The sequence below is a fragment of the Cellulomonas sp. Root485 genome (assembly GCF_001426705.1).
Taxonomy (GTDB): Bacteria; Actinomycetota; Actinomycetes; order Actinomycetales; family Cellulomonadaceae; genus Cellulomonas.
Genome location: NZ_LMFC01000001.1, coordinates 560,914 through 618,584, shown reverse-complemented (window position 1 = coordinate 618,584; position 57,671 = coordinate 560,914). Strand labels below are relative to the sequence as shown.

The window sequence follows — 57,671 nt, the reverse complement described above, 5'->3', positions numbered from 1 at the left end:
CGTCGTCGCCTTGCAGACCGCGTCCACGGGCGTCGCCGGGGTCGACGAGGCCGCCGTCCGCGCGCTCGCGACGCTCCGCCAGGTCATGCCCGCCCGCCTGCGCGCCGCCGCCGACGCGCTCCAGGTGACCGCCGTCTCGCGCGGCGACAACCGCCCGCAGGTCGACCAGCAGGTCCTGCTCGCCGCCGGCGCGGCGGTCCGCGCGCACGAGGTGCTCCGGTTCGACTACCAGGGCGGCAGCGACACCCGGCTCCCCCGCCGCGCCGAGGCCCACCACCTGGTCACCTGGGGCGGGCGCTGGTACCTGGTCGGCTACGACCTCGACCGCGCCGACTGGCGCACGTACCGCGTCGACCGGATGACCCCGAAGTCCGGCTCGGGTCCGCGCTTCGCGCCCCGCCCGCTGCCCGCCACCGACGTCGCGGCCTTCGTCGCCGCGCAGTTCAGCAGCGTCAACCCGTGGCCGTGCCGCGGCGAGGCCGAGGTGGGCATGGCCGCCTCGGAGGTCGCGCAGTGGGCCGGCCGGGACGCCCTCGTCGAGCCGCTCGGCGACGACCGCTGCCGCGCCGTGCTGAGCGCGTGGTCCTGGGACGGCGTCGCCGCGCGGTTCGCGATGTTCGGCGTGCCCCTGCGCGTGGTCGGCCCGCCGGAGCTGTCCGACGCGATGCACCGCCTGGCGGCCCGCGTGACGGCGGCCGTCCCCGCGTGACCCGCCGTCGAACCCGACATGGGTGCCGTCACCGGCGCCATCACGGCACCCATGTCGGGTTCACCGACCGCCGGACTCCAGGGCGGGGCGGCGGGGGTCGTCGACGTGGACGACGACGTCCGCCAGCTGCGTCGGGAGCGTCTCGTCGTCGTAGCGGGCGAAGGCCGGGAGCGTCCAGCGGTCCTCCGCCGGGGTCCGGCGCGCGAGGGTCGACGGCCGCACGGTCAGGTGCACGGTGAGCTCGGCATCGAGCCACCGACCGAGCAGCAGGTGACCGTCGAGCACCAGGACGGCTCGCTCGGGTGCGTCCACGAACCCCGCGCGGGTCGACCGGTCGGCGACGACATCCCACAAGGTCGGCAGGAAGCGGCCACGGGCGGCGAACGGGTCGAGGACCTCGCGCGCCAGCGCCCCCGCGTCGAGCCGGTCCTCGAGGTAGGCGTCCGGGTCCTGCCGGCCGTGCTCGAACCGCACGGACGCGGGCCGCAGGAAGTCGTCGGCGTGCACCCGGAACACCGGCCGGCCGAGCGCCCGCAGCGGGTCGACGAGCGCGTCGGCGAGGGCGTCGGCTCGGGTCGGTGGAGCACCGTCGACGATCACGCGCACGCGTCCCTCGCGCGCGGCCGCGCGCTGCACCAGCCGGTCGACGAGCAGCTCCGGCGTGACGGGCTCGATCAGGGCTGCCGCCCCTCCCCGTGCTCGTCGGCGGACTGCTCACGCTCGTCGATGACGTCCTGCCCGGGCCCGGAGAAGTGCCGCGACCGCTCCAGCGCCTCGATGCTGCCGGTGAACAGCCGGGCGTCCTGGCCGCCGGTGGTGATGGTCTGCGTGTCGTCCGGGGACCACGCGCCCGGGACGGGGAGCACGGGCGTGGGGGCGGAGTCAGGGCGGGCGGCGGCGCGGCGCCCCGTCGGCGGCGCGGGTGGCGTGCCCTCCCACCGGGTCTTCGGCAGGCTCTGCGGCGCCTCGCGCTGCAGCCAGCCGACCAGCCCCTCGCGGACGTAGCACCGCAGGTCGAACAGCGTCGGGGCGTCCACGGCGCTGGCCAGCGCGCGGACGCGGACCATGCCGCCGACGGCGTCCGTGACCTGCAGGATGCCGACGCGCCGGTCCCACAGGTCGGTGTCCTGGAGCAGCCGTGTCAGCTCGGTGCGCATCGCCTCGACCGGGACCTCCCAGTCGACGTCGAGCTCGACGGTGCCCAGCAGGTCGGCCGCGCGGCGGGTCCAGTTCTCGAACGGCGTGGTCGTGAAGTACGTCGAGGGCAGGATCAGGCGGCGGTCGTCCCAGACGTGCACGACCACGTAGGTGAGCGTGATCTCCTCGATCCGCCCCCACTCGTCGGCGACGACGACCACGTCGTCCACCCGGATCGCGTCGGTGAACGCCAGCTGCAGCCCTGCGAACACGTTGGCCAGGGAGCTCTGCGCCGCCAGACCGGCGACGATGGAGATGAGCCCGGCGGACGCCAGGAGGCTCGCGCCCAGCGCCCGGGCCGACGGGAACGTCAGCAGGATCGCCGCGATCGCGCACAGCACCAGGATCGCGACGGTGATGCGGCGCAGCACCTGGACCTGGGTGCGGACGCGGCGGGCGTGCCGGTTGTCGGCGACGTCGATCCGGTACCGCTGGAGCGCGGCGTCCTCGAGCACGAACGCGAGGCTGCCGACGAGCCACGCCACGGTGATGATCAGGGCGATCAGCAGGACGTGCTCGGCGGTCCGGGTCCAGTCGGCCGGGTCGGTGCTCAGGCGCAGCGCGATCCAGACGGCGACCACGAGCAGGACCGCGCGCATGGGCTTGCGCGAGCGGCGGGTGAGGTCCGCGGCGACGGCCGAGCGGCGCGCGAGGCGTCGCACCAGCACGGCGAGGAGGGTTGCGGTGAGGAAGGCGACGATGACGGCGGCGAGGACCGACAGCGTCGGGACGAGGAAGCCCTCGACACCGTCGGCCACGGACTCGTCGGCAGCGCCGAGCAGGAGGTGGGGGCGCACGTCCCTCAGCGTAGGCAGTGCCGGACGTAGGTGCGCCCCGTCCCCTGTTCTCGGGGACGGGGCGCCACGGAGAGGCGTCTCGCCGGCACGAGGCTTGGCGCACTCCCTGAACCCTCACGGGCGGTCCGGCTCTCGCCGTGACCCTCGGCAACATGGCCCGACTTGCGACCGGCTGGTCGCCCCGGGCTCCCGGTGCGATCAGCTAGAACAGTTCTAGCACTGCCACGCGTGGGGCGCATCCTTTCCATGTGAAGACATTGTCTTGGTAAAGCGTCCAGCAGGTTACCGTCGACCCGTGAGCGCCTCTCTCGTCCTGCAGCGGCCGTTCGACCCGGCACCGGCGCTCGCCTCGCTGGTCGCCCATGCGGTCCCCGGCGTGGAGACGGTCGACGCCGGGATCGTGCGACGGGTCGTCCGGCTGGACGACGGACCGGCGCTCGTCGAGGCCACCCTGGACGCCGACCGCATCGCGCTGCGCTCCACCGCCGGCTCGGAGGCCGCCCTCGCGGCGCTGGCCGCGTCCTGGTTCGGGCTCGCCGACGACCTCGACGCCGTGCTCGACGCGTTCGGGGACGACGACGTCCTCGGGCCGCTCGTCCGGGCCCGGCCCCGGCTGCGGGTCCTGGGCCATCCGGACGGTTTCGAGGCCGCCGTGACGACCGTGCTCGGCCAGCAGGTGTCGCTCGCCGCGGCCCGCACGTTCGGCGGTCGGCTGGCGGCCGCCTACGGCGCCCCTGGCCCCGGTGGCCTGACCCTGTACCCGACAGCGGGACGGCTCGCGGCGGTCGACCCTGTCGAGCTGCAGGCGGTCGTACGGATCACCCACTCGCGCGCCCGCACGCTGCACGCGCTCGCGCGGGCGTGCGCCGACGGGCTCACGCTCGTGCCGGGAACGCCGGACGCCCGGGACCGGCTCCTCGCCCTTCCCGGGATCGGCCCGTGGACCGCGGACTACCTCGCCCTGCGCGTGCTCGGCGACCGCGACGCGATGCCCGTCGGCGACCTCGTGCTGCGGCGGGCGCTCGGCGTCGGGTCCGCGACGGACGTCACCCACCTGGCGGAACGGTGGCGCCCCCTGCGCGCCTTCGCGGCCGTGCACCTGTGGACCTCGACCGCGTACCTGCTCTGAGCAGCGCGAACGCGGTCCGGTGTCGGCGCGGTCACGATTCGGTCCCGCCCACGCCGATGCCGTCACAGTTGAGTCACAGCCCACCCGCAGCCTCACCCCCGGCCCTACGTTCACGGCCATGAAGCCGACGACGAGCCGCCCCGCAGCCACAGTCCGCGCCCGGACCACCCGCCTGGTGGTCGCCGGCGTCATCGCCCTCGCCGCCACCCTGAGCGCCTGCAGCGGCGGCGACAGCGGTGACAGCACGTCCGAGGCCCAGTACGACGGCGGCAACGACCAGGGGGCGGTCGGTGCGGACGAGGGGGGCACGGACCCCGGCACCGTCGTCGAGCAGGACACGGCCGACGGTTCCGTCGCCCCGGCGGCCAGCACGGTCGACGCGAACCGTCAGGTCATCCAGACCGGGGACGTCGCGATGGCCGTGAAGGACCCGCGGGTCGCCGCCGACGCGATCGTGCGGCTCACCGAGGAGGCCGACGGCCGGGTCGACGACCGCGCCGAGAAGGCCCAGACCGACACGGAGGTCGGCACCGCCACGCTGACCATCCGGCTCCCCGCGGCCGCGGTGAGCCCCACGCTGGTCGCCCTGCGCGAGCTCGGCGACGTGGAGTCGGTGAACCTGACCAAGAAGGACGTGACCGGGGCCGCGCAGGACCTGGACGCCCGCATCCACGCGATGGAGCTCTCCGTCGACCGCATGACCACCCTCCTGGCCACGGCGACGACGCACGACGACATCATCACCGCGGAGAACGCCCTCACCGACCGCGAGGCTGCCCTGGAGCAGCTGCGGTCGCAGCGCGCCGCGATCGCCGAGCAGGTGTCGCTGTCGACGATCCACGTCGCGATCGTCGGCCCGGACCTGCCGCCGTACGTCGCACCGCCCGCCCCCGTCGAGCCGCCCACCGGTCCGCAGTCGTTCGTCGAGGGTCTCGTGGCCGGCTGGGACTCCCTCGTGGTCGTCGTCTCGGGGATCGCCATCGTCCTCGGGGTGCTCCTGCCCTGGATCGCCTTCGGCGGCGCGATCGCGGCTCTGGTCGTGGCGGCGGTGCGCTGGACCCGGCGCTGGCGCGGCCCGGCGACGGCTCAGCAGCCGGTGGCGGCGGGCGTCGGCACCGTGTTCGACCCGCCGTCCGCACCACCCGTGGACCCTGACCAGCACCAGCCGCGCTGACCTCAGCCGGCCGACGCCGCCCGCCGCACGGCGTCGACCGACCGGGCGACGTCGTCGGCGTCCGTCGACCAGTTGCTCACCGACACCCGCAGCACGTCCCGACCCTGCCACCGGGACCCGGACATCCACGTCACGCCGTCGGCAAGCACGCGTGCGGTGACCGCCCGGGTGCGCTCGTCGGAGCCGAACGCCACGCAGACCTGGGTGAACACGACGTCGTTGAGGATCGTGGCGCCGTCGACGGTGGCGATCCCGTCGGCGATCGCCCGGGCGTTCGCCACCAGGCCGTCCACCAGGTCCTCGACGCCGCTGCGCCCCAGCGACCGCAGCACCGCCCAGACGGGAACGCCACGGGCGCGGCGGGAGAGCTCGGGCACCTTCTCCAACGGGTCGCCCGACCCGCTGAACGTCGCGAAGTAGTCGGCCTGCATCCCGACGGCGCGACGCAGCGGCTCGGGGTGCGCGACGATCGCCAGGCCGCAGTCGTACGGCACGTTGAGGGTCTTGTGCGCGTCGGTGGCCCACGAGTCGGCGAGCTCGTAGCCGGCCACGAGCCCGCGCAGTCGCGGTGACGCGGCCGCCCAGAGCCCGAAGGCACCGTCGACGTGGACCCACGCGCCGTGCCGGTGCGCGACGTCGATCGCCGCGGCCATCGGGTCGAACGCGCCGGAGTGCAGGTTGCCCGCCTGCAGGCAGACGACCGTCGGCCCGCTCCCCTGCGCCAGGGCGCGCTCGAGGTCATCGACGACGAGCCGGCCCTGGTCGTCGGCGGCCACGACCGTCGGCGTCCCGAGCCCGAGGTACCGCAGCGCGAGGTCGAGGGTCTCGTGCCGTTCCGCACCGACGAGCACCCGGACCCGCGGGCCACCCGCGAGGCCGTCGCGACCGACGTCCCACCCTGCGTCGGCGAGCACCTGCTGGCGGGCCGCGGCGAGGCCGGTGAAGTTGGCCATGGTGGCGCCCGTGACGAACCCGACGTCGGCACCGGCGGGCAGACCGAGCAGGTCGAGCGCCCACGCGGCCGCCGCGTCCTCCACCGCCACGACGCCGGGCGTCGAGTGGCGCATCGCGGTGTTCTGGTCCCAGGCGCTCGTGAGCCAGTCCGCCGCGAGCGCTGCCGGGTGCGTGCCTCCGATCACCCAGCCGAAGAACCGGCCGGAGGGCATCCCCATGAGTCCCGGCTCGATGCCGGTGGCCAGCTCGTCGACGACCGACTCGGGTGCGGTCGGCCCGTCGGGCAGCGGTCCGCCGAAGGCCTCGGCGAGCGCGTCGGGGTGGGCCCGCGGGTGCACCGGTCGCTCGGTGAGGGACATCAGCCACTCACGCGCGTGGTGCGCTGCGCGGTCGAGCGCCGGCGCGAACGCGGGCCACCGTGCCGTCATGGCGTCCAGCCTGCCACCGCCGGGTCGCTCGAGGGCCCGGCCTGCGGTTTCACCCGGTCGATTCGTCCGGCGTGTCGTGCCGACCGGCGGTTTGCGTCGGGTGGGTCACCCGGACGGTCGACTCCGGGGACCCGGGCGGTGCCTACCGTCGAAGGGTGTCTGACCGGCCGGACGTCGGTGGAGGAGGTGGCCGTGAGCACGACGGGCAAGGACCCGCAGTGGCGCGACGCCGAGCGCTTCGCTGAGCGGCACGCCCGCACGGTCCTGGCCCGCACCGACGTCCGCGTCACCGGCCCGGGGTCCGCCACCGAGCTGGACCTCGTCGGCATCGACTTCGCGGGACGCGTCGAGCACCGCCGCAGCCCCGTCGGGCGCAGCGACCTCGAGGACCTCCGCGCCGCGGCCGGCTCGTTCGTCGCTGTCTTCTACTCCCGCTCCGGGTTCACCAAGACCGCCCTCCTGTGGGCGGAGGAGCACCACATCGCCCTGTTCGGCTACACCGACACCGGGTACGCCAGTCCGGCCAACCCGTGCGCGGCCGAGCTCGTGCACCGCGCCCAGACCGAGTCCGAGCACCACGTGCGGACGGCCACGGAGCTGGTCTCGCGACGCGCGAACGCGGCCCGGCAGGAGGCCGAGCGCCGGGAGCGCGAGGCGCTCGCGCTCGAGCTGCGCGCGGAGGACGAGGCCCGCCGGGCGGCCGAGCGGCGCCGGGTCCGTCGGGACCGCTCGGAGCGGGTCCTGGGCCGGACCGTCGCACTGCTCCTGCAGATCCAGATCGAGCCCGGCGCCCTCGCCGCGACCGTCGACCGGCTCGAGCACTCCACGATCGTCGCCGCCGTGACGGACTCCGCGGACCGCCTCTCGATGGGCGACCGCCCGCATGCGGTGGCGCTCCTGCGCTCGATGTTCGACGACGCCGCCGCGGTGCTCGAGGTCCTGACCCCGCCGACCGCACGCGACACCGCGAACTACCGGACCTCACGCGCCGCGGTCGAACGCGGCCTCGACGCGCTCGACGCGGCGGACGGCGCCGGCAGCGTGGGTCACGTCGCGCCCGAGCACGTGGCGACGCAGCTCAAGGCGGCCGAGCTGTCCTGGCGGTCCCTCGTCAGCGAGCTGGGCAAGGCCCTGCCGGCGCCGCTGCTCGGCGACGTCCCGGTGCCTCGCCGCGCCCGCCACCTGACCTGGTCGGGCGGGATCTGACCAGGTCAGGTCGCTAGAACCGCCCGGGGGCAGCGTCCACCGGCGTCGAGGCCCGGTGCTCGCTCGGCATGAGGATCCACAGCAGCGGGTAGACCAGCAGCTGGCTGCCCGGCAGCACGAACAGGATCAGGACGAACAGCAGTCGCGCATGGAACGGCGCGATGCCGAACCGCTGACCCAGCCCGGCGCACACACCGCCCAGCACACGGCCGTCGACCGGCCGGACCAGGCCCTGTCGAGCCATGCCGTCGTGGATGGTGCCCATGGTGCTGCTCCTCTCGTGCCGGTCAGGGGCGACCGGACGTCCCCAGCATGCCGCGCCGGTGCACGCCTCTGCATCGGTGATCGCCCGGAAACCGACCCTGAGTGCGCCTACTTGTCCCCCTTGCCCGGACCCTTGCCCTTCGGGGGTTCCTTGGCGGGCGCGGGCGCCGTCTTCTGCTCCGCCGCAGCCTGCTCGGCCGCAGCCTGCTCCGCGGCCGCCTGCTCGGCGGCTGCCTGCTCTGCGGCTGCCTGTGCTGCCGCCGCCTGGTCCGCTGCGGCCTTCGCTGCCGCGAGCTCCGCAGCGACGCGGTCGAGAGCGGCGTCGATCTCCCGGTAGCGCGTCGTGGACACCTCCCCCGCGTCGGCCCCTGCGTCGAGGGACGCCTGCGTGTCGACGAGCAGGACCTGGGCGTCGGCCCACCGCGCCTCGCTCGCCGCCTGCGTCACGTCGAGCACCGACTGCTGGAGCGACGACGCGCGGTCGGCAGCGAGCTCCGGCGCGCTGCCGCAGCCCGCGCACACCAGCACGGCGCCGAGCACAAGGGCCGGGATCCGCACGTGACTCATGGCTCGACGCTCTCTTGCAGCTGCGTCAGGGACTCGCCCACGGGACCTTCGACCGCGGGGTAGGACGGCGGGACGACCGGGGTCCCGGCGCCGTCGGCGAGCCGGCCGACCAGCAGCGTGCCGCCGGCGAGGAGGACCACCGCACCTCCGACGAGCGCGGTCCGGACCCACCGGCGCGGGGGCGGCACGGCGATGCTCGGCGGGGCCGGGCTCCCGTCGGCCGTGCTCTCTGCGGAGTCACTCTCCGCGGTGGGGCTCACGGCGGTGGGGCTCGCGGCGGTGGGGCTCACGGCGGTGGGGCTCGCTGCAGTGGGGCCCTCGTCGGGGGGGCTCCCGGCGGTCGGGCTCTCGGCGGCAGGCAGCACGAGGGTCTCCCCCGACGCACCCGCCAGGATCGCCGCCAGGTCCTGCGCCACCTCCCACGCGTCGGGCCGGTCCTGCGGCGCCAGCCGGGTCATGCGCGCCAGGAGGTCACCGAGCCGGGGATCGAGGTCCTCCGGCACGTCGGGCGGTGCGATCAGCCGAGCGGTCGTGACCTCGGCCATCGTGCCGGTGAAGGCCGGGCGACCGGTCGCGCACTCGAGCAGGACCAGGCCGAGCCCGTACACGTCGCTCGCCGGTCCCAGCTCGCTCCCGGTGGCCTGCTCGGGGCTCAGGTAGCTCATCGTGCCCAGCGTCATGCCCGTCATCGTCAGCCGGGTCGCGTCCGCCAGCCGTGCGATGCCGAAGTCGGCGAGCTTGACCGCGGGCTCACCCCGACGCCGACCGGTGTCGAGCGCGTCGGCGCTGGTCAGCAGGATGTTCGCGGGCTTGAGGTCGCGGTGCACGATCTCCCGCTCGTGCACGGTCGCGAGCGCCGCGGCGACGTCCCGGCCGACCCGCGCGGTCTGGTCGACGTCCAGGGCCCCGTCCCGGAGACGCTCGGCGAGCGTGGGACCCTCGACGAGCTCCATCACGAGGTACACCTGCTCGGAGCCGTCGTCGCCGTGCACGGTCCCGGCGTCGTGCAGGGTGACCAGGCCCGGGTGGCTCAGCGTGGCGAGCACGCGGATCTCGGCGCGGTTGCGCAGGAGGTCGTCCGTCCCGTGCAGGACCGCGGGGAAGAGCTTGACGGCCACGTCCCGCTCGAGGAGCACGTCGTGCGCCCGGTGCACGGTGGCCATGCCGCCGCGGCCGATGACCCCGTCGAGCCGGTAGCGGTCGCCCAGGAGCGGGCGCTCGTCCGGAACGGACGAGTCCGGGGGCGACTCACTGACATGGTCGAGCATGGGAACCGACGCTAGGCGCACCACCCGGCGGTCGCATCCGGGGACCGGGCGAATCCCGGTGGCACACTGCGGCGATGAGCATCCCCGAACCTCGCGCGTTCAGCGCCGACTGGGTCGCGGCGTGGAACGCCCACGACATCGAGGCCGTCCTGGCGCACTTCCACGACGACGTGGTCTTCACGTCCCCCACGGCTGCCCGGGTGGTGCCGGCCAGCGGCGGGGTGGTGCGCGGCAAGGCCGCGTTGCGCTCGTACTGGACCGAGGCGCTCGCACTGGTCCCGGACCTGCACTTCACCGTGGAGCGCCTGTACGCCGGCGTGAACGTGCTCGTGCTCGGCTACCGCAACCAGGCCGGTGGCCTGGTGGACGAGGTGCTGGTGTTCGCCGACGGGCTGGTGGTGGAGGGGCACGGGACCTATCACCTGCCCGATGGCGGGTAGGAGAACGTTATCGACGGTAAGCGTGTTCCGATGAAAGGTTTCACTCCGTAGTTGCTCACCTGCGTCCGTACCTACGTTCCCCTGAGGGCTGAGCCGCGCCCCCGACGAAGGCGTCGGCCGTGAACGCAGGAGGAAGCACCATGTCGCACCCTCGCAGAACCATCCCGTGGCTGATGGTGGCCACGATGGCCACCGGTGTCGGGATCGCCGTCGCACCACCCGCGACCGCGGCAGCAGGTTGCCGCGTCGACTACACGGTGACCAACCAGTGGTCCAACGGCTTCGGAGCCGACGTCAAGATCACGAACCTCGGGGACGCGGTCAACGGCTGGACCCTGACGTGGTCGTTCGGCGCCGGGCAGACGGTGATCCAGGCGTGGAACGCGGCGACGACGCAGAGCGGCGCCCAGGTGACCGCCAGGAACGTCTCCTACAACGGCGGGATCGCGTCCGGCGCGAGCACCTCGTTCGGGTTCAACGGCACGTGGTCGGGCAGCAACCCGATCCCGACGTCCTTCGCGCTCAACGGCACCACCTGCACGGGCGGCACGTCGACGCCGACCACCAGCCCGACGACCACGCCGACCACCACGCCCACGGCGACTCCCACCGCCACGCCGGAGCCGACGCCTACCGCCACCACGCCGCCCGCGGGCGCCTGGCAGGCGGAGAAGCTGGACCGCGGGCTCATCAGCGTGCGCTCCGGGAACAACAACCTGGTCCAGTGGCGGTTGCTCGGCACCGAGCCGGCGAGCACCGGGTTCAACGTCTACCGCGGCGGCACCAAGATCGCCGGCCCGATCACCGACTCGACCAACTACCTCGACGCCGGGGCGTCCGCAGGCGCCACCTACACCGTCCGCGCGGTGGTCAACGGCACCGAGCAGGCGGCGTCGGCGACGTCGCTGACGTTCGGCAACGGCTACCTCGACGTCCCGATCCAGAAGCCCAGCGGCGACTACGTGGCGAACGACGGCAGCGTCGGCGACCTGGACGGTGACGGCCAGCTCGAGATCGTCCTGAAGTGGGACCCGACCAACGCCAAGGACAACTCCCAGGCCGGCGTCACCGGCAACGTGTACGTCGACGCGTACAGGCTGAACGGCACCCGCCTGTGGCGGATCGACCTGGGCCGCAACATCCGGGCCGGCGCGCACTACACGCAGTTCCAGGTCTACGACTACGACGGCGACGGCAAGGCCGAGGTCGCGATGAAGACCGCCGACGGCACCCGCTCGGGCACCGGGCAGGTCATCGGCGACGCCAACGCGGACCACCGGAACTCGTCCGGCTACGTGCTGTCGGGCCCGGAGTACTTCACGGTGTTCACCGGTCAGACCGGCGCGATCGGCGCGACGACGAGCTACGTGCCGGCCCGCGGCACGGTGTCCAGCTGGGGCGACAGCTACGGCAACCGGGTCGACCGGTTCCTGGCCGGGACCGCCTACCTCGACGGTCAGCGGCCGTCGATCATCATGGCCCGCGGCTACTACACGCGGGCGGTCGTCGTGGCGTGGGACTACCGCAACGGCCAGCTGACCCGGCGGTGGACGTTCGACTCGAGCTCGAGCACCTCCGGCAACAGCACCTACGCCGGGCAGGGCAACCACTCGCTGTCGGTCGCCGACGTCGACGGGGACGGCAAGCAGGAGATCCTGTACGGCGCCTCGGCGATCGACGACAACGGGGCAGGTCTGTGGAACAACCGCACAGGCCACGGGGACGCCGGGCACGTCGGCGACCTGATCCCGAGCCGCCCGGGCCTCGAGTACTACAAGGTCACGGAGAGCACGACCCAGCCGGACTCCTGGATGGCCGACGCCCGCACGGGCCAGATCCTGTGGAGCACCCCGGCCACCACCGACAACGGTCGCGGCGTCTCCGACGACATCTGGTCGGGCAGCGCCGGCGCCGAGTCGTGGTCGTCGTCGGACTCGCAGCTGCGCAACACGTCCGGCCAGACCATCGGCCGCAAGCCCGGGTCGGCCAACTTCCTGTCGTACTGGGACGGGGACACGACCCGTGAGCTGCTCGACGGCACGCACATCGACAAGTACGGCACGGGCGGCGACACCCGCCTGCTGACCGGCGCCGACGTGCGGTCGAACAACGGCACGAAGTCCACCCCGACGCTGTCGGGAGACATCCTGGGCGACTGGCGCGAGGAGGTCATCTGGGCGCGGTCCGACGAGTCGGCGCTGCGCATCTACGCGACGCCGACGCCGACGAGCACCCGCGTGTGGACCCTGCTGCACGACCAGACCTACCGGGTCGCGATCGCGTCGCAGAACACGGCGTACAACCAGCCGCCGCACACCGGGTTCTTCCTGGGCACGCCGTTCACGCTGCCCGCCCAGCCGAGGATCAGCACCCCCTGATCTACGCTGCCGGTCGGACCGTCGCCCCCTCCTGGCGGTCCGACCGGCGGCCTTCTGGAGACGCGTGACCACCGAGACGACCCTGCGGTACGACTCCCCCGCGGACCTCTGGACGGACGCCCTCCCGCTCGGCAACGGCCGTCTCGGCGCGATGGTCTTCGGCGGCGTGGCGGTCGAGCGGCTCCAGCTCAACGACGACACGTGCTGGTCGGGAGCACCGCGCTCCGGCTCGGCCCCAGACGGCCCGGCCGCCCTGGCCGCCGCCCGGGAGGCGCTCGAGCGGGGCGACGTCCGTGCGGCCGAGCGGCAGGTCCAGCGCCTGCAGGGCGGGTTCGTGCAGGCGTACCAGCCGCTCGTCGACCTCTGGCTGGAGCAGTCCGAGGCGCCGGACGGGTACGAGCGCTGGCTCCGGCTCGACGAGGGCGTCGCGGGCCAGTCGTGGGCGTCGGGTACCCAGGAGGCGTTCGTCAGCCACCCGGCGTCCGTCGTCGTCGTGCACCGCACGTGGTCCGGCGGACCGCTGCGCGTCCGGGTCACGTCGGAGCACCCGCTCGATGCGCCGACCGGCGGCGGCTCCGGCTGGTCGGCCACGCTGCGCATGCCGTCGGACGCACCGCCCGACTACGTGCCGGGGACGCACGTGACCCGCGACCTCAGCCCCGGGACCAGCATCACCGCCGCCGTCGCGCTCGAGGTGGTCACCGACGGCGTCGTCGTCGCCGGTCCGGACGGGCTGCTGCTCCACGACGCGACGTGGGCGACCGTCGTGGTCGCCACGTCGACCGACTACGCGGGGCCGACCACCCCGCTGCACGGGGACGCCGACGCGCTGCGGGCGCGAGCGGTGACCACCGCGGCGACCGCGGCAGCACGGGGTGCGGCAGCCCTGCGCGACGAGCACGTCACCGACCACTCCCGACTCTTCGACCGGGTGACGCTCGAGCTCCCGAGCGCGGCGAGCGACCTGCCCACCGACGAACGCGTCCGTCGGCACGCGGCGGGCGAGGCGGACCCCGGGCTCGCCGCTCTCGCGTTCCACCTCGGCCGCTACCTGCTGATCGCCGGATCGCGTCCGGGCACCCTCCCCCTGACCCTGCAGGGGATCTGGAACGACGCCGTGCGACCGCCGTGGTCGAGCAACTACACGATCAACATCAACACGGAGATGAACTACTGGCCCGCGCTGAGCACCGACCTCGCGGAGTGTCACGAGCCGCTGCTGCGCTGGGTGGGCGACCTGGCCGCGTCGGGCACCCGCACGGCGGCCGAGCTGTACGGGCTGCGCGGCTGGGTGGCCCACCACAACTCCGACGCCTGGGCGTTCACCGAGCCCGTGGGCGACGGCACGAGCGACCCGACCTGGTCGTTCTGGCCGTTCGGGGGCGTCTGGCTCGCCCGGCACCTGGTCGACCACGACGAGTTCACGGGCGCGGAGGTCGGCCGCTCCGTCGTGCTCGGTGCCGCACGCTTCCTGCTCGACTGGCTGGTCGACCTCCCCGACGGCACGCTCGGCACCCGACCGTCGACGTCCCCCGAGAACTCGTTCCTCGCCCCGGACGGCCGGCCCGCCGCGGTGACGACGTCGACCACCGCGGACCTCGCGATGGCCCGGGACCTCCTCGAGAGCGTCGTGCGCCTCGGCGGACCGGCGGACCTGGTCGCGGAGGCGGCCGCCGCGCTGGAGCGGCTGCCGGCCGAACGCGTGGCGCTCGACGGACGTCTGGCCGAGTGGTACGACGACGTGGCGGACGCCGAGCCGGAGCACCGCCACCAGAGCCACCTGTTCCGCGTCCACCCGGGCACCTCGATCGACCCCGACCAGGCACCCGACCTCGCGCGCGCCGCCGGTGCCAGCCTCGACGCGCGCGGCCCCGACACGACCGGCTGGTCGCTGGCGTGGCGCCTCAACCTGCGCGCCCGGCTGCGCGACCCTGCGGGAGCCGAGGCGATGGTGGACGCGTTCCTGCGACCCGCGGGGACGGGGCCGGGCGTCTACCGCAACCTCTTCTGCGCGCACCCACCCTTCCAGATCGACGGGAACCTCGGCTTCACCGCGGGCGTCGCCGAGCTGCTGCTCCAGTCGCACCGCACGGTCGGGGCGCTGCGGGAGCTCGACCTGCTGCCGACGCTCCCGGCGTCCTGGCCGTCGGGGTCCGTGCGCGGGCTGCGTGCGCGCGGCGGGGTGTCGGTCGACCTCGCGTGGGACCGGCACACCCTCACCCGCGCGCGCCTCGTGGCGGACCGGGACACGACGGTCCTGCTCCGTCACGCCGGCACGACCCGGCGGCTGGACCTGCGCGCGGGCGAGGCGTGGTCGCTCACGCCGTGACCGGGACCGCCGCACCGGCCGACACCGAGACCGTCCGCCCGGTCAGCGTGGCGTCCTCGACCGCCTCCGCGAGGAACCACCCGACCTGCGCGCGCGAGACCTTCGTGCCCTCGATGGACCCGTCGGTCGACGTCGTCGGCGGACCGGCCCACGGCTCGTCGGTGAGGGTGACCGGCTGGACCTCGACCCAGTCGAGCCCGCTCGCGCGCAGCTCGGCGCCCTGGCGCTCGGTGTCCGCGATCTGCGGCCGCAGCAGCACCGCGAAGATCAGCCGGTTGACCAGCGGGAGGCCGACGCTCGTCGGCCCGGTGCCGTAGGACGTCTGCACGACCACGCGGCGGACCCCGTGGCGACGCATCGCGGCCAGCACGGTGTGCGTGCCGCGCGAGCGGATGTCGAGCGGGGTGCCCGACGGTCCGCGCAGGCGCACCCGCACGGCGTTCTCGGTGATGCCGAGCGTCACGACGACGGCGTCCTGACCTTCGACCAGCCGCCCGACCAGTGCGGCGTCGGTGGCGTCCCCGTCGATCCCGCGGACCCCCGGCAGCGTCGAGGCGTGGCGCGAGAGCGCGGTGACGTCGTGACCTCGGCTGACCAGCTCGGTCACGGCGGCACGGCCGGAGCCGCCCGTCGCTCCGACGACGAGAACCTTCATGATCTGTCTCCTTCGATGCGGTGGGGAGTGCTGTGGTTCCCACCTCACCAGCGACAGCCTGGACGGTCTATGATGAACCGTCGCACATTCATGGCAGATCATCCAGGAGGATTCGTGACGGTCGTCGACCTTCCCTGGACGCCCGTCGACCCCGTCGGCGAGGCCCTGCGCCATCTGCGCGTCACGGGCGTGTTCTACAGCCGCACCGAGGCGGACGGCCCGTGGGCGGTCGACATGCCCGCGTTCGGCGACTGCGTCAGCTTCCACGTGGTGACGGTCGGCGAGGCGTGGGTCGAGGTCGAGGGCGCCCCGCCCGTCCGGCTCGTCCCGGGCGACCTCGCGCTCGTCCCGCACGGCCGGGGCCACCTGCTGCGCAGCGCCCCGGGGGTGCCGTCGCTGGGCCGGGTCGACGAGCTGCCGCAGGAGTTCCTCAGCCCGAACTACTCCGTCCTGCGCCACACAGGAACCGGGAGCCACGTGGAGCTGATCTGCGGCGTGCTCTCGGTGGACGGGGCCGCCTCCCGGCTCCTGCTGGACCTGCTGCCCTCGGTCGTGCACGTCGACGGCCGGCAGGGCGGAGCGTGGATGGCGGCCACGCTCGCGCTCACCACCGAGGAGCTGACCCACACCCGGCCGGGCGGCGAGGCCGTCACCACCCGCTTGGCAGACATCCTCGTGATCCAGTCGATCCGCGCCTGGCTGGACGCGCAGCACGTCACCACCGGCTGGCTCGGCGCCCTGCGCGACCCGCAGCTCGGCGCGGCGATCACCGCGGTGCACCGCGAGCCGGGCCGGCCGTGGACCGTCGCGACGATGGCGCACGAGGCCGCGATGTCCCGGTCCGCGTTCTCCGCGCGCTTCACGGAGGTCGTCGGAGAGCCGGCGATGCAGTACGTCACCCGCGTCCGCATGCACGTCGCGGCCGACCGGCTCGGGTACGGGCGCGCCACGGTGCGCGAGGTGGCCGGGGACCTGGGCTACGACTCGGAGGCATCCTTCAGCCGCGCCTATAAACGGGAGGTCGGTGTGTCCCCCGGCAGCACCCGCCGGTCCTCGTCGGTGCACGCCGGCTGATCCGGACGCGGACCGCCCGGGATCCACCGAGCGGGGTGCCCGGCTCGCCGGTGCGGCGGCCCGGGCACCCCGGATCAGCTCATCGGTCGGTGCTCAGGCCCCGACCCTGGTCCACTGCTGGTTGGTGGCGCCCAGGCAGTCCCAGATCTGGACCTTGGTGCCGTTGGCGGTGCCGAAGGCGCTGACATCGAGGCACTTGTTCGCGCCGACGGCGGTGATGCTGCCGTTGCTGTTGAGGCGGAACTGCTGGTTGGTCCCCCCGTTGCAGTCCCAGATCTCCACCCCGGTGCCGTTGGCGGTGCCGCGGCCGACGACGTCGAGACACTTCGTGCCGTTGTACAGGCGCAGCTCACCGGCTGCGGTCAGGGTGAGCTGCTGGTTCGCACCGCCGTGGCAGTCCCAGATGGCGGCCAGCGCCCCGTTCGTCTGGGACGCCCCCGCGATGTCGAGGCACCGGTTGGACGCCACGCCGCGCAGCGCGAACGTGGTGGTCGGCTGCTGGGTGCCCTGCACACCGGCCGCGGCCATGACGGCGCGTGCGCCGCTCGGCCAGTTGCCGCCCGTGACGACGACCGTCCCGGTGTTGGTGTTGCCGCGGGTACCGGTCCTGACGTTGCTGCCGTTGTTCACCGTCCAGTTGTTGGTCAGCGTCAGGTTGCCGGTGTTGTTGTTCGCCCACTCCTGCGTGTAGGCCCAGGTGCCGGTGCTCTCGAACACGTTGTTCGCGGCCGACACGTAGCGGGAGCCCTCGTCGAAGTACAGCCCGAGCCAGCCGTTGGTGTTGCGGAAGTAGTTCTGGTTGACGGTCGTGCCGGGGCTCGCCGAGAGGTGGTAGAAGGCACCGGCGTCGGTCATCTGCTGCACCACGTCGTGGACGTAGTTCGCCGTGACGCGGTTGTTCGCCGCGACCGTGGCCGTGGTGTACCTCGGCTGGTAGTTGTACAGGCCGCGGTCGATGTAGTCCTGGCTGCCGCCCGGGTCGTTCGCGCCCCAGCCGTAGCCCAGGGCGATGCCGGAGTACGGCAGGTTGTACAGCTCGTTGTTCGCCATCGCCGAGCTCGCCGTGTACGTCATGAGCAGACCGACGTGGCTGCGGTACTCGGTCGCGACGTCGTGGACGACGTTGTTGCTCAGGGTGATGTTGCGGTTCGTCATCCGGCTGTCGCTGGGGTGGTGCGCGTCGGCCTGGACACCGCCGACGATCACCGCTCCGGCGGAGAGGTACTCGAACACGTTGCCGTTCGCGGTGACGCCGCTGGCACCGAGCCCGACGCCGGTGCCGTGCGCGTTGGCGTCGTTGCCGATGCCGAGCCCCACCTGGCCGAGGTTGGTGAACCGGTTGTTGGTGAAGGCGACGGTGTTGGCCGCCGACACCTGGACGGCCGCCGGCATCTGGCGCCAGGCGGGCCGGGTCGCCTCGAAGAGCTGGCAGCCGGACTGGCACGACGTGAGAGCGTCGCCCGGCCGGTTCCAGGCGCCGTACATGTACGCGCCCGTCTGCTGGTCGGCGTAGCCCTGGTTGCTGCTGGGCTGCAGCCAGCTCGTGCCCGAGAACTGCAGACCCACGAAGGACAGGTGGTGCGCCGGCGCGGCATAGGTGCCACCGACCCGCAGCAGGGACTCGAGCCGCGGCAGCTGCACGTCGGCGGTGGCCATGTTCTGCCCGGAGAGCGGCTTGTAGAACAGCGTCCCGGCGGCCGTGTCGAGGTACCACTCCCCTGCCTCGTTCAGGAACTCCCGCGCGTTCAGCAGGTACATCGGCCCGGCGCGGAACGGCTTGGTGAGCGTGTCGTAGCCCCACGCGTTGTTGTTCCAGGCGGGCTGCTGCATGGTGAGCGTGTTGTTGGCGATGGTCTGCACCGGCACGTAGCGGTCGGTGAACGAGTTGACCGTCTCGAGCTCGACCCGGCTCTTGTTGGCCAGGTTGTTGAGGTACGACAGCGCGCCGTTGGTGAACGTCAGGCCGGTGTTCGTGAAGGTGAAGTCGCCCCGGTTGACCTGGGTCCGGGCACGGGTGGCGATCCGGCCGTCGACGAACAGCTGCCGCGCGTCGAAGCCGGTGCCGACGGAGGCCCGCCAGATGTTCTGCGCGGAGTCCGCGACGGACCACCCGGTGACGCGCTGCGCGCCGGAGATGATCGGCCGTGCGCCGGCCGCCGCCTGCCAGATGACCGTGTACCCGTTGGCACCGGAGTCGGCCGCCGTGAACGTGAGCGGCGCGCTCAGGGTGTACGTGCCGGCGGCGAGCTGCACGACGATGTCACCCGTCATGCTCGGAGCGATCGTCCGGACGGTGGCCTGCGCCTGGGACAAGGAGCACGGCGCCGCGGAGGTACAGGCGGTGCCGGAGCCGGACGGCGACACGTACACGGTCTGCATCACGGCGGCGCTCGCCGGCGGCGCCAGGGCCGTGACGCCACCGACGGCGAGGACCGCGGCGACGGCGAGCCGCAGGACGGACCGGCCGGGTGGCGACGGTCGGGGGGTGACGGAACGCAGTGCCACGAGAATCTCCTCGGTTGTCAGCTCAGGCAGGTCAGGTCGGGCCTGGTCAGGGCAGGATCCACTTCTGGTTGGCGGCGTTCGCGATGCACGTCCACAGGTGCACGACGGTGCCGTCGGCGGGGTTGTTGCCCGAGACGTCCAAGCACTTGCCCGACTGCGGGTTGCGCAGCGTGGAGTCGGACTGCGCCGTCCAGGTCTGGTTCGCGCCGCCGTTGCACGTCCACAGCTGCACCTTGGCGCCGTTCGCCGTGCTGTTGCCGCTGATGTCGAGGCACTTGCCGAGCGCCTGCAGCGTCGAGGCGCTGCGCGTCCAGGTCTGCCCCGCACCACCCGAGCACGAGGACAGCTGGATCTGCGTGCCGTTCGCCGAGCTCCCGCCCCGCACGTCCAGGCACTTGCTCGCGAGCCCCTTCACCGGACCCACCCCGGTCTGCGGGGACCCGGACTCCTTGATCCGGAGGTTGCGGTAGGAGACCGCGTCCGTGCCGCCGTGGTTCTGGATGCCGACGTAGCCGTCGAGGTTGCGGTTCGGGTCCGTGTTGGTGAAGTCGTTGATCAGGGTCGCGTTGAGGTACACCCGCAGCCGCTGGCCCTCCACGAGCAGCTCGAAGGTGTTCCACTCCCCCGGCGGGTTCAGCGCCGCGTCGCGCGCGGCGATGTCGGCGGACCTGACGCCGTAGATCGCGCCGGTGGTGCGGTCGGCGGCGTCCGTCGCGTCGATCTGGACCTCGTACCCCTGGTTCTGCGCGATGTTCGGGTCGTTGCCGGGGTTGGGGAACCCGACGAAGACGCCGGAGTTGCTGTCCCCGGTCACCCGGAAGTCCGCCTTGAGCGAGTACGAGCCGAACTGCTTGGCGTTGTACCAGAGCAGGCCCATCCCACCGAACGTGGTCAGGGTGGCGTCGGTGTTCGTGAAACCTCCGGGGCCGGCCTGCGACCAGCCGGTGGTGGAGCCGTTGTACAGCGTCGTGTACCCGGTCTCCGGGCGGCAGTCGGCGTCGGCGCGCTTGGCGGTGTAGCGGATCCCACCGAGGATCTCGGTGCGGAGCGCCGCCTCCGAGAACGACGACTGGCTGTGCCCGAGGCCGGTGTAGAACGACCGTCCGCCGTCGAGCGTCTTGCACCAGGTGATCGGGTGGTCGGCGCCCATCGTCCCGCCGGAGTAGGTCGACTCGTCGAGCGTCGACAGGACACGCGCGGTGGACCGCGGGTTGGTGCGGTAGTTGTACAGCTCGTCGGTGCGGGTCCAGACCTGCGCCAGGTGCGACGTCGCCGGGTGCGCCCGGTTCTCGGTCCTGACGCCGACCTGCTGGATCGCCGGGTGCGAGGAGAAGTAGGCGCCGACGAGCTGCCCGTAGAAGGACCAGTCGTACTCGGTGTCCGCCGCGGAGTGGATGCCGACATAGCCGCCGCCGCCGCGGACGTACGACTCGAAAGCGGTCTGCTGGGTGGCGTTGAGCACGTCGCCGGTGGTGCTGAGGAACACGACCGTCTCGTACTGGGCGAGGTTGGCCGTCGTGAAGGCGGCGGCGTCCTCGGTCGCGGTGACCGTGAAGGAGTTCGCCGCGCCCAGGTCACGGATCGCCTGGATGCCGGCCGGGATGGAGTCGTGCCGGAAGCCGGCGGTCTTCGAGAACACGAGGACGTCGTACGGCGGGTCCGCGGCCGAGGCCGGCATCGCTGTGGCGAGGGTGCCGGCGGCGAGCGCGAGAACGGCGCCCGCACCGACGAGTTGGCTGCGCATCAGATTTCCTCCGTCTACGAGGGCGGGTCGGGCGCCGGCGCGGTGCGCGGGCGCGCGACCCGTCAGGTCAGGGCAAGATCCACTTCTGGTTGGCCGCGTTGGCGATGCACGACCACTGGTGCACGACGGTGCCGTCCGCGGAGTTGTTGCCGTACACGTCCAGGCACTTGCCGGAGAGCGCGTTGCGCAACGTGCCGTCGGACTGCGCGGTCCAGCTCTGGTTCGCGCCCCCGTTGCACGTCCAGATGTGCACCTTGGCGCCGTCTGCGGTGCTTCCGCCGCTGACGTCCAGGCACTTGCCGTACGCCCGCAGCGTCTGACCGGTGCGCGTCCAGGTCTGGGGCGCACCACCCGAGCAGGAGTACAGCTGGACCTGCGTGCCGTCCGTCGAGACCCCGCCCCGCACGTCCAGGCACTTGCCTGCCAGACCCTTCACCGGACCCACCCCGGACGGCGGGGTGCCGGTGCTGAAGGTGAAGCTGTCCACGTCGAACAGCAGGCCCGTGCCGCCGCTGAAGGAGAGGTACAGCGACGTGGTGCCCGCGGGGGCACCGCTGATCGGGGCGGTGACGGTGGTGAAGGTCTCCCACGAGCCGGTCACCGGGATCTGCGCCGAGCCGATGACCGTGCCGGTCGGTGAGCCGGTGCGGAGCTGCACCGTCCCCCCGGCGCCGGCCGACGACACCCGCAGCAGCACCGAGGTGGCGTTGTTGAGCGTGTACGGGTCGAACTGGATCCAGTCGCCGTTGTGGATGTCGCCGACCGTCATGCCCCCCTCGGCCGTCGTCTTGGAGTACGTGAGGATGCCGGAGGAGGTCCTGAAGTGCTCCGCCTGACGGTGCCGCGGCTGCAGGAGGCTCTGGCCGTGCGTGGTCAGCCCGCCGTTGTCGGTGTACGACGCGTCGAAGACCGGGAAGATGTTCGCCGCGTCGTCGTGCTCACCGTCCACCGGGATGACGATCGTGCCGGAGCACCCGGTCTGCTCGGTGATCTTGTGCGCGTGCTGGTCGTGACCGAGCTGATAGGCCATGGTGACCTTCGAGCAGTCGATCGTGCCGTCCTCGGGGTCGGTGACCGTGACGCTCCACGGGACGCTGTCGCCGAACGACACCAGCTGCCCGGCGGAGGGCAGGTTGACGACCACCTTCGGCGCGGTGTTGCCGACACTGACCTGCACGCTGGACGTGCCGGTGGCACCCTGCGGGTCCCGCACCGTCAAGGTGGCGGTGTAGGAGCCGTTGGCGGAGTACGTCTTGGTGGGGTTGGCCGCGGTCGAGGTGGTGCCGTCGCCGAACGCCCAGGAGTAGGACAGCGTGCCGCCGTCCGGGTCGTTGCTGCCGGCCGACGAGAAGCTCACCGTCAACGGTGCCGTCCCTGAGGTGGGGGTGGCGCTGGCGGCGGCCGTCGGGGCACGGTTGTTGCCGCTGCCGACGTAGTCGAACCGGTACAGCGCGGAGTTCGCGTCGCCGTTGCCGAAGCCGGCGCCGTAGTCCAGCACGTACAGCGAGCCGTCCGGGCCGAACTGCAGGTCGATGACCTGCTTGCCGCTCCACGGGAACGAGTCGATCAGGCCACGGGAGCCGTCGGCATTGACCGTGATCGGCTTGATCCAGCCGCGGCCGAACTCGGCGGCGAAGAACTTGCCGTCCAGCGACTGCGGGAACTTCGTCGTCAACGGGTTCGCCGCGTCGTAGCGGTACACGGGGCCGGCCATCGGCGACTCGGAGCCGCTGCCGAACTCGGCCGGGGAGCCGGCGTCACCGGCGTAGCGGATCCAGGCCGGCTGCGCGGGTGGCAGCGTCTGCCGGCCGGTGTTGCGGAACGAGTTGTTGGTCGGACCGCCGGCACAGCTGAACTTCGCACCGGTGCTGTTCGTCGCGAAGTTCCACTCGTTGTAGGTCTCGGCGGTGCTGTTGCTGCCGGTGCAGTACGGCCAGCCGTAGTTACCCGGCGCGGCGACCCGGTCGAACTCGACCTGGCCGGAGGGGCCGCGGGCGGAGCTCGTGGTGCCGGCGTCCGGGCCGTAGTCGCCGACGTAGACCACGCCGGTCCCCTTGTCGACGGTCATCCGGAAGGGGTTGCGGAACCCCATCGCGTAGATCTCCGGCCGGGTCTGCGCCGTACCGGGCGCGAACTGGTTGCCCGCCGGGATCGAGTACGTGCCGTTGGCGTTGACCTTGATCCGCAGGATCTTGCCCCGCAGGTCGTTGGTGTTGCCCGCGGAACGCTGCGCGTCGTAGGCCGGGTTGCGGTTGGTCCGCTCGTCGAGGGGCGAGTACCCCGCCGAGTCGAACGGGTTGGAGTCGTCACCCGTCGACAGGTACAGGTTGCCGGCCGCGTCGAAGTCGAGGTCGCCGCCGACGTGGCAGCAGATGCCCCGGTTCGCGGGCACGTCCAGGATGTTCACCTGGCTGCTCATGTTGACCGTGAAGTTCGAGTTCAGCGTGAACCGCGACAGGCGGTTGACCCCCGCCCAGGTCGCCCAGGTCGAGTCGTTGCCGGTGGCCGGCGCGTCGCCGCTCGGGGTGCTCAGCGGCGGTGCGTAGTACAGGTAGACGTAGCGGTTCGTGGCGAAGTTCGGGTCCGCCGCGACGCCCTGCAGACCCTCCTCGTCGTGCGTGTAGACGGGGATGTTGCCGATCACCGAGGTCGTGCCGTTCACGTCGGTGCGGCGCAGGGTGCCGTTGCGCGCGGTGTGCAGGACCGACCGGTCCGGCAGCACCGAGATGGTCAACGGCTCACCGACCTCGCCGAGGCCCTTGGCGAGGGTGACCTGCTGGAAGTCCGTGGGGTCGATGGCGGCTGCGGCCGGCGTCGCCGTGGCGACGGCGACCGCCGTGACACCTCCGACGACCAGCGCGAGCGCCATCGCTGCGGCTGATCGACGTGGTGGACGAGTGCGGAGCATCCGGGCGTGCCTCCTGACGGTGCGGGCCGGCTGAGCGCGCCTCGACGGTGAGGGCGCTCGCTGCTGGCAGCCGACGGCTCTCTCGAACGGCGTTGTTCGGGCGGTCGAACCGGTCGAAAACGTAACTCGTATGATGTATGCCGTCAATCATGTGAAGTGTTTCAGAAACGTCGGTTTCGTCGACGGTTTCGGCCCTCCCCCGGTCCGCGGTCCCGGGGTGGTGCGCGGCTCCCGAGCGCGGCGTAACGTCGCTCGGACCAGGTCCGGACGGGCAGCGACGGAGGGTGACCAGCGATGAGCATGATGGCCGACATGATGAAGTCCATGCCGATGGCGGACATGGCCGGTATGAAGATGCCGATGATGCAGGACTGCATCGAGGCGTGCTCGGCAGCCGCGATGGCCGCCACCATGTGTGCCGACGCGGACGGCGGCGAGGGCATGGGGCGATGTGCCTCGATGTGCATGAGCACCGCGGACGTCGCGACGACGATGATGCGGATGATGATGCGCCCGGCCGGCTACGACATGGGCGTCATGACCTCGATGATGACGGCGTGCATGACGATGGGTGAGGCCTGCGCGGCCGAGTGCGCGATGCACGCGGAGATGTCCGAGCACTGCCGGATCTGCGCCTCGGCGTGCACGGCGATGGTCGAGGCGTGCCGGGCGGCGATGTCCTCGATGCAGACGGCCTAGCCGGCGACCGGACGCGCCGAGTACCAGGCGCCTCCGAGAGCGACCACCTCGGCCACGAGGTGCACGGCGACGGGCTCCCCGGTCGCGGGTGCTGCCCTCGTGGCCAGCACGGTCGCGCCACCGTCCAGCAGGGCGACGGTGACGGTGTCGGGCTCGCGGGAGATGACGATCCCGTCGCGCCAGGCGCTGGGCGAGGCTGTCGCGACGGCCTCCTGGATGGGGAGAAGGTCGATACGGGTACGGTTCGGCACGGTCTGCTCCAGGTCGGGCGATGTCCACTGTCGGTCCGCACCGTCGTCGAGGACGGTGTCGGGCTGCGCCGCGGGGCGGCGGGTCAGGTCCTACCTGCGGCGTGACGCCTGCAGGGAGCTGCTCAGAGCTGCTGGGACCGGGAGGACGGAGTCCTCAGAGACACATTCGACACAGACACCGGCGCGTCGACATGACGTCGACGTGGCGCACGATGCTGGTGGTGGACATGCCACGAGTGTGAGCACGCGTCCACATGCTGTCAAGCAGTCTCGGATGCCGGACGCCTCCCGCTCACCGCCCGAGCTCCCTGGCCAGCGCGTCCGGGCTCGTCGTGGGGAGGTCACACACGAACCCTCGGCACACGTAGGCGGCCGCGACGCCGGAGACCAGCGGTCGGTCTCGGAGCAGCGGCAGCCCGTCACCCCCCGGCTCCCCCACCGCGACGACCACCCCGGGGGCCGACGAGCGCAACGCCGCGAGGTGCAGCGCCCGCCGGGCCGGGTCGCCGTCCCGCCCGACGACCGCCACCTCGCGCGGCCCGTCGAGGAGCGCCTCCACCACCGCGAGCGCGGCGCCCGCGGCCCGCGGGAAGCGGGTCGCGATCCCCAGCGGACCCCGCAGCGCGCGCTCGGCCGCCTCCCGGTGCCGCAGCGACCCCGTGAGGGCGGCGTAGGTCAGGAGGGCGCCGGCCGCCGCGGACTGACCAGCCGGGGTGGGCCCGTCGGCGGGGTCCTGGAGGGCCCGGATCCTGCCGAGGACGGCGTCGGTCTCGTCGTCGGCCGTGTCCCGCAGCCCGCCGTCCGTCGCAGCGAAGTGCACCAGCGCTGTCTCCAGCAGCTCCCCGGCGGCACCGAACCACACCTGCTCGCCCGTGATGGCGCTGAGTGTCAGCAGCCCGTCGGCCACGTGGGCGTAGTCCTCCAGCACGCCGGGCGCGGAGCCGGCCGCCCCGTCGCGCGAGGCCCGCACCAGCCGCACGGACCCGTCGGGCGCCCGGCGCGCGTGCGTCTCGAGCAGGAAGCGGGCTGCCTCCGTCGCGGCATCGAGCAGGTCGGGACGGTCGAGCAGACCACCCGCCTCCGCGAGCGCCGCGACGGCCAGCCCGTTCCACCCGGAGACGACCTTGTCGTCGCGCGCAGGCCGCGGGCGCCGTTCCCGGTCCGCGCGCAGCCGCGCCCGCACGTCGTCGAACCGCCCGCCGTCGGTCGGGTCGGCGCGCCGTTGCAGCACCGAGGTCCCGTGCTCGAACGTGCCCTCGTCGGTCACGCCCAGGACGTAGGCCGCCCAGGCGCCGTCGTCGTCCCCCAGCACCTCCCGCAGCTGCGCGGGGCTCCAGGCGTAGAACGCACCCTCGCGGCCCTCGCTGTCCGCGTCGAGCGACGACGCGAACCCACCTTCGCCCGTGCGCAGCTCGTCGAGCATCCACTGCGCGGTCTCCGTCGCGATGCGGCGCGCGAGCGCCGAGCCCGTCGCCCGCCACGCGTGCAGGTACACCCGCAGCAGGAGCGCGTTGTCGTAGAGCATCTTCTCGAAGTGCGGCACCACCCATGCGGCGTCCACCGAGTACCGGGCGAAGCCACCGGCCAGCTGGTCGTACATCCCGCCGCGGGCCATCGCGTCGAGCGTCGTCTCCGCCATCGCGAGCGCCTGCGCGTCCCCTGTGCGCGCGTGGTGGCGCAGCAGCCACTCCAGCACCATCGACGGCGGGAACTTGGGGGCGCCGCCGAACCCTCCGCGCGCGGCGTCGAACGTGGTCGTCAGTCCGGTGAGAGCGCGGTCGACGACGGACGGCTCGACCTCCTCACCCTCCGCCGGCCGCTCGGCGAGGGCCTCCGCGATGATCCCGGCGCTCTCCTCCACCTCGCCGCGGCGCGTCGTCCACGCCGCCGCGACGCTCGCCAGCACCTCCGTGAACGACGGCGTCCCCCGCACCCGCCGCGGCGGGAAGTACGTGCCGCAGAAGAACGGCTCGCCCGTCGGCGTCGTGAACACCGTCATCGGCCAGCCGCCCGACCCCGTCATCGCCTGCGTCGCCGCCATGTAGACGGCGTCGACGTCGGGCCGCTCCTCGCGGTCCACCTTGACGCACACGAAGTGCTCGTTCATGAACGCGGCCGTCGCCGGGTCCTCGAACGACTCGTGCGCCATGACGTGGCACCAGTGGCACGCCGCGTACCCGACCGAGACCAGCACGGGCACACCACGGGCGGCCGCCTCCTCGAACGCGGCGTCGCCCCACTCGACCCAGTCCACCGGGTTGCCGGCGTGCTGCTGCAGGTAGGGGCTCGTCGCGGACGCGAGGCGGTTGGTCACCGACCCAGCGTCCGCCGGAACCAGGAGCGGGGCTACCGCAGCGCCGCGACGGGGTGAACATGCCGCGCCGCACAACCGATCGGCCCTCCCGCACGTCTGGGGGCACAAGGATGTCGGGGCTGCAGGGCACGAGAGAGGTGATCCATGGGTGACGAACGGCTCGCCGGCCTGGTCCGCGAACGAGGACCGGCGCTGACGGCGTACGCCTACCTGCTCACCGGCGACGACGCGACCGCACAGGACGTCGTCCAGGAGGCTCTCATCCGGACGTTCTCCCGGCGCCGGTCCGGTGCCGACGTCGAGTGGCTCGAGGCGTACGTCCGACGCGCCATCCTGCACGTGTTCCTCGACGGCTACCGCAGACGCCGACGCTGGCTCGGGCTGGTCCCGCTGGTCGCGGACCGCGGACCGGCACCGGACGGACCCGACACCACCGCCGTCCGCCGTGCCGACATCGCCCGGGCTCTGGCGTCGCTCCCCCCGCAGCAGCGGGCAGCCGTGGTGCTCCACTACGTCGACGACCTCGCGGTCCGTGACGTGGCGGACCGCATGGGCGTGTCCCCCGGGACGGTCAAGCGGTACCTGTTCGAGGCACGGCAGAACCTGAGCCCGCTGCTCGGCGACAACGAGGGTGACCGCATCGACGTCACGACGATCCGGAGGACACGATGACCGACGACTTCCGCAGGGGACTCGAGGAGCTGAGTCTCGAGGTCACCGAGCGCCACCGCCGCCGGCCGGGTCTCTCCGTCCCGCTCATCGCCCGCGCAGCCCGCGGCCGGCGTCGCCGGCACGAGTCGCTGATCGCGGCCGGGTCCGCGGCCGCACTCGTCCTGGTCGCGCTCACGGGTTCCGCGCTCCTGGACCGAAGCGCTCCGGCACCCGCCCCGCCGGCGCACACCACGACGCCGACACCGTCCGTCGAGCCCTCGAGCACACCGACGGCGACCGCGACCGCCCGTGCTCTCGCACCGAAGGGACACACGTCGGAGCCTGACGCCTGGGTCATGACCGACGACACCTGGGACACGGTCGGTCCGGGGTGGGCCCTCACCCTCTTCTCGACAGTCACGGTCATCCCCGGCGAGGACGACGGCACCTTCGACCCGGCGGGTACGCAGGCCCTCTTCCTCGTCGCACCGGACAGCGCGACGTACCGCCTGTCCTCGCTCCCGGCCGACGGCGGCGGCGAGATCATGTGGTGGGACGCGACGCAGCGCAAGGCCTGGCTGTACTTCAAGGGCCTGGGCGAGAGCTGGTGGTACACCGAGGTCGACCTGCGCGACGGGAGCCTCAGCCCGTTCCGCCTCGGCCCGACGTCCCACGACGCGGCGCCGATCCTCCAGCAGGCGGACGGTCGCGTGCTCTGGGCCGACGCGGACCCGCACTTCCCGACGGGCGTCCACGGGCTCTACTGGCAGACCACCGACGGCACCATCACCCCGCTCGCCGGGGACGAGATCGAGGGAGACGTGTGGCTCGACCCCGTCGCCCACGACGTGGTCGAGTTCCTGGCACGTTCGGTGGACGGGTACGAGCTCACGAGCATCGACCTGACGAACGACTCGACCGCGAGCGGCCCGCTCGGTGCCGCGCCGGAGGGCAGCTCCGAGTGCGGTCTCACGCACGTCCTCGCCACCTCCGCACTCGTCTCCTGCAGCGGCGCCGAGCCGTTCGGGTGGCGGACGTATGACGTCGCGGGCCGGACCTTTGCCGAAGCGGCCGACGTGGAGCCGTCGGACGAGCTCCTCCAGGGCATGCTCATCTGCGGTGCGCTCGAGCTGCCGTGGAGCGCGGGCGGCCGAGAGCTCGACGCTTCCCTGGCCGCACAGGGCTGGAGCGATGCCTGGGTTCTCCCCGCCACCCCCGGCGCCCCGCTCACCGTGCCGAAGAAGTCCTCTGCCTCCTGCTGAGGAAGTCTCTCGGCGCGGTCGCCGGGGGTGTCGGCGTGCTCTGCAGCGGGGGCCGCCGCGTACGCGGGACGTGCGTGCTCAGCCCTCGACCGGGCGTTCCACGCCCACGCAGTACACGAGCTCCGGCGCGTCCGACGTGCCCGGGGGGTAGTGGTCGAACTGCCACCCGGTGCAGGTCGCCGTGCGGTCCGGGCGGTCGACGAAGCTGTGGTGCCGGTCCACGACGGTCGGCGCGAGCACCGCCGCAGCAGCGACCACCACCACGGCGCAGCCGATCCCGGCCACCGTGCTGCGCCGCGTGAGCGCGCTCGTCCCGGCGAAGACGGCGCAGGCCGCGAGCACCGTGGCCGCCAGCGCGGCGATCACCGCTCCGAGCCCCGCCTCGCCCATCGGGCCCTGCGTGTTCACCAGGTAGGCCCACGACACCGTCCCCGTCCACCAGGCGGCGGCCGCAGCCGCGATCACGGCGGGGAGGCGGCGAAGCGCACGCGGCGCAGGGGCGTCGTCCATGCCCGCAGTATGGCGACGGCGGCCGGTGGGGCGACGCACCACTCCGCGGGCGGCCCGACGAGCGATAGTGGGGCATGGCAAGAATCACGGCCCGTCGACGGGTGACGCGCATCGACCTGGACACCGGCGTCCACCGGGCCGAGGACGTCCTCGCTGCCGAGGAGCCCCTCGAGATCCGCGTCGGGGGACGGTCGCTCGCCGTCACCATGAGGACCCCCGGCCACGACGTCGAGCTCGCTGCCGGGTTCCTCGTGTCGGAGGGCGTCGTCACCGCCGCGGACCACGTCGTCGCGGCGCGGTACTGCGCCGGCGCGACCGACGAGGGCCTCAACACCTACAACGTCCTCGACGTGACGCTCGCGCGCGACGTCCCCGCACCGGACCCGTCCCTCGAGCGCTCCTTCTACACGACGTCGTCCTGCGGGCTGTGCGGCAAGGCCAGCATCGACGCCGTCCGCACGCACTCGCACTGGACGGTCGACGCCGACGAGCTCGTCCTGCCCGCCGACCTCCTGGCGACGTTCCCGGACCGGCTCCGCGAGCACCAGGACGTCTTCGACAGGACGGGTGGGCTGCACGCCGCGGCCCTGTTCGACGGTGCGACGGGCGAGCTTCTCGTGCTGCGGGAGGACGTCGGTCGCCACAACGCCGTCGACAAGGTGGTCGGGTGGGCGCTGACCGGGGGCCGGCTGCCGCTGCGCGGCACGGTGCTCATGGTGTCGGGCCGCGCGTCGTTCGAGCTCACCCAGAAGGCGCTCATGGCGGGTATCCCCGTCCTCGCGGCCGTGTCGGCGCCGTCGTCGCTCGCCGCCGACCTCGCGCAGGAGTCGGGGATCACGCTCGTGGGCTTCCTGCGGGGGGCGTCGATGGTCGTGTACTCCCGGCCGGAGCGCGTGCTCGTGCGGGTGCACGCCTGATGGCCCGCGAGCCCCGGTTCACCGTCCGCCCACCCGAGGCGTGGGCCGTCGGGCTCCCCTCCGTCGTCAGTGCGATGGGCTACGTGCTCGACGGGCTGGGTCCGAGCCGCGCGCTGAGGCTGCTCACCAAGGTGAACCAGAAGGACGGCTTCGACTGCATGAGCTGCGCGTGGCCGGACCCGGACCATCGCGGGAGGGTCGAGTTCTGTGAGAACGGTGCGCGCGCGGTCGCGTGGGAGGCCACCACGGCGACCGTCCCGACGTCGTTCTGGGCCGAGCACTCGCTCACCGACCTGCGGGACCGGTCGGAGTACTGGCTGGGCCAGCAAGGCCGGCTCGTCGAACCCGTCCACAAGGCCGCCGGCAGCGACCACTACGTCCCCATCAGCTGGGTCGACGCGTTCCGGCTGGTCGCCGACAAGCTGCGCGGGCTCGACTCGCCCGACCAGGCCGCGTTCTACACCAGCGGTCGCACGGCCAACGAGACGGCGTTCGTCTACCAGCTCTTCGTGCGCGCCTTCGGCACCAACAACCTGCCCGACTGCTCCAACATGTGCCACGAGTCGACGGGCACCGCGATGCTCGCCACGGTCGGCGTCGGGAAGTCGACCATCGCGTACGACGACTTCGCGCAGTCGGACCTGATCATCGTCATGGGGCAGAACCCCGGCACCAACCACCCGCGCATGCTGACCGCGCTCGAGAACGCGAAGCGGCACGGCGCGACGATCGTCTCGGTGAACCCGCTGCCGGAGGCAGCACTGCGGCGCTACAAGAACCCGCAGACCGTGCGCGGGGTCCTCGGCCACGGGACGGACCTGGCCGACCAGTTCCTGCAGATCCGCAGCGGCGGCGACATGGCGCTCCTGCAGTGGATCTCCCGCCGGGTCCTGGAGGCGGAGGACCGCGCCCCCGGCACGGTCCTCGACCACGAGTTCCTCGCGGAGCACACGCTCGGCCTCGACGAACTGCGGACCCACCTCGCAGCGCTCGACGAGCAGGAGGTGCTCACGGCCACCGGCCTGACCGTGGCTGAGATGGACCGGCTGGCCGAGCGCTACCTCGCCGCCGACCGCGTGATCATCACGTGGGCGATGGGGCTGACGCAGCACCGCAAGGGCGTCGACACGATCAAGGAGATCATCAACCTCCTGCTGCTCCGCGGGAACATCGGCAAGCCGGGCGCGGGCGCCTCCCCGATCCGCGGGCACAGCAACGTGCAGGGCGACCGCACGATGGGCATCTGGGAGCGGATGCCGGACAGCTTCCTCGACGCCCTCGGTGCCGAGTTCTCGTTCGAGCCGCCGCGCCGGCACGGGCTCGACTCCGTCCAGTCGATCGAGGCGATGCGCCGCGGCGAGATCAAGGTGTGGTTCGCGCTCGGGGGCAACCTCGTGGCGGCGATCTCCGACACCGCGGCGGCCGAGGCCGCGATGCACGGGACCGACCTCACGGTGCAGGTGTCCACCAAGCTCAACCGGTCGCACGTGGTCACCGGCGCCGAGGCGCTGATCCTGCCGACGCTCGGCCGGACCGACGTCGACCTGCAGGAGACCGGACCGCAGTTCGTGTCCGTCGAGGACTCCGTGTGCGCCGTCCACGCGACGCACGGACCCCTCCCGCCCGTCTCGGACCTGCTGCTCTCCGAGGTCTCCATCGTCACGCGCCTCGCCCGGGCGGTGCTCGGCGACGACGGCCCCATCGACTGGGCCGCCTTCGAGCGTGACTACGACACCATCCGCGACTCGATCTCCCGAGTCGTCCCCGGGTTCGGCGACTTCAACGAGAAGGTCCGTCGCTCCGGAGGCTTCGTCCTGCCCAACGGCCCCCGGGACTCCCGGACCTTCCCGACGGCGACCGGCAAGGCCATGCTCACGGTCAACGACCTGGTCCCCGTCGAGTGCCCGCCCGGCCGCCTGATCCTGCAGACCATCCGCTCCCACGACCAGTTCAACACCACGATGTACAGCCTCAACGACCGCTACCGCGGCATCCGCGGTGGCCGTGACGTCATCCTGGTGAACCCGGAGGACCTCGTCGACCTCGACCTGGCCGACGGGGACCGCGTCGACATCCACAGCGAGTGGCCCGGCGAGCCCGACCGGTCGCTGCGCAACTACCGCGTCGTCGCGTACCCGACGTCCCGCGGCTGCGCCGCCGCGTACTTCCCCGAGGCGAACGTGCTGATCCCCCTGGCCAGCACAGCGCTCGGCAGCAACACCCCCGTGTCGAAGGCGATCGTGGTCCGGCTGGAGCGGCGAACGGGCGACGATGCAGGGAAGTCGGTGCCGAGCGGCTAAGGTCGGGCTCGCCGGCAACTTTGCCGGCACTCAGTGCAGACCACTCGTTGACCGTTGGGCGCATCGCCCGGCCACGATCCCGTCGCCTCCTCTGAGCCTTCTCAGAGGGACCACATGTCTGCGCTCACCAACAGCTCCTCGCTGCCCCACGCCTTCCGGAGTCTCGACGAGACCGCCCCGGCCGAACCCTTCGCCCTCCCGGTCGGCTCGACCGCGGTCGTCTACTGCGAGGGCCAGTTCGGGGAGCAGGACGGCAAGACCGGCAACGGCCTGGTCCGGCACTCGGAGAAGTACGAGATCCTCTCCGTCATCGACAGCAGGTGCGCCGGCACCGACGCCGGGACGTTCCTCGACGGGGTCCCGAACGGCATCCCCATCGTCGCCACGCTGGGTGAGGCGATCGCCGACGCCGGGCCGGTCCCCGACTACCTGATCTGCGGTCTCGCGCCGGCCGACGGCCTGCTGTCGCAGGAGCAGCGGGTCGTGCTGCTCGACGGGATCGCCCAGGGCATGCACGTCATCAACGGTCTGCACGAGTTCCTCAACGACGACGCCGAGTTCGTCGCCGCCGCCCTTCTCGCGCGGGTGACCATCACCGACGTCCGCCGCCCGAAGGACAAGCGTGACCTGCACCTGTTCTCGGGGCGGATCTTCGACGTCACCTGCCCGCGGATCGCGGTGCTGGGTACCGACGGCGCCATCGGCAAGCGGACCACCGCGACGCTGCTGGTCCAGGCGCTGAACGCCCGAGGGATCCACGCGGTCATGGTCGGGACGGGCCAGACCACGCTGATCCAGGGCGGCAAGTACGGCGTCGCCCTGGACGCCCTGGTCCCGCAGTTCTGCTCCGGCGAGGTCGAGCACCAGGTCGTCGCCGCGTTCGAGGGCGAGAACCCCGACGTGATCGTCGTCGAGGGGCAGGGCGCGCTGAGCCACCCGGCGTACCTGACGTCCGGGCACATCCTGCGAGGCAGCCGCCCCCAGGGTGTGATCGTGCAGCACGCACCGAAGCGCGAGGTCCTCGGGGACTTCCCGATGATGCCGATGCCGACCGTGGCCAGCGAGATCGCGCTGATCGAGGCGTTCGCCGACACCCAGGTGATCGGCGTGACCATCAACCACGAGTCGATGACCGCAGCCGAGCTCGACCAGTCCATCGACGACCACCGACTCGAGCTCGGCCTCCCGGTCACCGACCCGCTGACCCGGCCGGGCCAGGACCTGGTGGACATGGTCCTGCGCGCGTTCCCCGAGCTCGCACCGAAGGCGGAATCCTCCACGTCGATCCGGTGAGCGCCCCACGGATCGAGATCGACCTCGACCTGGTCGAGCGCAACACCCGTGTCCTGGTGGACCGGTTGGCCGCGCGCGACATCCGGGTCCTCGGGGTCACCAAGGCCGTCCTCGGCTCGCCGCGGGTCGCTGCCGCGATGCTCGCCGGCGGAGCCATCGGCCTGGGTGACGCCCGGGTCGAGAACCTCGCCCGCCTGGACGGTTCGGTGCCACGGACCCTGATCCGCTCCCCCATGATCAGCCAGGTGGGGCAGGTGGTGCGCACCGCGACCGCCAGCCTCAACACCGAGCCCGCCGTCATCGCCACGCTCGACGACGCCGCGACGCACGCGGGGATCCGCCACGACGTGATCCTCATGGTCGAGCTCGGCGACCTCCGCGAAGGCATCGCCGTCGACGACGTGCCGGCAGCGGTCCGGGTCGTGCTGGCGTCGCGGTCGCTGCGGCTGCGCGGCCTCGGCACGAACCTGGCCTGCCAGAACGGGGTGGTGCCCGACGACGCGAACATGGACGTCCTGCACCGGCTCGTCGACCGGACCGAGGCGCACCACGGCATCACGCTCGACGTCGTCTCCGGCGGCAACTCCGCCGCCCTGGAGTGGGCGCTGACGACGGCCCGGCTCGGACGCACCGACGAGCTGCGCCTCGGCGAGTCGATCCTGCTCGGTACCGAGCCCCTCCGCCGTACACCGATCGCCGGCCTGAGCACGAACGCCTTCGCCCTGGTGGGGGAGATCATCGAGGTCGCCGACAAGCCCGCGCGCCCGTGGGGCACCCAGGCGCTGGCCACGTACGGCGAACCTCCGGCCCACAGCGCGCGAGGCACTCGCCGCCAAGCCATCGTGGCGCTCGGCCGCCAGGACGTCGACATCGTCGGCCTCCTCCCGCCGGACGGGATGTCCGTGCTCGGGATGAGCAGCGACCACCTGGTCCTCGACCTCGGCGACCACCCGATGACGGTCGGCGACGAGCTCCGCTTCGGGCTCGGCTACGGCGCACTCGTCAGGGCCATGACGTCACCGTTCGTCACCCGCGTCGAGCGCCAGGTCCTCGCGACACCGGACACGCTCGGACCCGTGGCGGGCTCCGCTCGTCGCTGATGCCCTCCCGCTCCTCGGTCAGGGTCGACCGCTGAGCACGATATGATGACTTCATCATGTCGCACAGTCAGCCGTACTCGCGCAGCCAACGTCCGCTCTACGAGGTGAAGGCAGGCCTGTTCAAGGGCCTGTCGCACCCGATCCGGATCCGCCTCCTCGAGCTGCTCGCCGACGGCGACGAGCACACCGTCGCGGAGCTCCAGGCACAGACCGGGCTCGAGCCGTCGCACCTGTCGCAGCACCTGGCCGTCCTGCGCCGCCACCGCCTCGTCGAGTCCGACCGGCGCGCGAGCCACGTCCACTACAGGCTCGCGCACCCGGACGTCGCCGATCTGCTCGCCGTCGCCCGCCGGCTGCTCGTCGACATCGTGACCACCGACGGCGCCCGGCTCGACGACGTCGCGGGACTGCCCGCCCTGTCCCGATGACGCGGGTGCGGGCAGCTGCGCAGCGTCTTCTCCCGGGCCGCTCCGACTACGCCGAGCTGCCGCGCTCGTGGCGCACCGACCTGCTCGCAGGGCTGACGGTCGGCATCGTCGCCCTCCCGCTGGCGCTCGGGTTCGGCATCGCGTCCGGTGCCGGCGCCGAAGCAGGGCTCATCACCGCGATCGTCGCCGGCCTGGTCGCGGCCGTGTTCGGCGGCTCGCACGTGCAGGTGTCCGGACCGACCGGCGCCATGGTCGTCGTCCTGGCACCGATCGTCGCGACCCACGGCGCGGGGGCCATCGCGCTGGTCACGCTCATGGCCGGGGTCGTGGTCGTCCTCGCCGGGGTCGCCCGGCTGGGCAGGGCCGTGTCGTTCATCCCCTGGCCCGTCATCGAGGGCTTCACGCTCGGCATCGCCGCCATCATCTTCCTGCAGCAGGTGCCCGCCGTCACCGGCGCGAGCGGGCAGGCGGGACCGCACACCAACGTCGTCGCCTCCGCGGTGAGGTCACTGACGAACGCCGATCCCGCCACCCTCGCGTGGTCGCTCGCCGCCGTGGGGATCGTCTCGGCCTGCATGCTGGGGCTCCCCCGGCTGCGTCCGGGGATCCCCGGATCGCTCGTCGGCATCGTCGTCGCAACCGTCGCGGCGCAGGCCCTGCACGCCCCGCTCGCGACCATCGGCGCCCTGCCGCACAGCCTGCCCGCCCCGTCGATCCCGCTCCTCGACCCGGCGACGATGCAGGCGCTCCTGCCGGCGGCGCTCACCATCGCGGCACTGGCCGCCATCGAGTCGCTGCTGTCCGCGCGGGTCGCCGCCTCCCTCACCGACACCGGCGCGTACGACCCCGACCGCGAGCTCGTCGGCCAGGGCCTGGCCTCGCTCGCCGCGGGTCTGTTCGGTGGCATGCCGGCCACCGGGGCGATCGCCCGCACCGCGGTCAACGTCCGCTCCGGCGCGCGAACCCGGGCCGCGGCAGCGACGCATGCCGCCGTGCTGCTCGCCGTCGTCCTCGTCGTCGCGGGCCCGGTCGCCCACATCCCGCTCGCCGCGCTGTCCGGCGTGCTGATGGTGACGGCCGTGCGCATGGTCCACGTCGCGACGGCCCGGTCGATCCTGCGCTCGACCCGCGCCGATGCCGCCGCCTTCGTCGTCACGGCCGTGGTCACGGTCTCGGTCGACCTCATCGTCGCCGTCGGCATCGGGGTCGTCGTCGCCGGCGGGTTCGCGCTGCGCGGCCTCGCGCGCTCGGCGGGTGTCGCCCGCGAGCCGGTGCCGGGCGAACCAGAGCTCGGCGACGAGCAGATCGCCGTCATCCGCATCGACGGTCCGCTCTTCTTCGCAGCCGCCGACCGGGTGCTCGACGAGGTCACGGGTCTCGACGGCGTGACCGTCGTCGTGCTGCGCATGTCGCAGCTCGAGCTCGTCGACGCCACCGGAGCGCACGTGCTCAGCGAGATCGTCCAGCAGCTCGAGGCCCGCGGCGTGACGGTGCTCATCAAGGGGGTGCGCGACGGGCACGTCGAGCTGTTCCGCACCGTCGGCGTCCTGGACGCGCTGCGCCATCACGAGCACCTGTTCGACGACCTCCCCGCCGCCGTCGCGCACGCTCGCGACCACGTCCGCCGGGCCGGCTACCCGCTCACCGACGACGCGGCGGCCGCCTGACGCACCGGTCGCGATCCGACGCCGCTACCCGAGCGTCACCGAGATCACGACGTCGTCGCCCGCCGCGATGCTCACGTCGGACACCGTGACACCGGCAGGAAGCTGCGCGGCAAGGTCGATCTTCCGGTCGGCCTCGGCCGCGACCTTCGACCGGAAGGGCCCGAGGAATCCCTCGACGATCGGGTTGCTGCTCGAGATCGTCGTGTCGCCGACCTCGAGCACCAGCGACCGGTCGATCGAGGCCGACGCGGTCACGGTCACCCCCGCACGCAGGAAGCTCCGCTGGACCTTGGCATCTGCACGGACGGCCAACGCGCGAGGTCCGCGGTTCTGCAGGTCCAGGTCGAGCGCCGTGAGCGTGAAGCCCTTCTCCTGGAGGACCCCGGTCAGCACCGTCCGCACCGCGGCGACCAGATCCCGGTGCGCGACGGAGATGCGTGCCGTGCCGACCACCGGCTCGGCGTCCGACGGCTGCCGCACCTCGACGTAGACCTGGTCGTCCGCTCCGACCACCCAGTCGAAGCGGACGTCGCTCGCCGCGATGTCCACCTGGGCGGGGACACCCCTGACCGACACCGGGTGTGCGACGACCTCCAGCCTCCGGATCGTGCCCGGGACGCGGTGCACGACGCCGACGGGCGGCGCCGCGGCGGACACGGCCTTCAGCCGTTGGTCGTCGACGGTGAGCCCCGAGGCGTCGACGCGCAGGGACGCGATGTCGGCACCATCGAGCTCAGCCGCTACCCGGACCCCGCCGAGCCCTCCCACCCCCGGCTGCGCGAGGGTCGCCAGGAGGTCGCCGATCCGACGCTCGACCTCGGCACCGCTCGACGGCACGGGGGCGGCGCCGAACGGGACGAGCAGGGTGTCGGTCATCGCAATGCTTCCTTCTGTCGGGGTCGACCCCGTCCGCGTGCCTCAGGACGGGTTGCTGTCCCGATCGAAGCACAGGCCGCCCGGCGGCGCCGAGGCGTCGGCCGCAAGGCCATCGCCCTCCGTTTGGCTATCGCGGTTTCGGGTGTCCGCGGGCACGATCGGCGGATGGAGACTCTGCGGTACCGGGCGTTCACCACCGCCGAGCCGAACCCACGATCGGGGAACCCGGCCGGCGTCGTGCTGGACGCCGAAGAGCTCGGCGACGCCGACATGCTCCGGATCGCGGCGGACCTCGGCTTCAGCGAGACAGCGTTCCTCACCGCGATCGAGGCCGACGCGGCGCGTGTGCGCTACTTCACCCCACGCGCGGAGATCGCCTTCTGCGGGCACGCGACGATCGCATCAGGGGTCGCCCTGGCACGGCGCCGGAACGCGGCTCCGGTGGTGCACCTGGCGACGAACGCCGGCCTCGTCCCCGTGGAGGTGTCCACGGAGCGGGCGACCCTGGTGGCGGTCGACACCGAGGTCGAGGAGCTCGACGGCGGGCTCCTCGACGAGCTTCTCGCCACCCTGCGGCTCGACCGGAGCGACCTCGACCCGGTGCTGCGTCCCGCCCTCGTGCACGGCGGCAACCTGCACCCCCTCGTCCCGGTCCGGGCAGGCGTCCTCGAGCGCCTCGACCACGACGCCGAGGCGGTGCTGGCCCTGCAGGACGCGCAGGGGTGGGACGGCACGGTGCCGGTCGTCCAGCGCCTCTCGGCGACCCGCTTCGCCTCGCGGAACCCGTTCCCGCGGGGCGGGATGCGCGAGGACCCCGCGACAGGGTCAGCGGCGGCCGGTCTCGGCGCGTACCTGCGGGCAGCCCGGCACCTCGACACCCCTGCCGTGCTCACGGTCGATCAAGGGGCAGAGACCGGGCGGCCGTCGCTCCTCGTCGTCGAGGTCCCGCGCCAGGGCCGCGTGCGCGTCAGGGGGACCGCGGAGGAGATGTGATGTCCGCACCGGACAGCGAACGCAAGGAAGCTGTCCGCCTGGAGAATCGGAGCGGACACACCCTGCCAGCACTCGGCGGCCTGTCTCCCGCTTCGCACGTCGTCACCTGGACGACCGATGACGCCACTCGCCGTCCTGCTTGAGCGCGGTGTCGACTGCGAGCGCGGCCCCGACCACCAGTGAACGCAACGGTTCTTCCAGCGGCCGATGTATCTCCACGACGTAGTTGTCCGCCTTCGTGAACCGCTCCTTGACCAACCCTGCCCACGTCTTGGTGATCCTGGCGATCTCGATCCCCTGCGCGTCCTGGACGCTGAAGTCCCACGCACGCCAGCTCTCTGCGTTGATCGAACCGAGCGTCTGGCCTGCGGACTCCAGGCGGAACCGGACGTTGTACTTTCCCCCGAACGCGCCGGCCAGGAGCCCGAGGTTCTCCTGGACGATCTCGCCCACCTGCCTGCCGTCGGCGCCCACGAGAACGAACCTCGACTTCCAGACCTTGGCCGGCCGGGTGATCGTCATGAGCGCCCGGCCGTCCACGTCGACGATCTGCAGCCTGCGCGTCCCGTTCTCGCCACCCATCATCGCTCGGGAGACGCTGTGGCCCTTCTCCCGAACAGCGCCGATCCTCCGGCCGCGCTGGTCGAACACCCCGAACTCGGACTTCGTGCCGAAGAGCGTGGCTCTCTGGTTGACGACAAGTACCGACTCGGTCAAGAGCGTTCCGCCGCCGATGGCGTCGCTGTCGACACCGAGCTTGCGCACCTGTCGCTGAACCTTCTTGCTCGCCGGGGCCGCGGTCGGTGCCGCGGGAGCGGCAGGCGCCGGTGATTCGATCCGAGCGACGACCGGTGGCCTCGGCGGCGCGGCGAGGGGCGGATCGATTGCCTGACCCCCAGCCGACCCGACGTGCTCGGTCCATCGGCTGCCGTCCCAGTAGCGGTGCTCGTAGCGGCCGTGGGGGTCGGGATACCAGTTCGCCGGCGCGGTCTGCGACATGTGCGGAGTGTAGGAGCAGCCGCAGATGATTCCGGCACCTCGCTTCCCCGACGCGCTGAGCAGCAGGAGCCGGCCCAACCGCCCGGTTGCCCGTTGCGCGGATCGGACCGCTCGCCCGGATCACTCTGCGATGTCGACCCTCACCAGCGGTCCATGACGATCGATCCGAGCACCGAGCACAGCTCACGGACGTCCTGCGCCGACGACTCGGGTCGGAAGGACGCGTCGATGGTGAGCGGCGAGCGGTCGACGTCGACGAGCAGGACGATGTCCGTCTGCCCCGCGACGTGGTTGTCGTTCGGTACGTCGTAGCCCGGCCAGGCACGGTAGGCGCCCTCGTCGCAGGTCGCGATGTCGAGGTCCGCGGGCACGGTCAGCTCGAACCGCACCGCGAGCGTGCCGTCCTCCTCGGTCGGGTCGGCGATGACCACGGTCCGTGGCTCCGAGGCCTCGCGATCGTGCTGCGCTGACAGACCGAGCTCGGGGTAGTGGGCCAGAGAGATGGAGGCGCCGTCAGGATGGTCGTGGTCGGCCAGGTCGTGCGGACTGAGCTTCTCGTCCCGCCGACAGGGATCGGGGTACACGCCGGCCGTCGTCCAGAAGCTCAGCGCCACCTCGTCCGGCTGGCCGAGATGCTTCCCGATGTAGACGTCACCCACCTCCCACCCCGGAGGAAGGGTGTACTCGAGCCACCGGTAGTCCGGGGCCGGCGCGCCAACCGCGCCACGACGCGGGTTCTCGTAGCGGTGCACGGTTCCGTCCGCCACCGGCTCCGGGCGTGGACCGTCGAACGCCGGAACGACGAACATCTCTGTGCTCGCTGTCGACGGCTGCACGACGGTCGGGTGCTCCGCAGGGAGCGTCGGCTCAGCGGCGTCGTCCGGGCCGGCCGGTGCCGTGCACGCCGATGCGGCCGCCGCGACGGTCAGGAGCGCGAGGACCATCGCCCGCCGTCGGCACACGCGGTGGGGCTCCGGCCTGCGAACCGTCGACCCCGAGAGGCCCATGAGCGCAGCCTGGCCCTCCGCGGCCGGCTCGTCAACGAATCCTGACAACCAGGACATATCCACCAGCGGGGCGTCGAAGCCACGCGACACCCAGGCGTTGGCTCAGCTGATCGCCGAGGCGCCGACTGCCCGGAGCGCCCTGGCGGGTCCCGGGTCCGCGGCGAGGGAACCTGCCGCGGACGCGAGGAGCTCGGCGCCCGCGCCGGTGAGGCCCAGCAGCCGCAGGAGCGCTTCGCGGACCTCACGGACCGAGGCCCGGTTGGGGTCGAGCACCTCGCCGACACCGACGCGCTCGATGGCCGCGGCACCGGCGAACTGGTCGGTCGAGAACGGCAGGACCAGCATCGGCGTCGCGGTGCCGACGGCCTCGGTGACCGAGTTGTTGCCGCCGTGCGTCACCAGCACGGCCGCCTGGCGGAGCAGACGCACCTGCGGGAGGTACTCGCGCACGAGCCACCCGGCGGGCAGCTCGCCCAGCTCGGAGACAGGGGTCGCACCGCGGGCGATCGCGGCCCGCACGCCCGCCTCGCGCAGCGCCGAGACGACGGTCCGCAGCACGTCGGAGCGGACCGAGAGAAAGCTGCCGAAGCTGACGTAGACGAACGGCTCCGCGTCGCCGAGCCACGCGTCGACCTCGGGGTCGGCAGGCTCGGCACGCAGGCTGCCTCCCAGGTAGCTGTTCGGTGGGAGGTGCGCTGCGCGCTCGGGCGCCGCCAGCGCCTCCGGGTAGTGGAAGAGCACGAGCGAACCGTGCAGGGCGAAGGCGTCGTCGACCGGCGCCTTCCCCGGGTCGAGCTCGGCGCCGGCCGTGTTCCACTCGACCGTGAAGCCGGCCGCCACCCTCCGGCACAGCACGTCGAGCTCGGCCAGCTCGTCCGGGTCGGGGTGGAACGCGCGCGGCCACTGCGGGGGCCTGCCGTAGACCTCGTCGCCCACCGGCAGGGCCGTCGGGTGCCCGAGGACGACATCGGCGTAGGGCACGTCACCGGCCCACAGGCCGAGGCGCGCGCTGTACGCGAGGTGGTCGACCAGGATGGCGTCGGGGCGCACGGCCTCGACGACGTCGAGGGTGGCGCGCGCCTTCTCGACGGGCCGCCACATGAGGTCGACCAGCCGCTCCCGCGCCTGGTACGCGAGAGTCGGCACCATTCCGTGCCGGGTGGCGTCGAAGAAGCCCCGCAACGAGTCCGCCTCGTCGTCCGGCTGCTTCTCCGCCCGGATCACCCCGGGGTTGGACCCGCGGCCGAGCTGCAGCAACGCCGTCTCGTAGCCGAACGAGGCTGCGATGCCCGCGGTGGCCTCACCGCTGGCGACGACCACACGCTTCCCCGCGTCACGCCACGCAGCGCCCAGAGCGGCCAGCGGGATCAGGTGCGAGGCGTAGTCCGGGCTGATGATCAGCAGGGTCATCCGGGGCCGACCAGGGCCGACCGGTCCGCGATCTCGTCCGCCGCGACCCGTCGGTAGAGGTGCCCGAGCGTGTCTGCCATGCGCTGGATGGTGAAGCTCTGGGCGACCGTCGAGCGGGACCGGTGCGCACGCCGATCGTCCGTCTCGGCGAGCGAGGCGTCGAGCGCGGACCCGATCGCCGCGCGGAGACGGTCCGCGTGCCAGGTGGCGGTGAGGAAGCCGGTGTCGCCCTCGTCCACGTAGGTGGCCGGGCCGCCGCCGTCGGGCGCCACGACGACGAGACCGGACGCCATCGCCTCGAGCAGCGCGATGCCGAACTCCTCCTTGAGGCTCGCGCACACGTAGATCCCGTGCGGCGCGCTGCGTCCGGGCAGCCCCGTGCGCGCGGCCGCGACCCAGCGAGCGACCACGTCGTTGGGTCGATGGCCCGGGAGCAGCAGCCCGGCGTCGGCGCGCCCGGTGGAGGGCACGACGGCATCGATGAGGTCCAGCTGCTCGCGCTCGTCGGCCGACGGGTGCTCCAGGTCACCGCCGACGACGAGCAGGTTGGCCCGATCGCGCAGGTCGCCGCTCGCCCACGCCTGCACGAGCGTCGCGACTCCCTTGACCCGGTGCAGGCGTCCGACGCTCACGATCAGGGGCAGCGGCCGGCGCTCGCTCGGCAGCGCGTCGACCAGGTCGCGAAGGTCGGCCAGCGCGTCCGTCGGCTCGCCGCCCGCGGCGTACGCCTGCGCCTCCGCCACGGCGCGGTCGACGACGACGAGGTCCACACCCTCCGGCACGATCGTGTGCCGTTCCGGGTGCGCCAGGACGTCGATCCCCACCAGCTCGCGCATGTCACGCTGCAAGGCCGGACGAGGGAACAGGACGGTGTGCGCGGCGTTGGCGGCCAGCCGCTGCACGAGCCGCGCGCGGAACCAGAAGTGCTCTGCTGCGTCGACCTCCCCGAAGTTCTGCCGGGTCAGGCGGCCGGCCAGGTCGAGCGACTGGATGACGGCGTGCGGGTCGGGCGCGACCGTGAACACGGTGGGGATGTCGAGCTCGCTCGCGACGTCGGCGGCTGCCAGGCTGCCGACATCCGCCATCCGCAGGTGGACCAGGTCGACCCCGCCCGCGGCACGCAGGACGCGCCGGATACCCCGTCGCGCGGCCACCCGCAGCGACCAGGCGGCGGCCATCGGAACCGGCTCGTGACGAAGCGGGACGCGACCGTAGTGGTGCCCGCTGCCGTCCAGCGCGCGCAGGTCGGCGACGGCCTCCGCGACCGATCCCCGCGAGATGGTGATCACCCGGTCCACCGGCCGCGTGCGAGGGCTCGGGGCGACGAGCGCGTCGCCGAGCCGCACCAGCAGCGTCGCGATCCCGCCGTTGTCGCCCGCCCCGGCGGCGGTCAGGCCCGCGTCCACGTCGGCGTGCAGGAACAGCTGGGCGACGGTCAGCCCGTGAGCCGCGGGCTCCCGCCGCCACGACGCGGCAGCCTCGATGTCGACGAGGGAGAGCCTCGCGACGTCGGCCAGCTCGTCGTCCCGGGCGGCCAGGCCGTGGAGCAGCCCGACGACCGCGCGGTCACCCGGGCGCTGACCGAGCGCGGCGACGGCAGCAGTGCGCACCAGCTCGTCCTCGCCGGTGTCGCCGGCGAGCTCGAGGAGCGTCCGGACGGCGACGGCGTGCCGCACGAGCCCGAGGGTCTCCACCACACGGGCCCGCGCCTCCGGCTCCCGCACCCCGAGCAGCGCCGCCTCGAGCCCGACCGCCACGTGCTCCGGGGCGCCGGCGGCCCACTGCTCCAGCGTCCGCTGGGCGAGCATCCCGCCGAACCCGCCCACCTGGGTCATGCCGATGAGGCGCGCGACCGCGTCCGCGCGGGGAAGCCCCGAGCCCAGCACCCACGCGGCGTGCTCACGCACGAAGGGCCGGTCGTCGGACAGCAGCCGCGCCACCGCGCGCGATGCCTCGTCGTCGCCGATCTTCCCCAGCGCGTGCACCGCGGCGATCACCACCAGCTGGTCGGCGTCGAGCAGCGCGCCCCGGAGCACCCGGATCGTCCGGACGCCTGGGTCACGGGTGCTCTCGAAGGCGAGGTCGTCGGCGAGCCGCATGCCGTCGACGATGCGCGTCGCCGCACGCAGCTCATCGAGCGAGGTCTGAATGCCCACGGGGTTCCTCTGCGTTGTGGTGCTGGGCCGACACGACCGTCGGTCCAGCACGGCCGATGCTAGGTCGGCTGCCGCGGACCGGCCTGTCGAGTTCCTGGCAAAGCTCTCAGGATCGAGCCGGAAGCGACCCACGGTGCGGGCCGCCCCCGTGCCGCCGCAGACGCATGCGGCGCGCTTGAATGAGGCATGGCCCCGGACCACTCCCCCGCTGTCGAGCTCGAGGTCGGCACCCGCACCGTGCGGCTCTCGAACCCTGACCGCGTGTACTTCCCCGCCAGCGGGGCGACCAAGCTCGACCTCGCGAACTACTACCTCGCCGTGGGTGACGGGATCGTGCGGGCGTTGGAGGAGCGTCCCTGCATGCTGCACCGCTACCCCACGGGCGTCGCCGGGGAGAAGGTGCACCAGAAGCGGTTGCCGCGCGGCGCCCCGCCGTGGATGGAGACGGTGGAGCTCTACTTCCCGCGCTTCGGCCGCACCGCCGACGAGCTGTGCGTGACCGAGCTGGCCCACGTGATCTGGGCTGTGCAGATGTCGACCGTCGAGTTCCACCCGTGGAACAGCCGCCGGGCCGACACCGAGCGCCCCGACGAGTGGCGCATCGACCTGGACCCGATGCCGGACTGCCCCTTCGACCGCGTGCGGCGAGTAGCGCACGTGGCGCGGGAGGTACTGGACGAGCTCGGCGCAGTCGGCTGGCCGAAGACCTCCGGCGGCTCCGGCCTGCACGTCTACGTCCGGATCACCCCCGAGCACGGGTTCACGGATGTGCGACGAGCGGCGCTCGCCTTCGCGCGGGAGGTGGAGCGCCGCGCGCCGGACGACGTCACCACCGCGTGGTGGAGACGCGACCGGGACCCGTCCCTGGTGTTCGTCGACTACAACCAGAACGCCCGCGACCACACCATCGCCTCGGCCTACTCGGTGCGCGGGACCCCGGAGGCCACCGTGTCGACGCCCCTGCGCTGGGACGAGATCGACGACGTCGATCCCCGCGACTGCACCCTGCACACGGTCCCCGCACGCTATGCCGAGCTCGGCGACCTCCATGCCGGCATCGACGACGCGGTCTTCGACCTGGCGCCGCTGCTCCAGTGGGCCGACCGCGACGAACGCGACGGCGCCCCCGCACTCCCGGACCACGACGAGTAGCCGGCCAGGGATCGAGAACGACGAAGGCCCGGACCAGCAGGTCCGGGCCTTCGTCTTCTGTGTAGCGGGGGCAGGATTTGAACCTGCGACCTCTGGGTTATGAGCCCAGCGAGCTACCGAGCTGCTCCACCCCGCGTCGGTGGTTACAACTTACCTCACCCCCCAGGGGGGACCAAATCGCGGGCGCCTGGCCGGTGGTGTCGTACGTCACCCTCCACCGGCCAGGCACCGTACGTCACTCGTCGAGCCGGGCCTCCGCCTCGAGGGCGCTCTGGACGGCCTGGTCGAGCCGCTGCTGCGCCTCGCCGTAGGCGGCGAAGTCGTTGCGCGCCAGCGCGGACTGGCTGTCGGCGATAGCTTCCTTGGCCTGCTGCAGCGCCCGGTCGAGGTCCGCACGGGCGGTCGCGTCCGTGCCGGTGCCGGTGCCGGTGCCGGTTCCGGGGTCGGTCGGCGCAGGCGTCGCTCCGTCGGTCGGTTCGGGCGTCGGTTCGTCCGTCGGGGGCGTACCCGCGTCGGGGTCGGTCCCGGCGTCGCCGGCGTCGGCACCCGAGTCGCCGCCGAACACCTGGTCGAGGGCACCGTCGAGGGTGTCCGCGAACCCGATGTCGTCACCGAACGCGACGAGCACGCGCTGCAGCAGCGGGAACGTGGTGCCGGACCGGGCCTGGACGTAGACCGGCTGCACGTACAGCAGGCCACCGCCCATGGGCAGGGTCAGCAGGTTGCCGCGAACCACCTGCGAGTCGCCACGGCCGAGGATGTTCAGCTCGTTGGACACGTCCGGGTCGGCGACGAAGTTGTTGTTCACCTGACCGGGTCCGGGGACCGTCGAGTCGCGTGGCAGCTCGAGCAGCCGCATCTTGCCGTAGTCCGGCGACGGCTTCCCGTCCTCGTTCCCGGCCTCGGCGTCGACCGCCAGGTACCCGGTGAGCACGTTGCGCGCGTTGGTGCCGGTCGGGATGAACGACGACATCAGCGAGAAGCTGGCCTCGTCCTGGTCCGGCATCCGCAGCGTCAGGTAGTACGGCGGCTGCGGGACGGCGACGCTGCTCGTCGGGTCGTTCGGGTTGGCCCAGAAGTCGTTGCCGGAGAAGAACTGGCCGGCGTCGGTCACGTGGTACCGGGCGAGCAGGCTGCGCTGCACCTTGAACAGGTCCTCGGGGTAGCGCAGGTGGCTCATGAGGCTGCCCTTGATGGAGGACAGTGGCTCCAGCGTGGACGGGAACACCGAGTCCCACGCCTTGAGGATCGGGTCCTCGGCGTCCCAGGCGTACAGCGTGACCGAGCCGTCGTAGGCGTCGACCGTGGCCTTGACCGAGTTGCGGATGTAGTTCGCCGTCTTCGGCTGGAGCGCCTGGATGGTCTCGGACGACTCGGTGAGCGAGTCCGTCGTCGCGTCGTCGAGGGACTTCGGCTCGGAGTACGGGTACTGGTCCGACGTCGTGTAGCCGTCGACGATCCACTTGACCCGGCCGTCGACCACGGCGGGGTACGCGCGGCCGTCGAGCGTCAGGTACGGCGCGACCTTCTGGACGCGGTCGCGGGGGTCACGCTCGTAGAGGATCTGCGAGTCGCTGGTTACGCGGTCGGAGAAGAGGATCTGCTCGGACCCGAACTTCAGCGCGTAGAGCAGCTTGGTCAGCGGGTTGCCGATCGACGGGCCGGCGGAGACGTCCTGCGTCGGGAACGTGCTGTTGACGGCACCCTCGGAGTCGTCGGCCGGGTAGTCGAGCTCCCACGCCCGGGTGCCCTCGGGGGCACCGACGATCGAGTAGAGCGGGGCCTTCGGGCTGAAGTAGATGCGCGGCTCGTACTCGCCCATCTGCCCCGTCGACGGGATGCCGCCCTCCCAGAAGTTGGGGGCGCCGCGACCGGCGGTCGTGTTGCCGTAGGCGGCGACGACGCCGAACCCGTGCGTGTAGACCGTGGTGTCGTTGGTCCAGTTGCGCTGCTGCGCGTCGAGCCCCTCGAGCGACAGCTCGCGGACGGCGATCACCGTGTCGCGGCTCTCCCCCTCGACCTCGTACCGGTCCACCGACAGCGAGTCGGGGAAGTCGTAGAACGCGCGGATCTGCTCGAGCTGCTTGAACGACGGGCTGACGATCTGCGGGTCGAGGAGCCGGATCGAGGCCGTGGTGTCGGCGTCGGCGCGCAGTGCGCCCGCCTCCGCCGTGACCTCGGCGTTGTAGTCGGTCTTCTCGACGTCCTCGAGGTCGTACGCGTCGAGGGTGGCGCCGATGTTGCGCTGGATGAACTCCGCCTCGGCGTCCTGCTGGTTCGGCTGCACCTGGAAGCGCTGGACGACGGCAGGATAGATACCGCCGACGGCCACGGCCGCCACCACCATCAGACCGACGCCGATGGCGGGGAGGCGCCAGTTGCCGCGGATCGCGGTGACGATGAACATGACCGCGACGAAGATCGCGATGCCCGCCAGGATCGCCTTCGACGGGATGACGGCGTGCACGTCGGTGAACGAGGCGCCCGCGAACTTGCGGCCCGTCTTCGTCAGGATCGAGTACCGGTCGAGCCAGTAGCTCGCCGCGATGAGCAGCATCAGCAGGGCCGCGATGACCGACAGCTGGATGCGCGCCGCCCTCGTCGTCCGCGGCGCACCGCCGCGCTGACCCCCGACCCGCAGGCCGCCGTAGAGGTACTGGGTGGCCAGGGCGCCGATGCCGGACAGCACGACGACCGCCATGAGGAACGACACGACGAACCGCAGCCCGGGCAGCGTGAACAGGTAGAAGCCCAGGTCGATGCCGTACTGGGGGTCGGTCTTCCCGACCGACCCGCCGTGCATCCACAGCTGGATGGTCTGCCACTGCTGCGACGCGGCGGCACCGGCGAACAGACCGAGGACCGCGGGGCCGACGATCATGACCAGCCGGCGCAGCGGCTCGATGGCCTCGCGGTACTGGTCGAGGTTCGCCTGCTCCTGCGTGGACGGCGCGTACACGGGCCGGGACCGGTAGCCGAAGTTGAGGCTCCAGTAGACGGCGCCGCCCATGACGAGGAAGCCGAGGACGAACAGGATCGCGCGCGTGCCCCACTCGGTGCGGATCACGTTGCCGAACCCGAGCTGCTGGTACCAGAGGACCTCGGTCCACACCTGGGCCAGGATCAGCACGGCGACGACGAGCACCCCGAGGACGACGAGCGTGGGGGCGAGCGCTCCGCGTCGGCGCGGACGCGCCGGGCTCGGGCGGGGCGGCGGGCTTCCGAAGGTCACGGCGTGGCAGTCCTCGTCGTCGGCAACAGGTGAGCACGTTCGGCAGGGTCACGACCGTGCCGGGCGGCGTACACGGGACGCCGCCACTCGCACGGGAGAACGTGCCGGTCGAGGCACAGGTTCCCACAGGAATGGGACCATGAACCTGTGAGTGAACCCTCCCCCGACCTGGCCGCGCTGGCCGAATCCGTCCGCGAGATCGAGCAGCACGTCGCCGAGGCCGGCTGGGACGGCCCTGTGCGGGTGTTCGCGCTGGTCCGGACGCAGGAGATGCTGCGCACCGAACCCGGCCTCGCCACCCAGCTCGACCCGACCGTCCTGGCCGCCGCCCGGTCGCAGCCGTCGCACCTCACCTCCGTCGAGCAGGAGGAGCTGCCGGCTGCTCCCGACCTCGAGACGCTGCTCGCGGGACTGTCGTGGCCGGCGACGGTGGACGGGATGGCCGTCACCGTCGAGCGCGTCGTCCTCCCGCCGGCCGCCGAGGAGGCGATGCCGCAGGACACCGAGGCCGCGCTGGAGTACCTGCTGGCCCACCCCGAGAGGCAGGACGTGCGGCTCGTCGTGGGCGCGCTGCGCGGCGGCCCGTCCTGGTGCGCGGTGCGCAGCCGCACGAACGACTCCGCCGACCAGGTCGGTCAGGGACCGGACCTGGTGCCGGGGCTGGTCGCAGCGGTCCGGACCACGCTCGAGTAGCACGCCGTCGGGCTGGCTCCGCCGCAGGTCGTCGACGGCCGAGCCAGGATCGTGCGGGCTGTCGCAGGGCTAGCTCGTGCAGGTGGGCAGGTCGTCGACCGCGCCGGCACCGATCGCCGTCATGGCCTCACGCGCCTCGTGCAGGGTCGCGATGCTCACCACGCGCAGACCGTCCGGCACGTGGTCGACCACCTCGTCGCAGTTCGCGGCCGGAGCCAGGAACCACGTCGCGCCGTCCCGCGTCGCGCCCGCGAGCTTCTGCCGGATGCCGCCGATGGGACCGACCTCGCCGGTCACGTCGATGGTGCCGGTCCCCGCGATGTCCTTGCCGTTCGCCTCGTCCTCCGGCGTCATCTTGTCGATGATGCCGAGCGCGAACATGGTCCCGGCGCTGGGACCGCCGATGTCGTCGATGCTGATGGTCACGTCCACGGGCATGTCGAACGCGGGGTCGATGAACACCCCGATCTGCGCGCCACCGTCGGGCTTCTCGGTCGTCACGATCGGGATGTCGACCGCCTGCCCGTGCCGACGGACCGTGAGCGTCACGGTGTCCCCGGCCTGGACGTCGTCGAGCAGCCCGATGAGCCCCTGGTAGTCGGGGACGGCGGTCCCGTCGAGGGCGACGATGACGTCCCCCTCCTCGACCTTGCCCTCCGCGTCGGACCCCTCGACCGTCCCGGCGACGACGAGCGTCGCGGGGACCTCGTAGCCCAGCTCGGTGAGCGCTGCGACGGCGGCGTTCTCCTGCGAGGACACCATCTCCGCGGTGTTCGACTCGTCGATCTCGTCCTGCGTCCGGTCCGGCGGGTAGAGCAGCTCGACCGGCTGGACCACCACCCAGGGCGACAGCCAGCCCTGCACGACACCCACGACGCTCGACGGGAACCCCGGTCCGCCCGTCCCGGACACGGTGGTCAGCCGCAGCTCACCGGTCGAGTCGAACGTCTCGGCGCCGGAGATCTGGATCAGCGGGGTGCCGTCGTGCTCGCCCAGCACGTTGCGCGTGGGCCCGGGGCTGCTGATCGCGTAGGGCACGGGGAGCACCACGAGCACGGCGAGCAGCAGCGCGGTGGCCATCATGCCCACGGAGAGGGTCAGCGACCGAGGGCTGATGCGGTCGGGCTGACCGAGGTCGTCATCGACGTCGGGCGGTGAGGTGGGCTGGTCGAGCACGCCCACATCATCCCCCGGCTCGGCACCTGTCCCTGCACCCGCTCCTGCACCCGCGTCGCTCACGGCCGCCGCCGGGCCCGCGCCTGGCGCCACACGGCGGCGGTTCCGATGAGGGCGACCGCCGCCCCTGCCGCCCCGAGCGCCGCCGCGTCGCGGGTGCCGACACGTCGTCCGGCCACGGCGACCCGGCCCTGCACGCCCTCGAGCAGCACGTCCAGGCAGTCGGCGCTCGACCAGCGCGGGACCCAGCCCGCCTCGCGCAGACGGTCGGCGGCGACGGTCCACGGGTAGACGACGAACGCGAGCTCTGAGGCCGGTGCGGGCAGGACCCCTACGCGGTGGAGCCGCTCGGCGGTGCCGAACGCCGTGGCCGCGGCCAGCTCGACCCGCCGCATCCCAGCGGCCGCCTCGACCTGCGCGGGCTCGAGCACGTCGTCCGCGCCGACGGCGAGGACCCCTGCCAGCCGGTGCGTCACCGCGAACTTGGCGGCGGACGCCAGGTCCTCGACGTGCACGAACTGCCACTGCCGGACCGCGCCGCGGACCGTCAGCAGGCGGGGCGCCTCGAAGTGCCGCGTCACGAACGTGTCGATCCCCACCCCGACCACCGCTGCCGGACGCAGCACCGTCACGAGCGGAGCCTTGCGGCGCCGGGCACGCTCGAGCACCGCCTCCGCCGCCAGCAGGTCGCCGACGAGGCCCTCGCGGGCCGCCTCGTCGGCCCGCGGGAGCGGGTCGGTGTCGTGGATGACGGGACGGTCCGCCCACGCTCCGTGCACGACGGCCGACCCGATCGCCACGACGTGCCGGGCCCCGACGGCCCGCGCCGCGCCCACGACACGCTGCGTGTGCGCGACGACGGCCGCCTCGTGCTCGCGACGTCCCTTCACGGACGAGCCGACGAGGTCACCCGGGTGCGCGACGAGCACCACGACGGTGGCACCGACCAGGGCGTCGTGCGGAGTGTCGACGGGGACCTCGTCGATCGTCCGCACGCCCTCGCCCCACGCGGCGGCGACCGCGGTCGCGATGGGTCCACGACCGACGACGACGACGTCGTCGGGCTCGGCCGCGCGCACCGCGTCGGCCGGGCTCGTCGACGGGCTGCTGCGTCGCGTGCTGCGCCCTGAGCGAATCTGCTCGCCCACCATCCCTCGTTCCTGTGCTGCGCGGTTACCGTGGTTCGCAGCCGGCCCTATCGTCGCAGGAGGTCCACGTGAGCCCCGACAACTCCGCCGTCCCGGGAGCCGATGGCGGCGTGCCCGCCTGGGAGCAGGTGATGCGCGCGATGCTCGGAGACGGCGCCGACGAAGCGATCCGTGAGCTGCAGGAGCGCGGGTTCGACCCCGGCGCGATGGCCGCTGCATCCGGGCTGCCCGACGACCCCGCCGCTCTCCAGCAGGTGTTCGCGCAGGTCCAGGCCCTGCTCGCCGCGTCCGGCGACGACCCGGTCAACTGGCAGATGGCCCACGACCTCGCCCGGCAGCAGGCCGCGGCCGGCGGAGACCCGTCCCTGACCACCGCCCAGACACGCCAGGTGCTCGACGCGCTCGCCGTCGCCGAGCTGTGGCTGGACGCCGCCACCGACCTGCCACCGTCCACCGGCACGCCCCGGGCGTGGAGCCGCGCGGAGTGGGTCGAGGCGACCCTGCCGACGTGGCGCACGCTGACGGAGCCGGTGGCGTCCTCGCTGTCGATCGCGCTCGTCGGAGCGCTCGGCGGTGCACTGCCCGACGGTGGCCCGGAGGACCTCACCCTCCCCGGCGGCATCGAGCCCAGCCAGCTCCTGCGCCAGCTCGGCTCAGCCGTGTTCGGCATGCAGGTGGGCCAGGCGGCGGGCACGCTCGCGCACGAGGTGTTCGGCACCACCGACATCGGGCTCCCGCTGCTCGACCGGCCGACGCCCGCGCTCGTGGCGGCGAACGTCGACGCGTTCGCCGAGGGGCTCGACGCACCCGCCGAGGAGGTCCGCCTGTTCCTCGCCCTGCGCGAGGCCGCGGCCACCCGCCTGTTCACGCACGTGCCGTGGCTGCGGGCGCACCTGCTCGCCACCGTGGAGGCCTACGCGCGCGGCATCACCATCGACGCCGACCAGCTCGAGGAGGCCGTGCGCTCGATCGACGTGACCGACACCGCGGCGCTCCAGCAGGCGTTGTCGGGTGGCGTCTTCGCGCCGCACACGACGCCGGCGCAGAAGGCCGCGCTCGAACGGCTGGAGACCGCGCTGGCACTGGTCGAGGGCTGGGTCGACGAGGTCACGGCCACCGCAGCGCTCCCCCACCTGCCGCACACGATGGCGCTGCGCGAGATGATCCGTCGCCGCCGCGCCGCCGGAGGGCCGGCCGAGCAGACGTTCGCCAACCTCGTCGGTCTCGAGCTGCGGCCCCGCAGGCTCCGCGACGCCGCGGCGCTGTGGGCGCAGATCACCCGTGACAACGGGGCGACCGCACGCGACGCCGTCTGGGACCACCCCGACCTGCTGCCCGGCACCGAGGACCTCGACGACCCCGCCGGCTACGCCGCGCGCCGGGCGACCGCCGTCGACGACGCCGCCGAGGTGGACCGCGCCCTGGCGGAGATCCTGGGCGAGGACCCGGACGCCGGTCCGACCGCCTGATCGCCTCCGCACGGCGTACACCACGGCTGCCGTCGGGAACCCGACGTCGGCCGCGCGCTCGAACCCCTCACGTCGGTCGACCGCGCTCCGCGGTCTCAGCTGTGGTGCTCGGACCCCAGTCGTCGAGCTCCAGCTCCAGCTGACCGACCGGGCCGCCGTCGGTGTCGTCGTCGGACGGGAAGTCGTCGACGTCCACCTCGTCGGCCACGACCCCGTCCGGCTCCTCGATCCCGCCGTCGTCGACCTCGTCCCTGCCCGCGTCCCCCACGTCGTCGTCGGCCCCAGGTTCGCCGGGCGGGGTGTGCGCGCCACGCTCCGCCGCGTACGCGTACCCCTCGAGGAACCCGCGGGCGCGCAGGGTGCGCGGGTAGGCGTCGAGCTCCGCCCAGAACTCCGGCCCGTGCCCGGCGTGCAGCAGGTGCGCCAGCTCGTGCAGCAGCACGTAGTCGAGCACCCACCGTGGCATCCCGCGCACGCGGTCGGAGATCCGGATGGTGCCGTCCGACGGCGTGCAGGACCCCCACCGCCGACCCTGGTTGGTGGACCACCGGACCGTCGTCGGCCGCGCCCGCCCGCCGAGGTACTTGGCGGACAGGTCCGTCGCCCGCGACATCAGCTCGTCGTCCGACGGTCGGCGCCGCCGTTCCTGCGCCGCGAGCCGGGCCAGCATCCGGCGCACCCACTCGTGCTCCTGCGCCCGCGTGAACCGCGCGGGGATGGCCACGATCGTCCGGTCGCCCTCGCGCCAGGCCGTCACCGTGCGCACGCGCTTGCGTGAGCGGCGGATCTCGACCTGCGACAGGTCCTGCGTGGGCTGCACGGAAGAACGCTAGCGCGCAGGGCCCACGCGCCCGCGTTCACCCGTGGCCGCACGGCGCGTCCTGCACGATTCCGCGGGCTGTGGGCGCCTCGGCTACTACTGTGAAAGCCGCGCGGACGTGGCAGCACCACCACGCCCGGCCGCCGGCCGGCGGTTTCCCGGTCCGGTGCAGGACACCGAGGGAGGGCACCATGGCTGAGACGTATGCAGGCGAGTTCTACTGCGTGAAGTGCAAGGAGAAGCGCCAGGCGGAGGGTGACGTCGTCGTCTCCGAGTCTGGCCGCAGGATGGCCAAGGCCGTCTGTCCGGTCTGCGGCACCAAGCTCAACCGGATCCTCGGCAAGGCCTGAGCTTTCTCCTCGTCGCCCGAGGGCATCGTCCGTCCGGACGGTGCCCTTCGGCATGTCCGGGGCTGTGGATGACCGGCACGGCGTGTCCGCCGACGCTGCGACAGTGACTCCCTCGTCCTGAAGGGAGCCCCATGCGACTGCGCGCCGGGCTGCGGGTGCTGCGACGCACGGCCACCGAGGTCCAGGTGGGCACCGACCCACGCTGGGCCGTCCGCCTGCCCGACCTCACCCCCGCCGAGGCGGACCTGCTCCAGTCCGTGGACACGCGCACGGACCTGACCGAGGTCACACGTCTCGTCGCCGGACGCGACGTGGAGCCGGACCGGGTGCGTGCGCTCGTCGACGTGCTGGTCGAGGCGCGGCTCACCACGGCCGGTCCGTCCAGGGCCGACCTTCGCGGACCGGCGTCGGTCGACGCGGCAGTGTGGTCCCTCCTGCGCGCTGACGGGAACGGTGCGGACGTGGTCCGGGCGCGCGCGGACAGGGTCGTCGCGGTCCTGGGGCTCGGACCGACCGGGCTCGGCATCGCGGTCGGACTCGCGGCGGCGGGGGTCGGCACCGTGCTGGTCGACGACGAACGGCCGGTGCGCTCGACGGACGTCGGCGTGTGCGGCTACCGGTGGGCCGACGCCGGCTCGGTGCGCGAGCACGTCACGGCGAGGCTGCTGCGCGACGTCGCCCCGCACGTCTCGACCGCCTCGGACCGCGCACCGGACGTCGTGGTCCTCGTCGAGGACAGGGTGGCGGACCCCCGGCGCGGCCCGGTCCTCGTCGCCGGTGGCATCACCCACCTCGGCGTCGTCGTGCGCGAGGCCGACACGGTCGTCGGCCCGTTCGTCGTGCCCGGCGCCGGCCCGTGCCTGCGCTGCCTCGACCTGCACCGCACCGACTCGGACGCGTCATGGCCCACGATCGCCGCGCAGCTGCACGCCGGGGACGTCGCCGACGAGTCGGGACTGGTCGCCGCAGTCTGCGCCGGTCTCGGTGCCGCGGCCGTGCTCGCGCACCTCGACCGGGTCCCCGGCCTCGCACCGGGCACCACGCTCGAGGTGGCACAGCCGGACGCGGTGCCGCGCAGACGCACGTGGGCGGTGCACCCCGAGTGCGGGTGCACCGCCCTCCCGGCGTCGCTGGTGGGCGCGCCGGGCTGAGTCGCCCTTGCCGCCGTCAGGCGGCCGGGGCCGCGTTCTTCCGGGGGCGACCACGACCACGCTTGGTCGCGACCACCACACCGCCGACGAACACCTCGCCACCCCACACGCCCCACGGCTCGGCGCGGTCGATGGCGCCTGCCAGGCACCCCTCCATCAGCGGGCACTCGCGGCACAGGGCCTTGGCCTGCTCGACCTCGGCGGTCCGCTCGGCGAACCAGAGCTCGGGGTCGCCCGCCCGGCACGGGATGAAGTCGGCGACGAGCTGGTCGAACGTCTGGCGGTCGTCGGTCGTCGAAGTGCTGTCGGTGACGGGCCACGGGCCGGATCCGCCATGGTTCACCGTGTCGAGCAGCGTCGTGAGCCGCACGATGTCCTCCTGATGTCCTTGCTGGTGAGCGTGTTGCGTCGGTGCCGGACCGACTGCCAACCCGTTCACCCGACTCATCGGGAGAACAGAAAGGCCGCGGGTCCGAGTTCGGACTCCGCGGCCTGTGCCTCGTTCGAGGTCAGATCATGGGAGTCCGGATCAGGTACGTGCGGGGATCGGTCGCCGTGCGACGCTTCGACCCGCCGATCGGCTCGAGGGCGCTGCCGCCGATGGGCAGAGCGATCCCCTGGAACCGGAACGTGGTGGGCGCGACGGATCGCGGCAGGAACGCGTGAGCGTTCGCCGTGTCGATCATCTGGTTCTTCAATGCACCCACCCCCTCTCCGGTTCGGACCCTCGCCTGTCGGCGCGGTCCCTCTACAAGGACGTCGCCCAGACTAGAACTGGCTTTGCACGGGGGACAACCGAATAAACGAACTTTCGCCGACGAGTTTCTGCCATCGCCCGATCGGCTCAACGAGCGGGCGCTCGCACGGTCGCGCGCACCGCCGCCAGCACGTCCTCGCCGATGTCCGCGAGAGTCATCGGACCGACGCCACGGACCGCGCCGAGCTCCTCGAGCGTGCCGGGGCACCGTTCCGCGATCGCGCGGATGGTCGCGCTGGTCAGCACCGACGCGGGCTGGCGACGCAGCTCCGCCGCGTGCGCGTCGCGCCAGGCGGTCAGGCCGTCGACCACCGCCTGCTGGCGCACGTCGAGATCGCGCCGCGGGACGCCCGGCCGACGGCGCTCGTCGGGCCACAGGTCCGTGAGGAACCGCGACACCCCTCGGCTCGCCCGCGCCCGAGGATGGCGGGCGCGGGAGTACGACAGCTGCAGGTGCTCGCGCGCGCGGGTGATCCCGACGTAGAGCAGGCGCCGCTCCTCGGCCACGGTCGCGTCCGTCTGCGCCTGGACCGTCGGCAGGAGACCGTCCGACAGCCCCACGAGGAACACCGCGTCCCACTCGAGACCCTTGGCGGCGTGCAGCGACGCGAGCGTCACGCCTTCGACGGTCGGCGCGTGCTGAGCCGCCGCACGCTCGTCGAGCTCGGCGACGAGGTCCGCGACGGTGGGCGGCCCGTCGCCCGTCGGGGGGGCTGCAGCGAGGGCGTCGGCCAGCGACACGAGTGCCTGCAGCGCGTCCCAGCGCTCGCGGCTCGCTCCCCGGCCCTCCGGCGGAGCATCCGTCCAGCCCGCGCTGCGCAGGATGTCCCGGACGGACTCCGGCATGGGCGTCCCCGGGTCTGCGGAGCGCGCCCCGCCCCGCAGCAGCACCATCGCCTTGCGCACGTCCGCACGAGCGAAGAAGCGGGCGTTCCCGCGCACCTGGTACGCGATCCCCCGGTCCGCCAGCGCCGCCTCGAACGCCTCCGACTGCACGTTGGTCCGGAACAGCACCGCGATCTCGGCCGCCGGCACGCCCCCACGGACCAGCGCCGCGATCGCGTCGGTGACGCCCGCGGCCTCCGCATCGTCGTCGGGATAGGTCACGTAGGAGACGTCGGGCCCGTCGGGCCGTTGCGCCCGCAGCTCCAGCGGCACCGGTCC

General features: G+C 72.8%; 47 protein-coding genes, 1 tRNA gene and 1 pseudogene (2 of these 49 only partly in view). 23 read left to right on the top strand and 26 right to left on the bottom strand.

Going from position 1 to position 57,671, the window contains the following annotated elements; all coding sequences use genetic code 11:
* A protein-coding gene (locus ASD16_RS02995; protein WP_055912617.1) for a YafY family protein crosses the window boundary here: on the top strand, positions 1-709 show its 3' portion. 245 nt of this gene lie to the left of the window's left edge; only the last 709 of its 954 coding nucleotides appear in the window; the start codon falls outside the window, past its left edge; the stop codon is at positions 707-709.
* A gap of 60 nt (positions 710-769) precedes the next feature.
* Here ASD16_RS02995 and ASD16_RS02990 read toward each other — a convergent pair whose 3' ends face one another.
* Together ASD16_RS02990 and ASD16_RS02985 are read right to left on the bottom strand one after the other, a co-directional pair.
* Entirely contained in the window at positions 770-1,315 is a 546-nt protein-coding gene (locus ASD16_RS02990; RefSeq protein ID WP_235523084.1) for a uridine kinase, read from the bottom strand.
* A gap of 68 nt (positions 1,316-1,383) precedes the next feature.
* The gene (locus tag ASD16_RS02985; RefSeq protein ID WP_235523083.1) at positions 1,384-2,703 is read right to left on the bottom strand and encodes a mechanosensitive ion channel family protein; all 1,320 of its coding nucleotides are present in this window, start codon (positions 2,701-2,703) and stop codon (positions 1,384-1,386) included.
* Between the two features lie 295 nt (positions 2,704-2,998).
* On the opposite strand from ASD16_RS02985, the gene ASD16_RS02980 reads away from it, so the two are divergent.
* The gene (locus tag ASD16_RS02980; RefSeq protein WP_055912611.1) at positions 2,999-3,832 is read left to right on the top strand and encodes a DNA-3-methyladenine glycosylase; all 834 of its coding nucleotides are present in this window, start codon (positions 2,999-3,001) and stop codon (positions 3,830-3,832) included.
* Positions 3,833-3,950: 118 nt separating this feature from the next.
* The gene (locus ASD16_RS02975; protein ID WP_055912608.1) at positions 3,951-5,006 is read left to right on the top strand and encodes a DUF4349 domain-containing protein; all 1,056 of its coding nucleotides are present in this window, start codon (positions 3,951-3,953) and stop codon (positions 5,004-5,006) included.
* Between the two features lie 2 nt (positions 5,007-5,008).
* Here ASD16_RS02975 and ASD16_RS02970 read toward each other — a convergent pair whose 3' ends face one another.
* Positions 5,009-6,388, bottom strand: coding sequence for an aminotransferase class V-fold PLP-dependent enzyme (locus ASD16_RS02970; protein WP_055912604.1), 1,380 nt, complete (start codon positions 6,386-6,388; stop codon positions 5,009-5,011).
* Positions 6,389-6,580: 192 nt separating this feature from the next.
* On the opposite strand from ASD16_RS02970, the gene ASD16_RS02965 reads away from it, so the two are divergent.
* On the top strand, positions 6,581-7,594 hold the full coding sequence (locus ASD16_RS02965) for a hypothetical protein (RefSeq protein ID WP_157453770.1): 1,014 nt from the start codon (positions 6,581-6,583) through the stop codon (positions 7,592-7,594).
* 13 nt (positions 7,595-7,607) lie between these two features.
* Here the strand turns inward: ASD16_RS02965 and ASD16_RS02960 are convergent, their stop codons facing one another.
* From ASD16_RS02960 to ASD16_RS02950, 3 genes are all read right to left on the bottom strand, one after another.
* On the bottom strand, positions 7,608-7,859 hold the full coding sequence (locus ASD16_RS02960) for a PspC domain-containing protein (RefSeq protein ID WP_055912598.1): 252 nt from the start codon (positions 7,857-7,859) through the stop codon (positions 7,608-7,610).
* A gap of 107 nt (positions 7,860-7,966) precedes the next feature.
* Positions 7,967-8,425 (bottom strand): hypothetical protein, encoded by a 459-nt coding sequence (locus ASD16_RS22000; protein WP_200942820.1) that lies wholly within the window; start codon positions 8,423-8,425, stop codon positions 7,967-7,969.
* Entirely contained in the window at positions 8,422-9,693 is a 1,272-nt protein-coding gene (locus ASD16_RS02950; RefSeq protein ID WP_055912592.1) for a serine/threonine-protein kinase, read from the bottom strand. Before ASD16_RS02950 ends, ASD16_RS22000 begins: the two co-directional genes overlap by 4 nt.
* Before the next feature lie 74 nt (positions 9,694-9,767).
* Here ASD16_RS02950 and ASD16_RS02945 point away from each other — a divergent pair, with 74 nt between their 5' ends.
* From ASD16_RS02945 to ASD16_RS02935, 3 genes are all read left to right on the top strand, one after another.
* On the top strand, positions 9,768-10,133 hold the full coding sequence (locus tag ASD16_RS02945) for a nuclear transport factor 2 family protein (protein ID WP_055912589.1): 366 nt from the start codon (positions 9,768-9,770) through the stop codon (positions 10,131-10,133).
* 185 nt (positions 10,134-10,318) lie between these two features.
* Entirely contained in the window at positions 10,319-12,511 is a 2,193-nt protein-coding gene (locus tag ASD16_RS02940; RefSeq protein WP_235523082.1) for a cellulose binding domain-containing protein, read from the top strand.
* A 64-nt stretch (positions 12,512-12,575) separates the two neighbouring features.
* Complete coding sequence (locus tag ASD16_RS02935; protein WP_055912584.1) at positions 12,576-14,840, top strand: glycoside hydrolase N-terminal domain-containing protein; 2,265 nt, start codon at positions 12,576-12,578, stop codon at positions 14,838-14,840.
* Here ASD16_RS02935 and ASD16_RS02930 read toward each other — a convergent pair.
* Positions 14,830-15,495, bottom strand: coding sequence for an NAD(P)-dependent oxidoreductase (locus tag ASD16_RS02930; RefSeq protein WP_055912582.1), 666 nt, complete (start codon positions 15,493-15,495; stop codon positions 14,830-14,832). The two genes, ASD16_RS02935 and ASD16_RS02930, sit on opposite strands and share 11 nt — an antisense overlap.
* A 114-nt stretch (positions 15,496-15,609) precedes the next feature.
* On the opposite strand from ASD16_RS02930, the gene ASD16_RS02925 reads away from it, so the two are divergent.
* Complete coding sequence (locus tag ASD16_RS02925; RefSeq protein WP_235523081.1) at positions 15,610-16,569, top strand: AraC family transcriptional regulator; 960 nt, start codon at positions 15,610-15,612, stop codon at positions 16,567-16,569.
* A gap of 93 nt (positions 16,570-16,662) precedes the next feature.
* Here the strand turns inward: ASD16_RS02925 and ASD16_RS02920 are convergent, their stop codons facing one another.
* The 3 genes from ASD16_RS02920 to ASD16_RS02910 all read right to left on the bottom strand — a co-directional run bounded on the left by ASD16_RS02920 (position 16,663) and on the right by ASD16_RS02910 (position 23,687).
* A complete protein-coding gene (locus ASD16_RS02920) occupies positions 16,663-19,074 on the bottom strand; it encodes an RICIN domain-containing protein (RefSeq protein ID WP_200942818.1) in 2,412 nt (803 codons plus the stop codon).
* A gap of 46 nt (positions 19,075-19,120) precedes the next feature.
* Positions 19,121-20,818 (bottom strand): ThuA domain-containing protein, encoded by a 1,698-nt coding sequence (locus ASD16_RS02915; RefSeq protein WP_055912575.1) that lies wholly within the window; start codon positions 20,816-20,818, stop codon positions 19,121-19,123.
* Positions 20,819-20,885: 67 nt separating this feature from the next.
* Positions 20,886-23,687 (bottom strand): PQQ-dependent sugar dehydrogenase, encoded by a 2,802-nt coding sequence (locus tag ASD16_RS02910; protein WP_200942816.1) that lies wholly within the window; start codon positions 23,685-23,687, stop codon positions 20,886-20,888.
* Between the two features lie 333 nt (positions 23,688-24,020).
* Between ASD16_RS02910 and ASD16_RS02905 the strand changes: the two genes are divergently transcribed.
* Positions 24,021-24,425: a hypothetical protein gene (locus tag ASD16_RS02905; RefSeq protein WP_055912569.1), complete on the top strand. Its 405-nt coding sequence runs from the start codon at positions 24,021-24,023 to the stop codon at positions 24,423-24,425.
* On the opposite strand, the gene ASD16_RS02900 is transcribed toward ASD16_RS02905, so the two are convergent.
* A complete protein-coding gene (locus ASD16_RS02900) occupies positions 24,422-24,676 on the bottom strand; it encodes a hypothetical protein (RefSeq protein WP_055912566.1) in 255 nt (84 codons plus the stop codon). The genes ASD16_RS02905 and ASD16_RS02900 overlap by 4 nt on opposite strands.
* A gap of 292 nt (positions 24,677-24,968) precedes the next feature.
* Positions 24,969-26,990, bottom strand: coding sequence for a thioredoxin domain-containing protein (locus ASD16_RS02895; protein ID WP_055912563.1), 2,022 nt, complete (start codon positions 26,988-26,990; stop codon positions 24,969-24,971).
* Positions 26,991-27,134: 144 nt separating this feature from the next.
* Between ASD16_RS02895 and ASD16_RS02890 the strand changes: the two genes are divergently transcribed.
* Positions 27,135-27,662 (top strand): RNA polymerase sigma factor, encoded by a 528-nt coding sequence (locus ASD16_RS02890; RefSeq protein WP_055912560.1) that lies wholly within the window; start codon positions 27,135-27,137, stop codon positions 27,660-27,662.
* Complete coding sequence (locus ASD16_RS02885; RefSeq protein WP_055912557.1) at positions 27,659-28,903, top strand: hypothetical protein; 1,245 nt, start codon at positions 27,659-27,661, stop codon at positions 28,901-28,903. Before ASD16_RS02890 ends, ASD16_RS02885 begins: the two co-directional genes overlap by 4 nt.
* A gap of 78 nt (positions 28,904-28,981) precedes the next feature.
* On the opposite strand, the gene ASD16_RS02880 is transcribed toward ASD16_RS02885, so the two are convergent.
* Positions 28,982-29,413 (bottom strand): hypothetical protein, encoded by a 432-nt coding sequence (locus tag ASD16_RS02880; protein WP_055912554.1) that lies wholly within the window; start codon positions 29,411-29,413, stop codon positions 28,982-28,984.
* A 74-nt stretch (positions 29,414-29,487) separates the two neighbouring features.
* Here ASD16_RS02880 and fdhD point away from each other — a divergent pair, with 74 nt between their 5' ends.
* From fdhD to ASD16_RS02850, 6 genes are all read left to right on the top strand, one after another.
* Positions 29,488-30,330, top strand: coding sequence for a formate dehydrogenase accessory sulfurtransferase FdhD (fdhD, locus tag ASD16_RS02875; RefSeq protein WP_055912551.1), 843 nt, complete (start codon positions 29,488-29,490; stop codon positions 30,328-30,330).
* Positions 30,330-32,630, top strand: a complete 2,301-nt coding sequence (locus ASD16_RS02870; protein ID WP_055912548.1) for an FdhF/YdeP family oxidoreductase — start codon at positions 30,330-30,332, stop codon at positions 32,628-32,630. Before fdhD ends, ASD16_RS02870 begins: the two co-directional genes overlap by 1 nt.
* Positions 32,631-32,744: 114 nt before the next feature.
* Complete coding sequence (locus ASD16_RS02865) at positions 32,745-33,923, top strand: DUF1611 domain-containing protein (RefSeq protein ID WP_082570562.1); 1,179 nt, start codon at positions 32,745-32,747, stop codon at positions 33,921-33,923.
* A complete protein-coding gene (locus ASD16_RS02860; protein ID WP_055912545.1) occupies positions 33,920-35,023 on the top strand; it encodes an alanine/ornithine racemase family PLP-dependent enzyme in 1,104 nt (367 codons plus the stop codon). Before ASD16_RS02865 ends, ASD16_RS02860 begins: the two co-directional genes overlap by 4 nt.
* Before the next feature lie 56 nt (positions 35,024-35,079).
* On the top strand, positions 35,080-35,451 hold the full coding sequence (locus ASD16_RS02855) for a helix-turn-helix transcriptional regulator (RefSeq protein ID WP_055912542.1): 372 nt from the start codon (positions 35,080-35,082) through the stop codon (positions 35,449-35,451).
* Complete coding sequence (locus ASD16_RS02850) at positions 35,448-37,118, top strand: SulP family inorganic anion transporter (protein ID WP_055912537.1); 1,671 nt, start codon at positions 35,448-35,450, stop codon at positions 37,116-37,118. Before ASD16_RS02855 ends, ASD16_RS02850 begins: the two co-directional genes overlap by 4 nt.
* Positions 37,119-37,142: 24 nt before the next feature.
* Here ASD16_RS02850 and ASD16_RS02845 read toward each other — a convergent pair whose 3' ends face one another.
* Complete coding sequence (locus ASD16_RS02845) at positions 37,143-37,994, bottom strand: hypothetical protein (protein ID WP_055912534.1); 852 nt, start codon at positions 37,992-37,994, stop codon at positions 37,143-37,145.
* Positions 37,995-38,159: 165 nt separating this feature from the next.
* On the opposite strand from ASD16_RS02845, the gene ASD16_RS02840 reads away from it, so the two are divergent.
* Positions 38,160-38,987 carry a PhzF family phenazine biosynthesis protein gene (locus ASD16_RS02840; RefSeq protein WP_055912530.1) on the top strand — a complete coding sequence of 276 codons (828 nt, stop codon included), beginning with the start codon at positions 38,160-38,162 and terminating at the stop codon, positions 38,985-38,987.
* Positions 38,988-39,089: 102 nt separating this feature from the next.
* Here ASD16_RS02840 and ASD16_RS02835 read toward each other — a convergent pair whose 3' ends face one another.
* The 4 genes from ASD16_RS02835 to ASD16_RS02820 form a co-directional block, all read right to left on the bottom strand.
* Complete coding sequence (locus ASD16_RS02835) at positions 39,090-39,986, bottom strand: phospholipid scramblase-related protein (protein ID WP_082570561.1); 897 nt, start codon at positions 39,984-39,986, stop codon at positions 39,090-39,092.
* Positions 39,987-40,126: 140 nt separating this feature from the next.
* Positions 40,127-40,930 (bottom strand): hypothetical protein, encoded by an 804-nt coding sequence (locus ASD16_RS02830; protein WP_055912528.1) that lies wholly within the window; start codon positions 40,928-40,930, stop codon positions 40,127-40,129.
* A gap of 165 nt (positions 40,931-41,095) precedes the next feature.
* Positions 41,096-42,403 (bottom strand): glycosyltransferase, encoded by a 1,308-nt coding sequence (locus ASD16_RS02825; RefSeq protein WP_055912526.1) that lies wholly within the window; start codon positions 42,401-42,403, stop codon positions 41,096-41,098.
* A complete protein-coding gene (locus ASD16_RS02820) occupies positions 42,400-44,559 on the bottom strand; it encodes a glycosyltransferase (protein ID WP_055912523.1) in 2,160 nt (719 codons plus the stop codon). Before ASD16_RS02820 ends, ASD16_RS02825 begins: the two co-directional genes overlap by 4 nt.
* Before the next feature lie 186 nt (positions 44,560-44,745).
* Between ASD16_RS02820 and ligD the strand changes: the two genes are divergently transcribed.
* Positions 44,746-45,711, top strand: a complete 966-nt coding sequence (ligD, locus tag ASD16_RS02815) for a non-homologous end-joining DNA ligase (RefSeq protein ID WP_055912521.1) — start codon at positions 44,746-44,748, stop codon at positions 45,709-45,711.
* Between the two features lie 62 nt (positions 45,712-45,773).
* On the opposite strand, the gene ASD16_RS02810 is transcribed toward ligD, so the two are convergent.
* Together ASD16_RS02810 and ASD16_RS02805 are read right to left on the bottom strand one after the other, a co-directional pair.
* Positions 45,774-45,847, bottom strand: a tRNA-Met gene (locus tag ASD16_RS02810).
* Between the two features lie 99 nt (positions 45,848-45,946).
* On the bottom strand, positions 45,947-48,943 hold the full coding sequence (locus ASD16_RS02805) for a UPF0182 family protein (protein WP_055912519.1): 2,997 nt from the start codon (positions 48,941-48,943) through the stop codon (positions 45,947-45,949).
* Between the two features lie 147 nt (positions 48,944-49,090).
* Here ASD16_RS02805 and ASD16_RS02800 point away from each other — a divergent pair, with 147 nt between their 5' ends.
* Positions 49,091-49,636, top strand: coding sequence for a PPA1309 family protein (locus ASD16_RS02800; RefSeq protein ID WP_055912517.1), 546 nt, complete (start codon positions 49,091-49,093; stop codon positions 49,634-49,636).
* Between the two features lie 69 nt (positions 49,637-49,705).
* On the opposite strand, the gene ASD16_RS02795 is transcribed toward ASD16_RS02800, so the two are convergent.
* Both ASD16_RS02795 and ASD16_RS02790 read right to left on the bottom strand, forming a co-directional pair.
* Complete coding sequence (locus ASD16_RS02795; protein ID WP_055915606.1) at positions 49,706-50,812, bottom strand: PDZ domain-containing protein; 1,107 nt, start codon at positions 50,810-50,812, stop codon at positions 49,706-49,708.
* Between the two features lie 59 nt (positions 50,813-50,871).
* Positions 50,872-51,963, bottom strand: coding sequence for an NAD-dependent epimerase/dehydratase family protein (locus ASD16_RS02790; protein WP_055912515.1), 1,092 nt, complete (start codon positions 51,961-51,963; stop codon positions 50,872-50,874).
* A gap of 65 nt (positions 51,964-52,028) precedes the next feature.
* Between ASD16_RS02790 and ASD16_RS02785 the strand changes: the two genes are divergently transcribed.
* Positions 52,029-53,429 (top strand): zinc-dependent metalloprotease, encoded by a 1,401-nt coding sequence (locus ASD16_RS02785; RefSeq protein WP_055912512.1) that lies wholly within the window; start codon positions 52,029-52,031, stop codon positions 53,427-53,429.
* A gap of 235 nt (positions 53,430-53,664) precedes the next feature.
* Here the strand turns inward: ASD16_RS02785 and ASD16_RS02780 are convergent.
* Positions 53,665-54,249, bottom strand: a pseudogene (locus ASD16_RS02780) (YgjP-like metallopeptidase domain-containing protein); the annotation flags it as partial.
* Positions 54,250-54,440: 191 nt separating this feature from the next.
* Between ASD16_RS02780 and ASD16_RS21995 the strand changes: the two are divergent.
* Both ASD16_RS21995 and ASD16_RS02775 read left to right on the top strand, forming a co-directional pair.
* Positions 54,441-54,599, top strand: coding sequence for a DUF5679 domain-containing protein (locus ASD16_RS21995; protein ID WP_146844118.1), 159 nt, complete (start codon positions 54,441-54,443; stop codon positions 54,597-54,599).
* Between the two features lie 131 nt (positions 54,600-54,730).
* On the top strand, positions 54,731-55,750 hold the full coding sequence (locus ASD16_RS02775; protein WP_055912510.1) for a hypothetical protein: 1,020 nt from the start codon (positions 54,731-54,733) through the stop codon (positions 55,748-55,750).
* A gap of 16 nt (positions 55,751-55,766) precedes the next feature.
* On the opposite strand, the gene ASD16_RS02770 is transcribed toward ASD16_RS02775, so the two are convergent.
* From ASD16_RS02770 to ASD16_RS02765, 3 genes are all read right to left on the bottom strand, one after another.
* Positions 55,767-56,120 carry a WhiB family transcriptional regulator gene (locus ASD16_RS02770; protein ID WP_055912508.1) on the bottom strand — a complete coding sequence of 118 codons (354 nt, stop codon included), beginning with the start codon at positions 56,118-56,120 and terminating at the stop codon, positions 55,767-55,769.
* Positions 56,121-56,259: 139 nt separating this feature from the next.
* Positions 56,260-56,457, bottom strand: a complete 198-nt coding sequence (locus ASD16_RS21645) for a hypothetical protein (RefSeq protein WP_157453768.1) — start codon at positions 56,455-56,457, stop codon at positions 56,260-56,262.
* Positions 56,458-56,594: 137 nt separating this feature from the next.
* A protein-coding gene (locus ASD16_RS02765) for an ATP-dependent helicase (RefSeq protein ID WP_055912506.1) crosses the window boundary here: on the bottom strand, positions 56,595-57,671 show its 3' portion. It continues 924 nt past the right edge of the window; the window shows 1,077 of its 2,001 coding nt (coding positions 925-2,001); its start codon lies beyond the right edge, outside the window — the gene reads right to left on this strand; its stop codon occupies positions 56,595-56,597.

What these genes read in the sequence shown, in the direction of transcription:
- ASD16_RS02975 (WP_055912608.1), top strand. Translation starts at nt 3,951, where the DNA reads ATGAAGCCGACGACGAGCCGCCCCGCAGCCACAGTCCGCGCCCGGACC.
- ASD16_RS02970 (WP_055912604.1), bottom strand. Translation starts at nt 6,388, where the DNA reads ATGACGGCACGGTGGCCCGCGTTCGCGCCGGCGCTCGACCGCGCAGCG.
- ASD16_RS02960 (WP_055912598.1), bottom strand. Translation starts at nt 7,859, where the DNA reads ATGGGCACCATCCACGACGGCATGGCTCGACAGGGCCTGGTCCGGCCG.
- ASD16_RS22000 (WP_200942820.1), bottom strand. Translation starts at nt 8,425, where the DNA reads ATGAGTCACGTGCGGATCCCGGCCCTTGTGCTCGGCGCCGTGCTGGTG.
- ASD16_RS02950 (WP_055912592.1), bottom strand. Translation starts at nt 9,693, where the DNA reads ATGCTCGACCATGTCAGTGAGTCGCCCCCGGACTCGTCCGTTCCGGAC.
- ASD16_RS02945 (WP_055912589.1), top strand. Translation starts at nt 9,768, where the DNA reads ATGAGCATCCCCGAACCTCGCGCGTTCAGCGCCGACTGGGTCGCGGCG.
- ASD16_RS02940 (WP_235523082.1), top strand. Translation starts at nt 10,319, where the DNA reads ATGGCCACCGGTGTCGGGATCGCCGTCGCACCACCCGCGACCGCGGCA.
- ASD16_RS02930 (WP_055912582.1), bottom strand. Translation starts at nt 15,495, where the DNA reads ATGAAGGTTCTCGTCGTCGGAGCGACGGGCGGCTCCGGCCGTGCCGCC.
- ASD16_RS02915 (WP_055912575.1), bottom strand. Translation starts at nt 20,818, where the DNA reads ATGCGCAGCCAACTCGTCGGTGCGGGCGCCGTTCTCGCGCTCGCCGCC.
- ASD16_RS02910 (WP_200942816.1), bottom strand. Translation starts at nt 23,687, where the DNA reads ATGGCGCTCGCGCTGGTCGTCGGAGGTGTCACGGCGGTCGCCGTCGCC.
- ASD16_RS02905 (WP_055912569.1), top strand. Translation starts at nt 24,021, where the DNA reads ATGAGCATGATGGCCGACATGATGAAGTCCATGCCGATGGCGGACATG.
- ASD16_RS02890 (WP_055912560.1), top strand. Translation starts at nt 27,135, where the DNA reads ATGGGTGACGAACGGCTCGCCGGCCTGGTCCGCGAACGAGGACCGGCG.
- ASD16_RS02885 (WP_055912557.1), top strand. Translation starts at nt 27,659, where the DNA reads ATGACCGACGACTTCCGCAGGGGACTCGAGGAGCTGAGTCTCGAGGTC.
- ASD16_RS02880 (WP_055912554.1), bottom strand. Translation starts at nt 29,413, where the DNA reads ATGGACGACGCCCCTGCGCCGCGTGCGCTTCGCCGCCTCCCCGCCGTG.
- fdhD (WP_055912551.1), top strand. Translation starts at nt 29,488, where the DNA reads ATGGCAAGAATCACGGCCCGTCGACGGGTGACGCGCATCGACCTGGAC.
- ASD16_RS02870 (WP_055912548.1), top strand. Translation starts at nt 30,330, where the DNA reads ATGGCCCGCGAGCCCCGGTTCACCGTCCGCCCACCCGAGGCGTGGGCC.
- ASD16_RS02865 (WP_082570562.1), top strand. Translation starts at nt 32,745, where the DNA reads ATGTCTGCGCTCACCAACAGCTCCTCGCTGCCCCACGCCTTCCGGAGT.
- ASD16_RS02855 (WP_055912542.1), top strand. Translation starts at nt 35,080, where the DNA reads ATGTCGCACAGTCAGCCGTACTCGCGCAGCCAACGTCCGCTCTACGAG.
- ASD16_RS02850 (WP_055912537.1), top strand. Translation starts at nt 35,448, where the DNA reads ATGACGCGGGTGCGGGCAGCTGCGCAGCGTCTTCTCCCGGGCCGCTCC.
- ASD16_RS02845 (WP_055912534.1), bottom strand. Translation starts at nt 37,994, where the DNA reads ATGACCGACACCCTGCTCGTCCCGTTCGGCGCCGCCCCCGTGCCGTCG.
- ASD16_RS02840 (WP_055912530.1), top strand. Translation starts at nt 38,160, where the DNA reads ATGGAGACTCTGCGGTACCGGGCGTTCACCACCGCCGAGCCGAACCCA.
- ASD16_RS02835 (WP_082570561.1), bottom strand. Translation starts at nt 39,986, where the DNA reads ATGTCGCAGACCGCGCCGGCGAACTGGTATCCCGACCCCCACGGCCGC.
- ASD16_RS02830 (WP_055912528.1), bottom strand. Translation starts at nt 40,930, where the DNA reads ATGGTCCTCGCGCTCCTGACCGTCGCGGCGGCCGCATCGGCGTGCACG.
- ASD16_RS02825 (WP_055912526.1), bottom strand. Translation starts at nt 42,403, where the DNA reads ATGACCCTGCTGATCATCAGCCCGGACTACGCCTCGCACCTGATCCCG.
- ligD (WP_055912521.1), top strand. Translation starts at nt 44,746, where the DNA reads ATGGCCCCGGACCACTCCCCCGCTGTCGAGCTCGAGGTCGGCACCCGC.
- ASD16_RS02790 (WP_055912515.1), bottom strand. Translation starts at nt 51,963, where the DNA reads ATGGTGGGCGAGCAGATTCGCTCAGGGCGCAGCACGCGACGCAGCAGC.
- ASD16_RS21995 (WP_146844118.1), top strand. Translation starts at nt 54,441, where the DNA reads ATGGCTGAGACGTATGCAGGCGAGTTCTACTGCGTGAAGTGCAAGGAG.
- ASD16_RS02775 (WP_055912510.1), top strand. Translation starts at nt 54,731, where the DNA reads ATGCGACTGCGCGCCGGGCTGCGGGTGCTGCGACGCACGGCCACCGAG.